51 protein-coding genes, 1 tRNA gene and 1 pseudogene (1 of these 53 running past the window's edge) are annotated in these 57671 nt (G+C 59.4%); 17 read left to right on the top strand and 36 right to left on the bottom strand.

The window, feature by feature from the left end; all coding sequences use genetic code 11:
* From ACPF7Z_RS01600 to ACPF7Z_RS01585, 4 genes are all read right to left on the bottom strand, one after another.
* Positions 1-1579 carry the 5' portion of a protein kinase domain-containing protein gene (locus ACPF7Z_RS01600; protein ID WP_425191406.1) on the bottom strand. Its footprint begins 275 nt before the window's first position, so 1579 of the gene's 1854 nt are visible here — the first part of the coding sequence; the start codon lies at positions 1577-1579; its stop codon lies off the left edge, out of view.
* A gap of 230 nt (positions 1580-1809) precedes the next feature.
* The gene (locus ACPF7Z_RS01595; RefSeq protein ID WP_425191405.1) at positions 1810-3483 is read right to left on the bottom strand and encodes a dihydrolipoyllysine-residue acetyltransferase; all 1674 of its coding nucleotides are present in this window, start codon (positions 3481-3483) and stop codon (positions 1810-1812) included.
* 25 nt (positions 3484-3508) lie between these two features.
* The gene (locus ACPF7Z_RS01590) at positions 3509-4486 is read right to left on the bottom strand and encodes an alpha-ketoacid dehydrogenase subunit beta (RefSeq protein WP_425191404.1); all 978 of its coding nucleotides are present in this window, start codon (positions 4484-4486) and stop codon (positions 3509-3511) included.
* On the bottom strand, positions 4479-5684 hold the full coding sequence (locus tag ACPF7Z_RS01585; RefSeq protein ID WP_425191403.1) for a thiamine pyrophosphate-dependent dehydrogenase E1 component subunit alpha: 1206 nt from the start codon (positions 5682-5684) through the stop codon (positions 4479-4481). Before ACPF7Z_RS01585 ends, ACPF7Z_RS01590 begins: the two co-directional genes overlap by 8 nt.
* Positions 5685-5959: 275 nt before the next feature.
* Here ACPF7Z_RS01585 and ACPF7Z_RS01580 point away from each other — a divergent pair, with 275 nt between their 5' ends.
* The gene (locus tag ACPF7Z_RS01580) at positions 5960-7894 is read left to right on the top strand and encodes an aconitate hydratase (RefSeq protein WP_425191402.1); all 1935 of its coding nucleotides are present in this window, start codon (positions 5960-5962) and stop codon (positions 7892-7894) included.
* On the opposite strand, the gene ACPF7Z_RS01575 is transcribed toward ACPF7Z_RS01580, so the two are convergent.
* Entirely contained in the window at positions 7879-8385 is a 507-nt protein-coding gene (locus tag ACPF7Z_RS01575; RefSeq protein ID WP_425191401.1) for an NYN domain-containing protein, read from the bottom strand. The two genes, ACPF7Z_RS01580 and ACPF7Z_RS01575, sit on opposite strands and share 16 nt — an antisense overlap.
* A 97-nt stretch (positions 8386-8482) precedes the next feature.
* On the opposite strand from ACPF7Z_RS01575, the gene dbpA reads away from it, so the two are divergent.
* Positions 8483-9874, top strand: coding sequence for an ATP-dependent RNA helicase DbpA (gene dbpA, locus ACPF7Z_RS01570; RefSeq protein ID WP_425191400.1), 1392 nt, complete (start codon positions 8483-8485; stop codon positions 9872-9874).
* 15 nt (positions 9875-9889) lie between these two features.
* On the opposite strand, the gene ACPF7Z_RS01565 is transcribed toward dbpA, so the two are convergent.
* The 18 genes from ACPF7Z_RS01565 to ACPF7Z_RS01480 all read right to left on the bottom strand — a co-directional run bounded on the left by ACPF7Z_RS01565 (position 9890) and on the right by ACPF7Z_RS01480 (position 28949).
* The gene (locus ACPF7Z_RS01565) at positions 9890-10126 is read right to left on the bottom strand and encodes a hypothetical protein (protein ID WP_425191399.1); all 237 of its coding nucleotides are present in this window, start codon (positions 10124-10126) and stop codon (positions 9890-9892) included.
* Positions 10127-10253: 127 nt separating this feature from the next.
* The gene (locus tag ACPF7Z_RS01560) at positions 10254-10745 is read right to left on the bottom strand and encodes a DUF6586 family protein (protein WP_425191398.1); all 492 of its coding nucleotides are present in this window, start codon (positions 10743-10745) and stop codon (positions 10254-10256) included.
* Positions 10742-13372 carry a type I DNA topoisomerase gene (topA, locus tag ACPF7Z_RS01555; RefSeq protein WP_425191397.1) on the bottom strand — a complete coding sequence of 877 codons (2631 nt, stop codon included), beginning with the start codon at positions 13370-13372 and terminating at the stop codon, positions 10742-10744. The genes ACPF7Z_RS01560 and topA overlap by 4 nt, the downstream gene beginning before the upstream one ends.
* Before the next feature lie 328 nt (positions 13373-13700).
* Positions 13701-16058 (bottom strand): DUF3141 domain-containing protein, encoded by a 2358-nt coding sequence (locus ACPF7Z_RS01550; RefSeq protein WP_425191396.1) that lies wholly within the window; start codon positions 16056-16058, stop codon positions 13701-13703.
* Between the two features lie 249 nt (positions 16059-16307).
* Complete coding sequence (locus tag ACPF7Z_RS01545; protein ID WP_425191395.1) at positions 16308-16649, bottom strand: DUF533 domain-containing protein; 342 nt, start codon at positions 16647-16649, stop codon at positions 16308-16310.
* A gap of 125 nt (positions 16650-16774) precedes the next feature.
* Positions 16775-17464, bottom strand: coding sequence for a tellurite resistance TerB family protein (locus ACPF7Z_RS01540; RefSeq protein ID WP_425191394.1), 690 nt, complete (start codon positions 17462-17464; stop codon positions 16775-16777).
* 136 nt (positions 17465-17600) lie between these two features.
* Positions 17601-18599 (bottom strand): lipoyl synthase, encoded by a 999-nt coding sequence (lipA, locus tag ACPF7Z_RS01535; RefSeq protein ID WP_425191393.1) that lies wholly within the window; start codon positions 18597-18599, stop codon positions 17601-17603.
* 5 nt (positions 18600-18604) lie between these two features.
* Positions 18605-19297 (bottom strand): lipoyl(octanoyl) transferase LipB, encoded by a 693-nt coding sequence (lipB, locus tag ACPF7Z_RS01530; protein WP_425191392.1) that lies wholly within the window; start codon positions 19295-19297, stop codon positions 18605-18607.
* A complete protein-coding gene (locus ACPF7Z_RS01525) occupies positions 19298-19600 on the bottom strand; it encodes an HP0495 family protein (protein WP_425191391.1) in 303 nt (100 codons plus the stop codon).
* 123 nt (positions 19601-19723) lie between these two features.
* Positions 19724-20917, bottom strand: coding sequence for a D-alanyl-D-alanine carboxypeptidase family protein (locus ACPF7Z_RS01520; protein ID WP_425191390.1), 1194 nt, complete (start codon positions 20915-20917; stop codon positions 19724-19726).
* Positions 20918-20958: 41 nt separating this feature from the next.
* Entirely contained in the window at positions 20959-21981 is a 1023-nt protein-coding gene (locus ACPF7Z_RS01515; RefSeq protein WP_425191389.1) for a septal ring lytic transglycosylase RlpA family protein, read from the bottom strand.
* Complete coding sequence (gene mltB / locus ACPF7Z_RS01510; protein WP_425191388.1) at positions 21978-22997, bottom strand: lytic murein transglycosylase B; 1020 nt, start codon at positions 22995-22997, stop codon at positions 21978-21980. The genes ACPF7Z_RS01515 and mltB overlap by 4 nt, the downstream gene beginning before the upstream one ends.
* A 56-nt stretch (positions 22998-23053) precedes the next feature.
* Entirely contained in the window at positions 23054-24193 is a 1140-nt protein-coding gene (rodA, locus tag ACPF7Z_RS01505; protein ID WP_425191552.1) for a rod shape-determining protein RodA, read from the bottom strand.
* 4 nt (positions 24194-24197) lie between these two features.
* The gene (gene mrdA / locus ACPF7Z_RS01500; protein ID WP_425191387.1) at positions 24198-26081 is read right to left on the bottom strand and encodes a penicillin-binding protein 2; all 1884 of its coding nucleotides are present in this window, start codon (positions 26079-26081) and stop codon (positions 24198-24200) included.
* A gap of 46 nt (positions 26082-26127) precedes the next feature.
* Complete coding sequence (gene rlmH, locus ACPF7Z_RS01495; RefSeq protein WP_425191386.1) at positions 26128-26595, bottom strand: 23S rRNA (pseudouridine(1915)-N(3))-methyltransferase RlmH; 468 nt, start codon at positions 26593-26595, stop codon at positions 26128-26130.
* Positions 26592-26954, bottom strand: a complete 363-nt coding sequence (rsfS, locus tag ACPF7Z_RS01490) for a ribosome silencing factor (protein ID WP_425191385.1) — start codon at positions 26952-26954, stop codon at positions 26592-26594. Before rsfS ends, rlmH begins: the two co-directional genes overlap by 4 nt.
* Before the next feature lie 56 nt (positions 26955-27010).
* Positions 27011-27679, bottom strand: a complete 669-nt coding sequence (gene nadD, locus ACPF7Z_RS01485) for a nicotinate-nucleotide adenylyltransferase (RefSeq protein ID WP_425191384.1) — start codon at positions 27677-27679, stop codon at positions 27011-27013.
* Complete coding sequence (locus ACPF7Z_RS01480; protein ID WP_425191383.1) at positions 27666-28949, bottom strand: glutamate-5-semialdehyde dehydrogenase; 1284 nt, start codon at positions 28947-28949, stop codon at positions 27666-27668. Before ACPF7Z_RS01480 ends, nadD begins: the two co-directional genes overlap by 14 nt.
* A 147-nt stretch (positions 28950-29096) precedes the next feature.
* On the opposite strand from ACPF7Z_RS01480, the gene ACPF7Z_RS01475 reads away from it, so the two are divergent.
* From ACPF7Z_RS01475 to ACPF7Z_RS01465, 3 genes are read left to right on the top strand one after another with little or no spacing between them, the layout of a single operon-like run.
* Positions 29097-29957 (top strand): hypothetical protein, encoded by an 861-nt coding sequence (locus ACPF7Z_RS01475; RefSeq protein WP_425191382.1) that lies wholly within the window; start codon positions 29097-29099, stop codon positions 29955-29957.
* Positions 29957-30907, top strand: coding sequence for a diguanylate cyclase domain-containing protein (locus tag ACPF7Z_RS01470; protein ID WP_425191381.1), 951 nt, complete (start codon positions 29957-29959; stop codon positions 30905-30907). Before ACPF7Z_RS01475 ends, ACPF7Z_RS01470 begins: the two co-directional genes overlap by 1 nt.
* Complete coding sequence (locus ACPF7Z_RS01465; protein WP_425191380.1) at positions 30904-32310, top strand: bifunctional DedA family/phosphatase PAP2 family protein; 1407 nt, start codon at positions 30904-30906, stop codon at positions 32308-32310. The genes ACPF7Z_RS01470 and ACPF7Z_RS01465 overlap by 4 nt, the downstream gene beginning before the upstream one ends.
* A gap of 235 nt (positions 32311-32545) precedes the next feature.
* Here ACPF7Z_RS01465 and ACPF7Z_RS01460 read toward each other — a convergent pair whose 3' ends face one another.
* From ACPF7Z_RS01460 to mpl, 3 genes are read right to left on the bottom strand one after another with little or no spacing between them, the layout of a single operon-like run.
* Positions 32546-33169, bottom strand: coding sequence for a LysE family translocator (locus ACPF7Z_RS01460; RefSeq protein ID WP_425191379.1), 624 nt, complete (start codon positions 33167-33169; stop codon positions 32546-32548).
* Positions 33170-33187: 18 nt separating this feature from the next.
* Positions 33188-33814: a flavin prenyltransferase UbiX gene (locus tag ACPF7Z_RS01455; protein ID WP_425191378.1), complete on the bottom strand. Its 627-nt coding sequence runs from the start codon at positions 33812-33814 to the stop codon at positions 33188-33190.
* Positions 33807-35174 carry a UDP-N-acetylmuramate:L-alanyl-gamma-D-glutamyl-meso-diaminopimelate ligase gene (gene mpl / locus ACPF7Z_RS01450; protein ID WP_425191377.1) on the bottom strand — a complete coding sequence of 456 codons (1368 nt, stop codon included), beginning with the start codon at positions 35172-35174 and terminating at the stop codon, positions 33807-33809. Before mpl ends, ACPF7Z_RS01455 begins: the two co-directional genes overlap by 8 nt.
* A 196-nt stretch (positions 35175-35370) precedes the next feature.
* Between mpl and ACPF7Z_RS01445 the strand changes: the two genes are divergently transcribed.
* A complete protein-coding gene (locus ACPF7Z_RS01445) occupies positions 35371-36627 on the top strand; it encodes a 6-phosphofructokinase (protein ID WP_425191376.1) in 1257 nt (418 codons plus the stop codon).
* 46 nt (positions 36628-36673) lie between these two features.
* On the opposite strand, the gene ACPF7Z_RS01440 is transcribed toward ACPF7Z_RS01445, so the two are convergent.
* A complete protein-coding gene (locus tag ACPF7Z_RS01440; protein WP_425191375.1) occupies positions 36674-38428 on the bottom strand; it encodes a protein kinase domain-containing protein in 1755 nt (584 codons plus the stop codon).
* A gap of 306 nt (positions 38429-38734) precedes the next feature.
* Here ACPF7Z_RS01440 and ppa point away from each other — a divergent pair, with 306 nt between their 5' ends.
* Positions 38735-39265: an inorganic diphosphatase gene (gene ppa, locus ACPF7Z_RS01435; RefSeq protein ID WP_425191374.1), complete on the top strand. Its 531-nt coding sequence runs from the start codon at positions 38735-38737 to the stop codon at positions 39263-39265.
* Positions 39266-39340: 75 nt separating this feature from the next.
* Here the strand turns inward: ppa and ACPF7Z_RS01430 are convergent, their stop codons facing one another.
* The gene (locus ACPF7Z_RS01430; RefSeq protein WP_425191373.1) at positions 39341-40690 is read right to left on the bottom strand and encodes a DUF2333 family protein; all 1350 of its coding nucleotides are present in this window, start codon (positions 40688-40690) and stop codon (positions 39341-39343) included.
* 255 nt (positions 40691-40945) lie between these two features.
* On the opposite strand from ACPF7Z_RS01430, the gene aroQ reads away from it, so the two are divergent.
* The 7 genes from aroQ to purH all read left to right on the top strand — a co-directional run bounded on the left by aroQ (position 40946) and on the right by purH (position 47250).
* Positions 40946-41395, top strand: coding sequence for a type II 3-dehydroquinate dehydratase (gene aroQ / locus ACPF7Z_RS01425; protein ID WP_425191372.1), 450 nt, complete (start codon positions 40946-40948; stop codon positions 41393-41395).
* Between the two features lie 37 nt (positions 41396-41432).
* Positions 41433-41900, top strand: a complete 468-nt coding sequence (accB, locus tag ACPF7Z_RS01420) for an acetyl-CoA carboxylase biotin carboxyl carrier protein (protein WP_425191371.1) — start codon at positions 41433-41435, stop codon at positions 41898-41900.
* A gap of 15 nt (positions 41901-41915) precedes the next feature.
* Positions 41916-43259: an acetyl-CoA carboxylase biotin carboxylase subunit gene (accC, locus tag ACPF7Z_RS01415; RefSeq protein ID WP_425191370.1), complete on the top strand. Its 1344-nt coding sequence runs from the start codon at positions 41916-41918 to the stop codon at positions 43257-43259.
* A gap of 2 nt (positions 43260-43261) precedes the next feature.
* Positions 43262-44173, top strand: coding sequence for a 50S ribosomal protein L11 methyltransferase (gene prmA, locus ACPF7Z_RS01410; RefSeq protein WP_425191369.1), 912 nt, complete (start codon positions 43262-43264; stop codon positions 44171-44173).
* 82 nt (positions 44174-44255) lie between these two features.
* Positions 44256-45278: a tRNA dihydrouridine synthase DusB gene (dusB, locus tag ACPF7Z_RS01405; protein ID WP_425191368.1), complete on the top strand. Its 1023-nt coding sequence runs from the start codon at positions 44256-44258 to the stop codon at positions 45276-45278.
* Positions 45275-45568 carry a DNA-binding transcriptional regulator Fis gene (gene fis, locus ACPF7Z_RS01400; protein ID WP_425191367.1) on the top strand — a complete coding sequence of 98 codons (294 nt, stop codon included), beginning with the start codon at positions 45275-45277 and terminating at the stop codon, positions 45566-45568. The genes dusB and fis overlap by 4 nt, the downstream gene beginning before the upstream one ends.
* A 77-nt stretch (positions 45569-45645) precedes the next feature.
* Positions 45646-47250: a bifunctional phosphoribosylaminoimidazolecarboxamide formyltransferase/IMP cyclohydrolase gene (gene purH, locus ACPF7Z_RS01395; protein WP_425191366.1), complete on the top strand. Its 1605-nt coding sequence runs from the start codon at positions 45646-45648 to the stop codon at positions 47248-47250.
* 88 nt (positions 47251-47338) lie between these two features.
* Here purH and ACPF7Z_RS01390 read toward each other — a convergent pair whose 3' ends face one another.
* The 3 genes from ACPF7Z_RS01390 to folE all read right to left on the bottom strand — a co-directional run bounded on the left by ACPF7Z_RS01390 (position 47339) and on the right by folE (position 49974).
* Positions 47339-48796 (bottom strand): NAD-dependent succinate-semialdehyde dehydrogenase, encoded by a 1458-nt coding sequence (locus ACPF7Z_RS01390; protein ID WP_425191365.1) that lies wholly within the window; start codon positions 48794-48796, stop codon positions 47339-47341.
* Positions 48797-48836: 40 nt separating this feature from the next.
* Positions 48837-49307, bottom strand: a complete 471-nt coding sequence (locus ACPF7Z_RS01385; protein ID WP_425191364.1) for a DUF4190 domain-containing protein — start codon at positions 49305-49307, stop codon at positions 48837-48839.
* A 109-nt stretch (positions 49308-49416) separates the two neighbouring features.
* Positions 49417-49974 (bottom strand): GTP cyclohydrolase I FolE, encoded by a 558-nt coding sequence (gene folE, locus ACPF7Z_RS01380; protein ID WP_425191363.1) that lies wholly within the window; start codon positions 49972-49974, stop codon positions 49417-49419.
* 387 nt (positions 49975-50361) lie between these two features.
* Here folE and ACPF7Z_RS01375 point away from each other — a divergent pair, with 387 nt between their 5' ends.
* The gene (locus tag ACPF7Z_RS01375; RefSeq protein ID WP_425191362.1) at positions 50362-50796 is read left to right on the top strand and encodes a hypothetical protein; all 435 of its coding nucleotides are present in this window, start codon (positions 50362-50364) and stop codon (positions 50794-50796) included.
* A gap of 65 nt (positions 50797-50861) precedes the next feature.
* Here ACPF7Z_RS01375 and ACPF7Z_RS01370 read toward each other — a convergent pair whose 3' ends face one another.
* From ACPF7Z_RS01370 to ACPF7Z_RS01360, 3 genes and pseudogenes are all read right to left on the bottom strand, one after another.
* Entirely contained in the window at positions 50862-51848 is a 987-nt protein-coding gene (locus ACPF7Z_RS01370; protein ID WP_425191361.1) for a serine/threonine protein kinase, read from the bottom strand.
* A gap of 53 nt (positions 51849-51901) precedes the next feature.
* A complete protein-coding gene (locus ACPF7Z_RS01365) occupies positions 51902-52369 on the bottom strand; it encodes a ComF family protein (RefSeq protein WP_425191560.1) in 468 nt (155 codons plus the stop codon).
* Between the two features lie 48 nt (positions 52370-52417).
* Positions 52418-52594: pseudogene (locus ACPF7Z_RS01360) on the bottom strand (double zinc ribbon domain-containing protein); the annotation flags it as partial.
* Positions 52595-52762: 168 nt separating this feature from the next.
* On the opposite strand from ACPF7Z_RS01360, the gene ACPF7Z_RS01355 reads away from it, so the two are divergent.
* Positions 52763-52847 (top strand) — tRNA-Leu (locus ACPF7Z_RS01355).
* An 895-nt stretch (positions 52848-53742) separates the two neighbouring features.
* Positions 53743-54558 carry a DUF1206 domain-containing protein gene (locus ACPF7Z_RS01350; protein WP_425191360.1) on the top strand — a complete coding sequence of 272 codons (816 nt, stop codon included), beginning with the start codon at positions 53743-53745 and terminating at the stop codon, positions 54556-54558.
* A gap of 25 nt (positions 54559-54583) precedes the next feature.
* Here ACPF7Z_RS01350 and cobA read toward each other — a convergent pair whose 3' ends face one another.
* Together cobA and cysN are read right to left on the bottom strand one after the other, a co-directional pair.
* A complete protein-coding gene (cobA, locus tag ACPF7Z_RS01345; protein ID WP_425191359.1) occupies positions 54584-55474 on the bottom strand; it encodes a uroporphyrinogen-III C-methyltransferase in 891 nt (296 codons plus the stop codon).
* A gap of 170 nt (positions 55475-55644) precedes the next feature.
* Complete coding sequence (cysN, locus tag ACPF7Z_RS01340; protein WP_425191358.1) at positions 55645-57576, bottom strand: sulfate adenylyltransferase subunit CysN; 1932 nt, start codon at positions 57574-57576, stop codon at positions 55645-55647.
* Positions 57577-57671 lie beyond the last annotated feature (95 nt).

The raw sequence follows: 57671 nt of genomic DNA, 5'->3' as shown, positions 1-57671 counted from the left end.
GGATAGCATTGAGGTTCTCGAGATGACGGATGATATCGTCGGGTAGTTGCAAGAACTCCTCCGGGTCCGGGCCATCCTCGAAATAGGAATGTACCCGGGTGCGATCCTCTAGATCCGGCGCCGCACTCACCTCATAAGGCAGCGTCATGCCGGGTTCGGGAATGAAGGGCTCATCCGGCCCATCGCGATCGACATGCAGGGTATCCCGGGCATTGAACAGGCAGCTCTTGAATACACCGCGACGATAGATGGCTCGAGCCAGACTGACCATGTTATTGACCGCCGCCACGAAGGCGGCCTTGCGTTCGAGGTCGTGCAGATTGAGCACGCTGTCGATGTAGACCCCATCGGCTTCCCAGCGCACCGCCAGCCCACCCACCACCGGATACTTGCCCAGCCGGCTCACCGCCGCCAAAAAGGCTTTTTCGGTCTCGCCCATGCCTTGCATGAAGTTCTTGTAATAACGATCGAGTTGCACATCGTTGACCGCATTCAATTCATCCCGGCCATCCTCCTCGCGCAGAAACGACTTGCGTGAACTGTACACCACGGTATCGATCTCACGATGGCTGGGTCGCACCCATACCGGCACCACCGCGGTTTCGGGCTTCTCCGGAAGATCGATCATCACCGTGCGCGCCAGACGCGGCATATGCGCGAGGAAATAATCGCCAGCCCGAGCCCGCACTTGCGGGTCAGGATCGAGCATGCCGTCAAGCATGCGGGCGAACTCCATGGGCAACCCGAGAGAGGTGGCGGGTATGGCACGATGCCCAAACCGGCAGGATTGAGCCGAAGCCAGGGCATAGAGCGTAGCGGCAGCGCCCTGTTCGTCGAAGCGTGGAGACGATAGCGCCCCGTTCAGCTGTTCCTCACCAATGAAATAGACATCTCCCAGGCGCGCATTGGTCTGTTGCAGGTTATCGGACATCAACTCCATGACGCTGGTCGAGACGAACTGCTGATCCGCATCGAGCTGAGCGAACACCGATGATCCCCAGTCGATCAATGCCACTCGCTCATGGTCGGGATCGAAGACCAGATTGGAGGGCTTGATGTCGCCATGCACGATGGGCTTGCCGACGGGGCCGGCCTCACGCCGCAGGGCACGCAGCATATCCGCCAGTTGTGCCGCCAACTTGATGACGAGTCGTGGCGCAAGACGCCCATGACGCAGCGAATACTCCTCGAAATTGATTCCCGGGGCACGCTCCATCACCAGAATCGACTGCTTGCGGATGCGCTGAAAGGCAATCAGGCGCGGCACCCGCGGGTGGTCCACTTGATCGAGCATGAACGCCTCTTCCTCGAGGCGATCCTGCAGCGACTCCGGCAGGGTGATCCGAGTGAACTTGAACACATACTCCGCGTCCGGAGCGTTCTCCTGACTGGCCAATCCGGCGAAGACGAAGCCGTAGGCGCCCTTGCCGATCAATTCGATACGCCGATAGCCCAGCTGTTCGAGCTGGGCCTGACACAGCGCCACCCAGTCGCGAAGCTTCTTGGCATCGTCGTGGCTGAGCAGATAGATCGACTGCTCTTCCGGAATATAGAACTGCTGCAGGGCGTCCTGGGTCATGAGGCAAGCCTAAGGGTGCTTTTCAAGACTCGGTAGACAGGATGGACTTTTCCGGCGGCAAGCCACCGCGAGGGCGCTGTGAACCCTTCCCTGGGCGCTACTTTTGCTCTCTGACCGCCATGGATGGCGGAAATGCCGAAATAGCATGGAGCATTTTTCGGCCATGGCAAAAGGCCCTCGCTTTGCCTTACCACCGGCGTCCATCACGGCACGGAATTTGGAAATAGATTCTAAACCATCTTCAACAGCATGCTCTGCGGTGCCTGCAGATACGCCTTCCACAGATTACAGAACCGCGCGATGGTGCCCCCATCGATGATGCGGTGATCCCCGGACCAGGTGATCGTCATGATCGAGCGGGAGACGACATTGCCGTTCTCGTCGAAACGCGGCAGCTGCTGGGTGCGCCCCAGGGCGACGATGGCCACTTCCGGCGCGTTGATGATCGGTGCGGCATAGGTGCCACCGAGCGCGCCGATGTTGGAGATGCTGATGGTGCCCTCCTTGAGATCCGCCTGGCTGACCCGCCCGTCCCGGGCGGCCTGAGTCAGCCGCTCGACCTCCGCAGCGATCTCCAGAATGCTCAACCGCTCCACCTGCTTGATATTGGGTACGATCAACCCCGCCCGGCTGTCCACCGCCATGCCAATATTGCAGTGGGGCTGATAATGAATCTCCGTGCCGTCCTCGCTGATCCGGCTGTTGAGGATGGGATACTCCTGCACCGCCAGCGCCATGGCCTTCATGATCAGCGCCATCAGGGTTAGTCGCGTGCCCTGTTTCTCGGCCTCGACTTTCAATTGCCCGCGCAGTGCCAGCAGCTCCGTGACATCGATCTCGTCGCCGTAGCTGAAATGCGGAATGGTCGTCGCGGACTCGACCATGCGCTTGGCCATCACCGCGCGCATACCCTTGATCGGCTCGACTTCTATCTCGTCCTGCGCATCGCCGGCAGAGGCCTGATGCCGGGGCGTTGTGGCGGTTTTCTCATCCCTGGCGGCTGAGGCTGACTCAGTGGCCTGTGCTTTCTTGCCACGCCCTTTCTCAAAGGCGAGTATGTCCTCCTTGAGCACCCGTCCGTCCTTGCCGGAACCGGACACGTCCTCGAGCCGCACGCCCAGCTCGCGTACCAGCCGGCGCACCGCCGGGCTGGCGGGAATCCGCCCGTAGGCGCCTGAGCCGGAAGCGGCTCTGTCTTTCCTGGTCGCCTGGGCACCAGAGGGCTCGCTGGCTGCGGCTGTGCTAGACGCGGCACTGGAGGGTGTCTGCGGCTTACCGACATCCTCGCGTTCCCGCGGGACAAACGCGAACAGCGGCGAATGCACCCGAGCGTTTTCCTGTTGACGATAATACAGCTGCGTCACGCGACCGGCCTTGGGCGCGGTGATCTCCACCATCGCCTTGTCGGTCATGACGTCCACCACCGGCTGATCTTCCTCGATCTCGTCGCCTTCGGCGATGCGCCAGCTCACTACCTCACACTCGACGATACCCTCGCCAATGTCCGGCAGGATAAAGTCTTCACTCTCATCATCGTCATTGGCCGCGGTATCGGCACTGGCCGAGACCGGCTCAGCCGCGTCGTCACCCTCAGCGCTGGCAGTGCTGGAATCTTGCGTTTTTTCTGCGGTGACACGCGCTTCGGCCCCCGGCGTTTTGGCATCCTCACCGGCTTCTTCGACCGCAAACAGAGGTGAATGCACCTTGGCGGTCTCGCCCTCCTGGTAATAGAGCTTGGTCACCCGGCCCTTGTTGGGCGCGGGTATCTCCACCAGGGCTTTATCGGTCATGACCTCGGCGACGGGCTGATCTTCCTCGATCTCATCGCCCTCACTGATCAACCACTTGACCAGTTCGCATTCGACGATGCCTTCACCGATATCCGGCAGAATAAAATCGCTCATAATGTTCTCCTCAACCTGGAATCGGCTAGTAATCGATGCTCTGCTTGATCGCCTCGAAGATCTTCAGATGATCCGGCATGTACTCCTTCTCCAGGGTCAATGGAAAAGGCGTATCCAGACCGGTCACCCGAGCGATGGGGGATTCCAGATAAAGAAAACAGCGCTGCTGTATGGTGGCGGCGATTTCTCCGGCGAAGCCACCGGTCAAGGGCGCCTCGTGGGTCACCAGCAGGCGCCCGGTCTTGAACACCGATTCGGCAACCGTCTCCACATCCCAGGGCACGATGGTGCGCAGGTCGATGATCTCGCAGGAAATGCCCTCTTTCTCGGCAAGCTCGGCGGCCTTGTCCACCATCTCCATCTGGGCGCCCCAGGCGAGCAGGGTGATATCGTTGCCTTCCTTGATTATTTCCGCCTCGCCCAACGGCAGTTGGTAGTCCTCCTCCGGCACCTCGCCGGTGGAGGCGCGATACAATCGCTTTGGCTCGAAGAATAGCACCGGATCGGGATCGCGGATCGCGGCCAGCAAAAGCCCCTTGGCCTGATGCGGATTGCGCGGCACGACCACCTTCAGGCCAGGGGTATGGGCGAAATAGGCCTCCGGCGACTGCGAATGATAAAGCCCGCCGGAAATGCCGCCGCCATAGGGGGTGCGGATGGTCAGACCGCCGACGTTGAACAGATTGCCCGAGCGATAGCGGAATTTGGCGGTCTCGTTGACGATCTGATCGAACGCCGGAAAGATGTAATCGGCGAACTGAATCTCTGCTACCGGTTTGGACCCTTGAGCTGCCAGACCATTGGCGAAACCGATAATGCCTTGTTCCACCAGCGGGGTATTGAAACAGCGCGCGCGGCCATACTTCTCTTGCAAGTTACTGGTGGCGCGGAAGACCCCACCGAATACCCCCACGTCCTCGCCGAAGCAGATCACCTTGTCGTCCGCGGCCATCGCGATATCCAGCGCATTATTGATGGCCTTGAGCATGTTCATATCAGGCATCTCGGGCACCTCCCTCGGTATCCTCAAGCGACTTGGCACCCTTCGGGTAGGCGTCTGGGTACTTGCGAATGTGCGTCTTGAGCTGCTCAAGCTGCTCGGTGAGTTGTGGCGTGGTGGACTCGAAAACGTCGCTGATCAACGTCTCGAGCGCCGGGGGAGGACGCTTTTCAGCACGCTTCAGAGCGTCCAGCACCTCGCGGCGCCGGGTCTCCTGCTCCTGTTTTTCCTCCTCTTCGCTCCACCAGCCCTTGCTCTCCAGCCACAGCCGCATGCGACGCACCGGATCCTTGTCGCGCCAGGCTTCCTCTTCCTTCTTGCTGCGATAGCCCGAAGGATCATCCGAGGAGGAGTGCGCCGCCAAGCGATAGGTCATGGCCTCGATCAGCACCGGCTTGTTGTTTTCCACCGCCCACTCGCGAGCCTTGGCAGTGGCCTGATAGACCGCCAGGATGTCGTTGCCATCGACTCGGATCACCTTCATGTGATAGCCGAAGGCGCGCGGGGCGATGCCGTCTGCGGAGAACTGCTCGTGGGCCGGAGTAGAGATGGCATAGCCGTTGTTGCGGCACAGGAAGATCACCGGCACCTGATGCACCGAGGCCATGTTCAGAGCGGCGTGGAAGTCGCCTTCCGAAGCGGCCCCTTCACCGAAGATGGTGATCGTGCAGTGCCCCTGCCCCGCCATCTTCTGGCCATAGGCGTAGCCAGTGGCCTGGGGGATCTGGGTCGCCAGCGGCGATGAGATGGTCATGTAGTGCAGCTTTTCGGAGCCGTAATGCACCGGCATCTGACGCCCCTTGCCATAGTCGCGATCGTTGCCGAAAAGCTGGTTCATGAACTCATCGACCTCGAAGCCGCGATAGGCCAGCGCCCCCTGCTCCCGGTACTGGGCCATGATCATGTCTTCGTCTTTTAGAGCCGCCGTGCTGCCGACGATCGAAGCTTCCTCGCCGGTACACTGCATGTAAAAACTCAGCCGACCCTGGCGCTGTGCCGCCAGCATGCGCTCATCGAGCACCCGGGTGAACAGCATGGCACGATAGATACGCAGTGCCTTGTCGCGGTCGAGATCCGGGAGCTTGGCATTCTTGTAGGCAGTGCCGTCCTGCTTGAGCAGTTTGAAGACGGGAACACGAAACTCGTCACCGTCCATGAAGCTTGGCGTGTGAACGATGGTCGCCTTGTTCGTTGTATTCATGATTGCGCTTCCTTGTTCTCTTCCCGGGATGAGGGTCGAGGAAGTACGTGGCCTTGTGGGCATGCGTCTTCATCAACTATCCATACTGTAGTCAGTGTTGCCGCCGGGGGTAATGGCGACATGGCAATATATAGTTGACGTTAACGTAAGATAGAGGAATGAAGACGGGTTTGTCAGCACGTCGTGGTACAACGTTAGTCTAGATCGTCATGTTTTCCATTCCATTGACTACGCTAAGCTTGGATATGAGTCACAACGGAGAAGGAGATTCCACCATGGCCATGAACCTCGCGCAGAAGTTGATCGACGCGCACCTGCAGGATGGGCAAATGTCACCAGGAGAGCAGATTGCCCTACGAATCGACCAGACCCTGACCCAGGATGCCACCGGCACCATGGTCATGCTCGAACTGGAGGCCATGGGGCTCGACCGGGTCAAGACCGAGATCTCGGCACAGTACGTGGATCACAATCTGATCCAGGAAGACAACAAGAATCCCGACGACCATCTGTTTCTGCAGAGTTCGGCGGAACGCCTGGGCGTGTGGTTCTCCCGAGCCGGCAACGGCGTCAGCCATCCGACCCATCAGCAGCGTTTCGGCAAGCCGGGCAAGACACTTCTGGGATCGGATAGCCATACGCCCGCGGCTGGGGCCATCGGTATGCTGGCCATCGGCGCCGGGGGAATCGACGTGGCCATGGCCATGGCCGGCGAGCCCTTCCGGCTCAAGATGCCGAAAATATGGGGCGTGAAGCTGACCGGCGAATTGCCTGACTGGGTCAGCGCAAAGGACGTGATCCTGGAAATGCTGCGCCGTCACGGCGTGGATGGCGGCGTTGGACGCATCATCGAATACTACGGCCCTGGACTCGCCTGCCTGTCGGCCATGGACCGCCATGTAATCGCCAACATGGGTGCCGAGCTGGGGGCCACCAGTAGCGTCTTTCCCTCGGATGATGCGGTCAAGCGCTTTCTCGAGGCCGAGGGACGCGGCGACGACTGGGCGCCCTTCAATGCCGACGAAGGCTGCCATTATGATGTCGAAGACGAAATCGATCTTTCAAGCCTCGAACCGCTGATCGCCAAGCCTTCGAGCCCAGGCAACGTGGTGCCGGTGCGCGAGGTCGCCGGCGAGCCGCTCTCCCAGGCGTACATCGGCTCCTCGGCCAACCCGGGCTATCGCGATTTCGCCATCGCCGCCGAAATGGTCAAGGGGCGCCAGATCGACGACTGGGTTTCCTTCGACATCAATCCTACCTCACGCTCGATCCTCGAGACCCTGGTACGCGATGGCCACGTATCGAGTCTGCTTGCCGCGGGCGCGCGTCTGCATCAGGCCGGTTGCAATGGCTGCATCGGCATGGGCCAGGCGCCGGCCAACGACAGCAACAGTCTGCGTACCACGCCGCGCAATTTCCCGGGGCGCTCCGGCACATCGGAAGACCGGGTGTTCCTGTGCAGTCCCGAGACCGCGACCGCTTCGGCCCTGTGCGGCAAGATCACCGACCCGCGCGATCTCGACTTCGCCTACCCACGCGTCGAAGAGCCCGATGATCCCATCATCAACACCCGCAATCTCGTTGCACCGCTCGAGGTCGCCGAGGCACGCAAGGTCGACTTGATCAAGGGGCCCAACATCGCCTCGCTCCCCGAGTTCGACGCCATCGAGGATGATCTTGAGTTGACCGTCCTGTTGAAGATGGAAGACGACGTCTCCACGGATGAGATCATGCCCGCTGGCAACGAGGTGCTGCCCTATCGCAGCAACATCCCTCGCATCGCGGATTTCTGCTTCCGCGGCATTGATGAAGAATACGCGCAACAGGCCAAGGAGACCGGCGATCATTGCGTGATCGCCGGCAGTAACTACGGTCAAGGGTCGAGTCGGGAGCATGCCGCCATCGCGCCACGTTATCTTGGGCTCCGCGTGGTCTTGGCCAAAAGCTTTGCGCGCATCCATTGGCAAAACCTGGTCAATTTCGGCGTGCTGCCACTGAGATTCAATGACGACAAGGATTACGAGGCCCTTGACACGCAACAGACCCTATCCTTCGAGGGACTTCACGAGGCGCTGCAGAACGGAAATGAGATCACCGCCCAGGCTGACGGAAAAGAGATCACGCTTTGCCATGATCTGACATCGCATCAAGTCGAGGTGCTGCTCGAAGGCGGTTTGATCAACTGGATGAAACGTCAGCGCGAGGGTTGAGACGAAGGGCGCGGCAACAACAAGGCCTCGTCGATGGCGATAAAGCGGGACGCCGAGCGCACCAGAGATTCGGCGGTCAGCCGCGAAACGCCATACACATCGGAGGCAGTGTCGAAGCGCTGTCGAACTCGCTGCAGCAGCAGATCGAAATCACCATCGCCGGAGACAAGGATGATTCTATCGACCTGCTCGGCGAGTTCGATGGCGTCAAGGGTGATACCGACGTCCCAATCGCCCTTGGCGGAGCCGTCGCGGCGCTGAATAAAAGGCTTCAACTTCACCTCGAAGCCGATACCCCGCAGAATATTCTGGAACTGACGCTGCTTTTCGTCGCCGCGATCCACTGCATAGGCGATGGCCGCAACCACTTCTCGACCCGCGGCGGCCCGGGCCCAGAAAGCGTTGTAGTCGAAGTGCCGACCAAAGGCCTGTTTGGTCGTGTAGTAGACGTTTTGCACATCGACCAGAATCACAACACGTTCCCCGCTCATAACGCCGCCCTTCGTCAGTCTCACACCGGTACTCGGTCATTGCTGATATCATGCCGTTTTGTTGTGCACCTGCCTCGATGGCCTCCGAGTATACCCGATGACCGATCAGCCCTTCTCCCAACTTGCTCTGCGCTTTGAGCTTCTCGACGCGCTGGACGTGCTTGGCTACACCCATATGACACCCATTCAAGCGGCCAGCCTACCGCCGCTACTGTCGGGGGATGACCTGATTGCCCAGGCACGCACCGGCAGTGGCAAGACCGCCGCCTTCGGCCTGGGACTGCTACAGGCCCTTGAGGTGGAGCGCAGCGATGCGCAGGCACTCGTGCTGTGCCCGACCAGGGAACTCGCCGTTCAGGTCACCAAGGCCTTGCGTGCTCTCGCCCGGCCATTGCCTAACGTCAAGATTCTCACTCTCTGCGGCGGCGTTCCCATCGGCCCCCAGCTTGCCTCTCTGGCCCATGGCGCCCATATCCTGGTGGGAACGCCGGGGCGAATTGACGATCATCTGCGCAAGGGCTCGCTGACTCTCGACAGCGTCGGCCAACTGGTGCTGGATGAAGCCGATCGCATGCTCGACATGGGCTTTCGCGACACTCTGGAACGCATCGTGGCCCAGCTGCCCAAGCGCCGCCAAACCCTGCTGTTCTCGGCGACCTTCCCCGAGGATATCGAAACACTGAGTGCGGCGATTCAGCGCCAACCTGAGCGTATCACCGTCGATGCGCCTGCCGCGCACGAAGCGATTCAGCAGCGAGCGTTTACAGTTGAAAAGAGAACCAAGTTCGACGCCATCATCGCACTGCTGCTGCACTATAGGCCTGAATCCGCACTGTTGTTCTGCAACACCAAGCGCGACTGCGATGCGCTGGCATCGCATCTGAATGCAGAAGGGTTCAGCGCCTTGGCGCTGCATGGCGACCTGGAGCAGCGCCAGCGGGACCAGGTGCTGGTGCGCTTTGCCAACCGCAGCGTCAATCTGCTCGTGGCGACCGATGTCGCCTCACGAGGCCTGGATATCAGCGGACTGGATGCGGTCATCAGCGTCGACCCGACCCCGGATGCGGAGATTCATCTGCATCGCATCGGCCGTACCGGGCGTGCCGGGGAAAGGGGTTTGGCACTGGCGCTTTTCACGCCCCAAGAGACCCATCGGCGCGAGCGCATCGAAGCGTATCAGGGCAGTGCTATCGCTGACGGCCCCTCCGCGGTCCTCGAGAACACACCTGACACGGGTGACATCAAGCAATACGCGCCAATGATCACTCTGGATATCGATGGCGGACGCAAGCATAAGCTACGCGCCGGTGACGTGGTCGGCGCATTGACCCGCGAGGGCGCATTGACTCAGGAGCAGATCGGCAAGATCGATGTATTCGACACCGCCACCTATGTAGCGGTCCACAACAACGTCGCCAAACAGGCACTCAGACAGATTCAGGAAGGTCGTATCAAGGGCAAGCGCTTTCGCGCGCGATTGCTGCGTTGAATCACCAGGACAAGCTCAATGCACCGTCCCGATCGCGGCCGTTTCGTCCTCTTCTCCTTCCCACAACTGCGTGCGCGTAATAGCGCGATCGATCATTTCCTGGGCGACTTCGAAGCGGCTCCGGCGTAATAGATCGGCCGCCTCTTCGGAGAAGCGAATTCGCACCAAGGGCTCACCCTCATGTTCTGCACTGCGCAGCACGATTTCGCCATCGGCGAGTTCGACGATTTCCAACACGGCTGTCTCGGACACGCTTACCTCCGTTTGAGAGAGCGTCTGCAAACGACCTCTGAGGAATAAGGCAACAAAAAACGACCAAGGCAGATTGCCATGGTCGTTTTCAAACTATCGATAGAGTATCACCTGAAATGCCGGTGAGTCACCATTCGATACTGGTTTCGCGTAGTTCCAGAAGCAATGCCTTGAACTTCTTGAGGCACCAACGCAGCTCATCGCCAAGCGCTATACGGTCGGCGGCCACGATCAGTGACGAACCGGCTTCCCGCCGTGCGACGCCCTCGACGCTCTGCAAGGCCTCCAGGCGCACAATCAGCACATTCAGCCAAGTGCCGGGCTCTGCGGCAAGTTCACGCAACCGCTCGAGTTCGGCGATACCATCATTGCTATCGCCCTTGGCTTTGCCATTGTCCTCATCTTTCTCGATAAGCAGTTCGCGCCAGTCATGCCGGGTCAGGCGGGCATGCTCGGTAATCTCCCGCAAGGCAGCATCGAGCGCCAGCTCGAGCAGCGCCAGCGCTCCCTCTTCACAGGCCATGCGCCGAGCGACGGCATGCTCGTCGTCGCCCGCCGGTACCTCGAGCAGCAGCTCGGCCTGATAGATCAGCTGGTTGGTGCGCCCCCGCGGAGTCACTTGCGCTTGTCCTCGATCTGCCACTTGCCGTTGTCGAAGAGCGCCTTCCAGCCCGTGGCCTTACCCTCCTGGTCAGTCATCACGTACTGACTCTTGGTCTTGCGCGAAAAGCGAATCTGTGCCGGACGGCCATCCGGATCCTTGCTCGGTGCCTTGAGCAGGAAATGATATTTATCCGGCAACTCCTCGGCATGGGCTTTCAGCTCTTCAACCAAGGGCGGTCGGGTCTCGCGATTCTTGGGAAACTGGCTGGCCGCCAGGAACAGACCGCTGGCGCCGTCACGCAGGACGTAGTGATCGTCGACCTTCTGACAGGCAAGCTCCGGCATCGGAATCGGGTCCATCTTGGGCGGTGCCACTTCACCACTCCTGAGCAGCTTGCGAGTGTTCTTGCAGTTCTCGTTGGTACAGCCGAAGTACTTGCCGAATCGCCCCGTCTTCAACTGCATTTCGCTGCCGCACTTATCGCATTCGATGGTCGGGCCTTCATAGCCCTTGATACGAAAGCGCCCTTGCTCTATCTCATACCCCTCGCAGTCCGGACTGTTACCGCAGATGTGCAGCTTGCGAGTCTCGTCGATCAGGTAGCTGTCCATGGCGGTGCCACATTCGGGACAACGCCGCTTGGCGCGCAGCGCCTGGGTTTCGGCATCGTCGTCCGCGTCCGCGGCGACGGCCTCATCCCCGGGAATCAGATCGATGGTGGTCTTGCAGCGTTCCTTGGGCGGCAGATTGTAACCGGAGCAGCCCAGGAACACGCCGGTGGAGGCGGTACGAATCTGCATCTTGCGCCCGCAGGTCGGGCAATCGATGTCCGTGGGTACCGGCTGGTTGGGCCGCATGCCCTCATCACCCTCGGCCCGCTCGAGCTTGGCGCGGAACCCGGCATAGAAGTCATCGAGTAGCGCCCGCCAGTTGCGCTCGCCCTCGGCCACCTCGTCGAGGCTATCCTCCATGCGTGCGGTGAAGCCGTAATCCATCAGATCGTTGAAGGATTCAGTGAGCCGGTCGGTGACAATATCGCCGAGCTTTTCGGCATAAAAGCGCCGACTGTCGAGCCGGACGTAACCACGATCCTGAATGGTCGAGATGATCGACGCATAGGTCGAAGGACGACCGATGCCGCGTTTTTCCAGCTCCTTGACCAGACTGGCCTCGGTATAACGGGCCTGGGGCTTGGTGAAGTGCTGCTGGGGGTCGAGCCGTTCCAGGGTCAGCGGCGTGCCCTCGACAATATCCGGTAGCGTCTGATCCTCGTCCTTCTTGCCGGCAGGCTTCATCACTCGAGTATAGCCATCGAACTTGAGCACCCGTCCCTTGGCGCGCAGCTCATATCCTTCGGTCTCGACGGTCAGGGTGGTGGAGAGGTACTCCGCCGGGGGCATCTGACAGGCCACGAACTGGCGCCAGATCAGGTCATAAAGACGCTCCGCGTCGCGCTCCATGCTGGCTAGATCGCTCGCCGTGCGGGTCACCTCGGAGGGGCGAATCGCCTCGTGAGCCTCCTGGGCGCCCTCCTTACTGGAGTAACGGTTAGGAGAATCCGGCAGGTAGCGTTTACCGAATTCGTCTCGAATATAATCACGGACACCGCTCACCGCGTCCTGGGACAGGTTGGTGGAATCGGTACGCATGTAGGTGATGTAGCCGGCTTCATAGAGGCGTTGGGCCAAGGTCATGGTCTTCTTGACCGAGAAACCCAGACGACCGCTGGCGGCCTGCTGCAGCGTCGAAGTGATGAACGGCGCGTTGGGTCTGGAACTGGTCGGCTTCTCTTCCCGCGAGGTGATCTCGAGATTGGCTTCTTTGAGTGCGGCAATGCGCTGCTGCGTCTCTTTTTCAGACGTTGGCCGAAACGGCTTGCCGTCCTGACGCACCAGCTCGAAGCGAATCGATCTGTTGTCGGGACTCAGCAGGTCCGCATGAACGTCCCAGAATTCTTCCGGCACGAAGGCACGAATCTCGCGTTCGCGCTCGACGATCAAGCGCACCGCCACGGATTGCACACGACCGGCGGACAAGCCGCGCGCGACCTTGCTCCACAGCAGCGGCGAAAGCATGAAACCCACCACCCGATCGAGAAAACGTCGCGTCTGTTGCGCCTCGACTCGGGGCACGTTGAGGCTGCCCGGGGCCTTGAAAGCCTCCTGAATGGCATTCTTGGTGATCTCGTTGAACACCACGCGCTTGTAACGCTCGTCGTCGCCCCCGATGGTTTCCTTGAGGTGCCAGGCAATGGCCTCCCCTTCGCGATCCAGGTCGGTAGCGAGATAGATGGCATCGGCCTTTTCCGCGAGCTTGGCAAGCTCCGCGACCACCTTCTCCTTGCCGGGCAGGATCTCGTAATGCGCCTCCCAGCCGTGTTCCGGGTCGATGCCCATGCGCCGCACCAACTGAGTCCAGGCCTTCTTCTTCTGATAAGCGGCCTTCTCATCCGGAGACATTTTGCGGGTAGCCGCTGCCTGACGGGCACGCTCCTTGGGATCGCTGGCATTCTTGCCCGATCCGCTGGTAGGCAAATCCCGGATATGACCAACACTCGACTTTACGATGAAGTCGTTGCCTAAGTATTTGTTGATCGTCTTGGCCTTGGCCGGCGACTCGACGATGACCAGTGATTTGCCCATAGTGCGTTAATTCCTCGAGCCCAGGCCCACGAAACTGCCGCGGTGGCCTTGATAGCTTGTACGTCGTACCGGCTTGCGTTTCCGGTGGAAAATGCGCCTACCCTACCCCAGCACCGGGCATCGCGCCAGTGACATGGACGCGCTCCGCACGGCCACCGAGGGGGATGATGGCCTAACGAGGCTAGCCGCCACACAGGACTTCATGCAACCCGCCCTTTGAGTAGAGTGGGGTAGCAGACAGGTTGAATCTGGTCGAATAGATGGCGAGTCGTCGCTGGTACACCCCAACCGCCAGGCGGTCAGGGTGTCGTGTCGAACGTCGACGTGATCAGCGCGACTGGGGATCGTCGGAAGAAGTCGATGGTTTGGTCTTGCGGGGTGTTTTCTTGCGCGTCGCTTTGCCAGAGGCATTGCTCTTGCGCGATGATGATCCTTCTGGCTTGGCAGCAGCGGTTACCTTGCCCGATTCCGTCCCCTTGCTAGACGTCGGCTGAGGAGTTGGTTTGGCTCGCGCAAAGAGCTGCTTGACGAGCGCCAGGCGTGCCCGCGTCTTGTCGTCCAGGGGTTCGCTGGCCTTCACTACCTGCTCGATATGTTGCTCGTAGGTATCGATAGTGCCGGCATCTTCGCCCTTGAGCATGGTTGGCAAGGCCTCCATGGCCGCATGACCATCAAGATTGAGGATCTCGAACTCATTACGTACCAACGTCTTGAAGGTATTCAGGTCGATATCGGTTCCCATTTCGTCACGCGTCGCTTTTAGGCGCTGGAAGTTGCGCTCATCCGTGGTGGCCGATCCCCCCAGGATGAAGATAAGCGCCCGCACCGACGCCTGGGTAATATCGCCCTGGTCGATGGACGCCCGCAGCTCCTGCCTGCGCTGGGCAACAAAGCGATGATGTTCCGGAGAAGCACCAGGCAGTGGCAATGGGCGCTGATCGTCGGCCCTGAGTCCCATCAACGTCTGCAGCACGGGATGACCATACACCTGCATGAACAACTGCTCTGTTGCCTGATCGCGTAGATCGCGAAAGGCATTCAGGCTGTGCACGATCTGATCCGACACCATGCGCTCGACCATCTTGAATGGATTGCTCGCGCCGACCTCGTGCCGGTCCGCCTTGATCGCATCGGCCATGACCGGCAATGGCACAGTAGCGGGATTGCGGTCGGAAAGCAGCCGGTATCCTACTTTCAACGGATGGGAGCGGCGCAGCAGCCGTGCCGCCTGAGGTGTCATCACCGCCTGTATCCAGGGCTGCCAATAACGCCGATAGAGACCGAGATTGATATTCGAGACCCGGGAGACGGTAGCGAAACGACGCTCATCCTCGAGGTTGGTCTTGACGATGGCATCGACATCATCGAAATCTCGCGGCGCGAATTCAAGCAGGTAATCACCGTCGATCAGATCCGGATTGGCCTGGGTGACATCCCGCTCGTTGACCTTGGCCTCATACAACCCCGGCGGCAGGATATCGATATAATCAATGTTCGCCGTGAATTCCGCGTGCTCCTTGCGTGAGACGCTACCGGATACAAAGATGCCCAGGTGACCGGTCGTATCGTGAACACAGTAGACGATGGTCTGGTCGTGAGCCTGGATATCTTCCACGCTGTCGTACAGATCATCGATCCAGCCAATCGCCTGAGGCGGCGGTGTAATATCGTCTCCTTGAGAGCAGAACACCACGATGGGCGAGCGAATGTTGCGCAGATCGATACGGCGTCCATCTCGAGTGAGCAGCTGCGCTGTACTCAGACGATTACCGATGAACAGGTTATCGACGATATACTGGATCTCTTCGCTGTTGAGCACCACGTGCCCGCCCCACCAGCGCTCGAACTCCAGATAGCGCTGCGCCTCGGTGTCGACCCTGGCGTAAAGATTGTACTGCTTGCTCCAGAACGTATTGGCCGGATTGAGCTTCTCGAAGTTCTGAACCAGCCAGGCACCGTCGAAATGACCATGACCAAGATCGCTCACCAGAGCAGTCAGCCAGCTTCCTCCCAGCATCCCGGCGGAGTAGCGCATGGGGTTCTTGCCCCGCTCCCCCGCCCAATAGGAAAGAGGCGCACCGGCGATGAGGATGGGACCGAAACACTCAGGTTCCAAGGCCGCGGCCATCATGATCTGCCAGCCGGCCTGGCAATTACCGACTACCATGGGTTTCTCGGCCACATCGGGATGGCGCTCGATGATATGGCGCAAGAATGCCACCTCTGCTTCAGCGACATCTTCGACGGTCTGGCCTGGCTCGGGAAAGGGCAAGAAGCTGATGAAATAGCAGGGATGCCCTGCTCGCAGTGCCACACCCAGCTCGCTATCCGGCTTGAACCCACCGATACCCGGGCCGTGGCCGGCGCGTGGGTCGACGACCACGAACGGACGCATACTCTCGTCGGTCTCGACACCCTTCGGGGGCAGGATGCGCATCAGCTCATAGTTGACTGGATGAGGAAGATCGTGCCCGTCCATCAGCATTTCGGAATCAAACCCCAGCACATTGGGCTTGGTCTCTCCCATATGAGCAAGATACTGATTACCGCGCTGACGCATGACATCGAGATAGAGCACGCTACGCTCACCCGCATCACGCCAGTAGTCGATGGCGGCGCGACCTAGCCCCAACGGGTCCCAGAAAGGACGCGCTATTTCTGCGATAGAAGCAGTGAGAAGGAACATGCCTTGACTCCATACATGGGAATTGCTGCGCTGCAGAATAACATTGACACCCCGCTGGATGCATTAAAATGCTACGTCGGTTACGACGAATGACGGCATGCTCCACGGAGCAGCACTTAAACATTTTGAGGCGTTAAAAAGATTACCATTTCATATTACTTGAATGAGAAGAGTAAGAAGCGACGGATACAGAAGCGCCCGGTTTTCCGGGCGCATGAAAAAAGCAGCGGGATCACGACCAAGTTCGGTTTAAAGCGACGGAAAATCTCGGCCGCCGGGGTCAGAGGTCCCTTTAACGGCATCTTCCGAAGTGCCCTTGACGCCGTCGGTGGTCGAGAAAGAATCCCTAGCAATCCGGCCAGTTCCTGCCTGGTCGCGTTGACGTGACTGCCAGGCCAACGCGCCAAGCCCGGCAACGATGCCATATTTGAGGGTCTTGCCCAAGAGAGTGCGTCCTCCCCGGGTACTGACCAACAAGCCCAATAAGCCGCCAGCCAGAGCACTGCGCGTATCGACGCCACGACCCTGTGAAGAATCGCACAATTCTTCCGCCGCCTTCCTCAGATGATCCCAAGCCCCTTTATCTTCCATAATGTCATCTCCTCACGCATGAAACACCACTAGTGATATACCCTATTGGCTATTAGGTTCCAGAATAGCCTGTCACGCAAGCCCTCGGGCAAGCGTTGGCCTGTGTGCTCTTGTGTCATTGATCATCAGGTATCAGAGGCGGCTTGAGCTTCAAGCTCCCTGACAATGCCGGGCTCCAGCTCGAGAGCGCCGGCCAGTTGATCCAGCCAGGCACGCTCCATTGGATTCTGCTCATCGACGATGGCCACGCTGGCCAGATACATTTCTCGGGCCGCCTGGGGTGAATCCGCCTGGGCAGCGATATCCTGGGCATCGAGCGGTTCGCGCATCTGCCGCTCCATCCAGGCATGCAGCTCATCATCAGCGCCCATTGCATCCATCTGCTCCACCAACTGAGCGCGCTCCTCGGCATCGATATGACCATCCGCCCGGGCGGCGGCGATCATAGCCTGAAGAATCGCCAGGCTGCGCTGCTCCTGCTGCTGCCCCTCGAGCTGCTCCAAAGGCCCGGCTTTGCCGGCTGGAGCCGAGTTCGGCTGGCCCACGCCAGCGTCTGAACCACTCGCCGCGGAGGATTGCTGGTGATGCTGCCAAGCCTTCCAGGCCAGCATGCCCAGCCCCGCCAAGGCGCCGTATTTAAGCCCTTGCCCGCCTAGCTTGCGGCCTCGTTTGGTGCCAAGCAGCATTCCGAGGGCGCCACTGCCGGCCAGCTTGCCGATATCGAACCCACCCTTTGAGGTACCGCTGCCACCTGAAGCACCACTTACGCTACTGGCCTGCTTCATCAACTGATCGAGAATTCCTTTGGCATTCACTCTACTTCTCCCCGTCTGGTTTCGAGAAGCTGTCGGCATAAGCGCAGCCCTCACTTACAAGAAGCGTAGCTTGCACTCATGAAAAAACCCCATGGCTTGCGCTCATGGGGTCTGCTTGCATTATATTCCGAGAGGTCTACTTGACTTCGATACCGTGGGCCTGCTGGTCGGCATGATAGGACGAGCGCACCAATGGCCCGGAAGCGACGTGGGTGAAGCCCATCGCCTTGCCCTGCTCGGCAAACCAGGCAAAGGTGTCCGGGTGTACCCAGCGATCCACCGGCAGATGATTACGGGACGGCTGCATGTACTGTCCCAGGGTCAGCATGTCGACATCATGAGCCCGCAGATCGCGCATTACCTCGATGACCTGCTCATCCGTCTCGCCTACCCCCAGCATCAGCCCTGATTTGGTCAGCACGTCGGGGCGCCGTGCCTTGTAACCCTTGAGCAGATCCAGCGACCATTGATAGTCGGCTCCGGGGCGCACGCGGCGATAGATCGACGGCACGGTTTCCAGATTGTGATTGAAGACGTCCGGCGGCGTCTGCTCGAGAATGTCCAGTGCCTTCTGCATGCGCCCACGGAAGTCTGGCACCAACACCTCGATCTCGATCGACGGACTGTCATTACGGATCTCACGAATACAATCGACGAAATGCTGTGCCCCGCCATCACGCAGATCGTCACGATCCACCGAGGTGACCACCACGTACTTCAGCCGCATTTCGGCAATGGCTTCGGCCAATTCCCGGGGCTCGTTCTCATTGAGCGCGTTGGGACGGCCGTGGGCCACGTCACAAAACGGACAGCGTCGGGTGCAGATATCGCCCATGATCATGAAGGTGGCGGTACCACCATTGAAGCACTCGCCGATATTGGGACAAGTGGCCTCCTCGCACACCGTGTGCAGCCCGTGCTTGCGCAGCGTCTGCTTGATCCGTGTCACTTCCTGGGATACCGGCATGCGCACCCGAAGCCAGTCGGGTTTCTTGGGTAGTGTCTCGGTGGGAATCACCTTGACCGGAATACGCGCCACCTTGTCGGCACCACGCAACTTGACGCCTCGTTCGGCACGGGGCTTCTTGGGGGCCGGAGCGGCCCGTTCTTGACTAGCGACAGTGGTCTCGGTCATCGGTCCTATCCTGCGGTTTGAGAAGAGTCGGCGGTTAACTCGGACATGACCCCCTCGGGTATGCCACGACACTCGTTGATACTGTCCTCACCCAGCCGCGCGGCGAAACAACGCACCAGGCGAGTGGCTTCCTCGTCGAGGGGCGGGCGCCGCTCGACCAGATCGTTCATCTGAGTCATGTTCAAGCCAGCGTAGCCGCACGGATTGATACGCGCGAACGGTGCAAGATCCATATCGATATTGAAGGCGACACCATGGAAGCTGCAACCGCGACGAATACGTAGCCCTAATGACGCAATCTTGTCATCCCTGACATAGACCCCTGGTGCATCGGCTCTGGGATGGGCTTCGACACCCTGCTCGGCGAGTGCGTCGATTACGCTGTTTTCCAGCGCCGTGACGAGTTCTCGCACCCCTAGCTTGCGCCGACGCACGTCCAGCAGCGGATACATGACCAGTTGGCCCGGGCCATGATAGGTGACCTGGCCGCCTCGATCGGTATGCACCACGGGAATGTCGCCCGGCATGAGCACGTGTTCGGCACGTCCTGCCTGGCCCTGGGTAAACACCGGCTCATGCTCGACAAGCCAGATTTCGTCCCGAGACGTCGAATCCCGGCGATCGGTGAACGCACGCATGGCACGCCACACCGGCGCGTAGGGTTGGCGCCCCAGACGATAAACGTCTAACGCAGCCATTCATAGCACCATATGAACACGACCGGTGGCCTTGAGCGAGGCAAACAGTGCCTGCAATTGATCGTTACCGGTAGCAGTAATTGTCACTCGTAACGACTGAAAGCGCCCATTGCGGCTATCTACCGCACTCATGGCATTCTCATCGAAGGCCGGTGCATGCACCTTGATGGTCTCGACGACAACCGCCTGAAAATCTGGCGAAGCGTCACCCACGATCTTGAGTGAATAATCGCAGGGAAACACTATCTTGGGTGGAGACTGGGGTGTCTCGGTGCGTAAATCTCGCAAGGACTTGTCATTCATGACGATTACTCGGCACAACCTATTTCCGAGTATTCTACTCAACCTTTGCGTTGCGACCAAGGGGGATGGTTAAGGGGCTCAGGGAAAGGCCGACCATGAGCCAAGGTCATGGTCGGCGCGAGATCAGTTAAAAAGACCGGTAACAAACAGCACGATATTATCCCAGATCCTTTTGAAAAACCCGCCTTCCGGGATGCTTTCCAAGGCAATGAGCGGCTGCTCCTTGACCACCTCATCTCCCAGCTGCACCTTGAGCGTGCCGAGGCGCTGCCCGGCCTCGATGGGTGCCTTGATGGTGTCTTGAATATCGAGTCTTGCGGTCATGCTGTCACGCTTGCCCTGAGGCGCGGTCAGATAGACGTCCTCGCTTACCCCCAGGCGCAGAGTATCTTTTTCACCCCCCCAGACGCGGGGCTTGTCGAGTACTGCGCCGCCATCGTAAAGCTTGAAGGTTTCGAAGAAGCGAAAACCGTAGCTCAAGAGCTTCTGTGCTTCCTGGGCTCGGGCCTCATCCGATTTGGTGCCCATCACCACGGCAATTAGACGAGTCTCGTCCTTCTTGGCCGAGGCCACCAGGCAATAACCGGCGGCTTCGGTGTGGCCGGTCTTGAGACCATCGACGGAAGGATCGCGCCACAGTAAGCGATTGCGATTGGGCTGACGAATGCCATTGTAGGTGAAGTACTTCTCGGAGTAGGTGTCGTAGTGATCCGGATAATCCTTGATGATGTGCTTGGCCAGTATGGCCAGATCCTTGGCGGAAGCGTAATGATTTTCGTGGGGAAGCCCAGTGGCGTTGACGAAATGGGAGTTGCTCATCCCCAGGCGCTGGGCCTGCTGATTCATCAAGTCGGCAAAGGCGGACTCGGAGCCGGCAATATGCTCGGCCAGGGCGACGCTGGCATCATTACCCGACTGGATAACCACGCCCTTGAGCAATTCCTCGACCCCGACCTGAGTGCCTTCTTTGATGAACATGCGTGAGCCGCCGGTGCGCCAGGCATTCTCGCTGATATTGACCTGATCCTCGGGCGAGATACGATTATCATCTATTTCCCGCTCGACGATATAGGCCGTCATCATCTTGGTCAGGCTCGCCGGAGGCAGGGGCTGATCCGCCTCGTGCTCGACCAGCACTTCACCACTATTGGCATCCATCAATAGCCAGGAACTCGCCGCCAGGCCAGGCGGGGAAGGCACCATCGATTCCGGCAGCGCTTGTTGCTGGGCCTGAACCGGCGATATCAGCAGCGCGCAAGCGGTCAGGGTGGCGGGTAACAGGCGCCCTAGCGTAACGGGTAAAGCGGACAGTCTCATATCGTTGTATCTCGTGATTCTTGCTGAAGAAAAAATGAGGCTCACTCTTGAGCTCTTATGGTAAAGGCTTGCGCGAAGCCTGCCTGCTCGAGTTCTTTGCGCAGGGCTTCCAATGCAGGTTGATCTTTCACCGGCCCGACCTGGACACGGTGTACACGGCTGTCGCTATCGACCCTCACCGGGCGATCAAGTGTGCTTTGCAATCGCGTACGAAGCGCCTGGGCGCTGGTCGCGGAGCCGAGCGCCGCAACCTGCAGGAAGAGACGTGAGCCACCAATTCCCCTCGTGGCCTGCGTCTCGTTGGAGGACGCGATGCTGGACGCCTTCGGCGCGCCTTGCTTTTGAAGGGCTGGCCCTGGAGAGGCTTGTCCTTGAGAGGAAGGTGATGAGGTTGATGCGGCAACCGTTGGCGCCGGGGACGACCGAGTGACCTGGCGTCGTTCGCCGGGCGGGGCCGTGTTCTGCTGTCGCGCTTGCCAGGCCACCGGATCGATGGCTTCGACGTCCACTCGTCCCGTACCATTACCCAGGATATCCAGACGCGCCGCCGCCGCATAGGAAAGATCGATCAGACGATCGCCATGAAAAGGCCCCCGATCGTTGACCTTGACGATGACCGAGCGTCCGTTGTCGATATTGGTGACTCGCGCATAGGTCGGCAGCGGTAATGAACGATGCGCCGCGGACATCTTGTACATATCGTAGATTTCACCGCTGGCCGTGGCGTAGCCGTGAAACTTCTGGCCATACCAGGAGGCGGTGCCTTGTTTCTCGTAGCCGGTAGAATCCGACAATACATGATAGGTCTTGCCCCATACCTGATAGGTGGGGCGGTTGCCGCTGGCGGATCGGGGCTCGACCCGAGGCACGGCATCGGGCACATCGGAAACGTCTGGAGGCAACTCCGGGTAGGCATCACTGTTCATGGCATAACGCCCACCGCCGCTCTTCGCTGCGGAACTTTTCGTTGCAGAACCTGGGGCACCATCGCCTCTATGACCGCCGCCGGCACACCCTGCCAGGAGCGCAAAGGCCAACCCGGCACACAGCAAACGTCGTATCATACCTCACTCTCCAGGACGTCACGGATGCGCTGAGCCAGGGTGGTCACGGCCATGGCATAAAGATGGCTGTGATTGTAACGCGTGATGACATAGAAATTGTCGTGGCCCAGCAGGTAGCGCATCGAACCATCACGGGTCTCCAGCGATAACGGAATCACCTGGTCCGAATCCTCGAGGACTGCGCCAGCGGTTGGTTCGACACCTTCGCCACGCAAATCACCGACACTCACATAAGGCTTCTGGGTACGGTTGAAATTCACCGCCTTGGGGGGTGTCTTGGGGCCCTTGGCCTCGGTGACGATGGCGCCATCCGTCTTCCAGCCATGCCGGGCGAAGTAATTGCCGACGCTGCCGATTGCATCGACCGGGTTATGCCAAAGATCACGCTTGCCATCGCCGTCGAAGTCCACGGCATAGGCCTGATAACTGGTCGGAATGAATTGTGGAAAACCCATGGCACCGGCGTAGGAGCCCTCCAGGGTCAGTGGATCGACATTCTGCTCACTGGTGATTTCGAGAAATGCCGCCAGCTCACCGCGAAAGAAATCGCCCCGCTTGGGATGATGAAATGCCAGGGTCGCCAGGGAGTCGATGACCCGATGTGTGCCGGTATGACGCCCGTAAAAGGTTTCGACGCCAATGATGGCGGCGATCACTTCCGGCGCGACGCCATACTCGGCCTGAGCCTTGTCGAAGGCTTCCTGGTGTGCCTGGATGAACGCCGCCCCCTCTTCGATGCGTTGCGGCTTGATGAAGATATCCCGATACTCGTGCCATACCAGACGGCGCTCGGCGGCACCGGTCATGGCCTCCAGTACGGCAGGGCGAAACTCGGCCTGGCGCAATGCCAGCTCCAGCCAATCCCGATCGCCCCCACGCGATACCAGTTCGTCGACCAGGGCCTGAGTCTTGGGATTGTGGGCAGGATCGAAGTCTTCTGCAGCCTGAGCGGCTGGGCTGGCGAACATTGCCGTGGCAAGTAACGCGCCCAGTGTCTGGCGAAGGACGGCCTTCATTGTCTAACGACTCCCTATTGCCACTTGCCCGCTCCGCGAGCACGTTGCAGCGCTTGCTAGCGCACCAGCAAGCGACGGTGGCTTTGAATGGACATGAGAATACCGAAACCCGCCAGCAAGGTCACGCTGGAGGTCCCGCCAAAACTGACCAGCGGCAGCGGCACCCCGACTACAGGCAAGATACCACTGACCATACCGATATTGACGAACACGTAAATAAAAAAGGTGAGCGTTATACTACCCGCCACCAGACGCCCGTAAGTATCCTGGGCACTATTGGCGATCACCAGACCGCGGGTCACGATCAACAAGTACAGCGTGAGAATGAGCAGCATGCCGACCAGACCGAACTCCTCTCCCAGCACGGCGATGATGAAATCGGTATGGCGCTCCGGCAAGAATTCCAGTTGCGATTGAGTTCCCTGGGTCCAGCCCTTGCCTTGCACTCCGCCGCTGCCAATGGCGGTGGTGGACTGAATGATGTTCCAGCCGGCGCCCAGCGGGTCACTTTCCGGGTTGAGGAAGGTCAGCACGCGCTGACGCTGATAGGCGTGCATGTTTAGCCATAACAGAGGCAATGCCGCCGCGGCCGCCGCCCCTAGGAAGGCGATGAGACGCCAGGACAGCCCCGCCAGCAACAAGACGAAGATCGCGGCACAGGCGACCAGCAGGGATGTCCCCAGATCCGGCTGCTTGGCGATCAACACCACCGGAGCCCCGATGATCGCGGCACAGATCAGAATATCCTTGATGCGCGGGGGCAAGGGTCGACGATGCAGGTAAGCCGCCACCATCATGGGCATGGCGAGCTTCATCAGCTCCGAAGGCTGGAAGCGGACGACGCCAGGAATGACCAACCAGCGCTGAGCCCCCATGCCGACGTCGCCCATCACTTCAACGGCCACCAGCATCAGAAATCCTGCTGCGTACAGAGGTAGCGACCAGCGATAGAGCGTCCCCGGAGTGAATTGGGCCAGGACCAGCATGGTGACCACCGCAACCCCTAGCCGGGTAGCCTGAGCCATAACCACCGGCAGTCGCTGACCGCTGGCGCTGTAGAGCACTACCAGGCCTGCCAGCATCAGCACGAGCAGCAGCCCCAGTAACCACGGGTCGACATGGATGCGCAGCCACAGACTGCGCCGTCGTCTGATGGTGCTGCCTCGGTTGGGTAATAAAGACTCCTGCAGGGCCATGGTGTCAGGCTTCCTCGCCGGCGACAGAGGACTCATCGGAATCCTCATCCTGTTTCTTGTCCACCAGCCACGCATCCAGCATCTCGCGAGCTAGCGGACCGGCATGACTACTCCCACCGCCGGCGTTTTCGATGATCACGGCGATGGCGATCTCAGGCTTCTCGATCGGGGCAAAGGCAATGAACAGCGCATGATCATGCAACCGCTCCTCGAGCTCAGCGGCGTTGTAGCGTTCATCGTTGGCCAGGGTGAACACCTGAGCCGTGCCCGACTTGCCGGCCATGCGATAGGCCAGATCCTGGCCGGAACGGCGACCGGTGCCCTCGCTACCGGTCATCACATCCTCCATGGCCGTATTGATCAAGTCCCACCACTCTTCCTTCGCCAGTTCGATATCCTGCTTCAGCTTGGGCGGGGTGACCGGTTCACCATCGATGCGTTTGGCTAGATGAGGGGCCACCCAATCACCGCGATTGGCGAGTACCGCCGTGGCGGTCGCCAATTGCAGCGGCGTGGATAGCCAATAGCCCTGGCCGATACCCACGGACAGCGTCTCCCCGGGAAACCAGACCTGACCATAGCGCGAGCGCTTCCACTCATCGGAGGGCATGACACCGCTGGCGGCACCGTAGACATCGTGACTCGTGTCCTCACCGAAACCAAAGCGATGCATGAACTCCGACAACCGCTTGATGCCCAGATCATGAGCCAGGTTATAGAAGTAGGTATCGTTGGAGACCACGATGGCGCGACGCATATCGACGCGACCATGCCCCCACCGCAGCCAGTTATGGTAACGCCGCTCGTGTTCCGGCAATTTGTAGAAACCGGGGTCGTAAACCTTCGTGTTCGGCGTAATGACGCCATTTTCGAGCCCTGCCAGGGCCTCGAAGGGCTTGATCGTCGAGGCCGGTGGGTACTGACCTCGAATTGCACGGTTGTAGAGTGGCAGATCGGGATCGCTGCGCAATGCCTGATAATCACCATGGCTGATGCCGGTGACGAACAGATTGGCGTTGAACCCCGGCGACGAGACCATGGCCAATATCTCGCCGCTGGACGGCTCGATGGCGACGATGGAGCCACGCCGACCGTCGAGCAACTCATACCCCAGTTGCTGCAACTTTTTATCGATGGTCAAGGTAATGTTCTGGCCCGGCACCGGGTCGGTACGTCCCAACTCTCGCAAGACGCGTCCCCGAGCGTTGGTCTCGACCTTGCGCAGCCCCGCCTGGCCATGCAGGACCGCCTCATACTCGCGCTCGACGCCAGTCTTGCCGATGAAGTGCGTACCTGCGTAGTTGCCTTTATCGAGCGTCTTGACCTCTTCCGCGTTGATCCGCCCGACATAACCCAGCACGTGGGACATGATGTCGGTATCGGGATAATAGCGCAGCAACTGCGCCTCGACCTCGATACCCGGCAGGCGATAACGATTGACCGCCAGTTGCGCGATCTGCTCTTCATCTAGATCGCTGAGCAATAGTGCCGATTGGTAGGGTCGCTGACGTTGGCGTGAGCGCGTCTTGAGTGCCGCAACATCCGTATCGGGCAACTCAAGGATATCCACCAGCAGGCCCAGGGTGGCGTCCAGATCGTCTACCCGCTCCGGCACGATGGTCAGGTTGTAGGTGGGGCGATTTTCCGCCAGCAGCTGGCCATTGCGATCCAGCAGCAGTCCGCGCGTGGGTGGCAGGGGTTCGACCCGCACACGGTTCTTGTCGGAACGTGTGATGAAGACCTCGTGCTGAACGATCTGCAGATAGGCCAGGCGCGCCACCAGACCCGCGGACATCAGCACGACCAGTACGATGGCCAACAAGGAACGATTGCGAAAGACGCGAACTTCCTGCTCGGAATCCTTCAGGGTTTCGCGGCGTTTAGGCATGCAAAGGTTTCGTCTCGAAGTAGCAAAGGACAATCATTATTTCGAATTAGCGATGATAAGGGTGACCGACCAGTAGCGTCCAGGCACGATAGAGTTGTTCGCACAGCAACAGACGTACCAGTGGATGTGGAAGCGTCAGGGACGATAGGGACCAGTGCTGTTCGGCCTGGCTGGATAATTGCGGCTCCAGTCCATCCGGCCCGCCCACCAGCAAGGCGACGTCATTACCGCGATGACGCCAGCTATCCGCCTGCTGCGCCAGTTGCTCGGTGGACCAGGGCTGGCCAGTCACTTCCAAAGCGATCCGATGATCGCCCTCACGCAGGCGCTCCCGCATGCGCTGTCCTTCCTGCGCTACGGCGCGTGCCACATCCGCGTTCTTGCCCCGCGTGCCCGGCGCTATCTCGACCACTTCCAGGGAAAAATCCCGCGGTAGGCGCTTGCGGTACTCACTCACCCCCTGCTCTACCCAACTCGGCATGCGCTGACCCACGGCAAGCAGGCGGATCTTCATGCCTGACCCCCACGCACCTCCTCCTCACCGTTGCTGGGTAAATCGGACCATAGTCGTTCGAGATCGTACAGGCGCCGAGCGTCGGGCAGCATGACATGCACGACGACATCCCCCATGTCCACCAACACCCAGTCGGCACCGGCACCGCCCTCGACCCCCAGAGGCCTGATACCGGCCTCCTTGGCTTTTTCGACGACGTTATCGGCCAAGGCGCCCACATGACGAGTCGATGTACCGTTGGCGATCACCATGACGTCGGTCACACTGGTCAATGCGGCTACGTCGAGCTCAGTGATATCCTGGCCCTTGAGCTCTTCCAGGGCCTCTACCGCCAATGTCTTCAATGCTTCGTTTTGCATAGCTCCTCGAGTGTAAGACCACCGTACAAGATCACATTCTACCTTCATGACACCGCTTAACGGTAAAGACTGTGCGATTGAATATAGGTTTCCACAGCGCTTGGCAATAGATAGCGCACGCTAAGGCCCGTCTGTAGACGCCTGCGCAAATCGGTGGCGGAAATATCCATTCGACTGGGTAAACGCAGATGCAGGAGTCGCCCGGCAGAGGTGGCGAACAGACTCGCAATATCCGCCGCTTCGCGCCCCTGGGTCAATGCCTGCAATGCCCGATCCGGCGACGTCGAATGTCCCGGGCGCGCGATCACGACCACATGGGCCAGCTCGAAGAGCCGTTCGGGTTCATGCCACTCGGCGAGCTTGAGAAAGGCATCGACGCCGAGCGCCATCACCAGCCGTGCCTGCTCGCCGAACTCATCGCGCAACGACGCCAGCGTATCGACAGAGTAGGACGCACCCGGGCGACGCTGCTCGCGATCGTCGGCGACCAGCCCCGGGGTCTCACCTATTCCCGCCTTGAGCATCTCGAGGCGCGCCATGCCGGTCACGCCCGGTGCCGCACGATGAGGGGGCACCTGGGCCGGAATCATGTGCACCCGGTCGAGAGCCAGCATTTCGCGCAGTTCGACGGCGCTGCGCAGATGACCGTGATGCACGGGATCGAAGGTCCCCCCCAGCATCGCTATCCGTATGGGGCAAGCCGGGTCAGCCTCAACCGCGTACATGACCATCACCGAGCACGACGTACTTGCGTGTCGTGAGGCCTTCCAGTCCCACGGGACCTCGCGCATGCAGCTTGTTGGTGGAGATACCGATTTCGGCGCCCAAGCCATACTCGAAACCATCGGCGAAACGCGTCGAGGCGTTGACCATCACCGAGCTGGAATCCACCTCCGCCAGGAAACGCCGCGCCAGAGCGAAGGATTCCGTGACGATGGCATCGGTGTGCTGCGAGCCATAGCGCTCGATATGCGCCATGGCGGCGTCGATCCCGTCCACCACACGAATCGCCAGGATCGGCGCCAGATATTCCTCATGCCAGTCATCCTCGCTGGCCGGAGCGATGTTCGGCAGTATCTCGCGGGTACGCTCGCAGCCGCGCAGCTCGACCTGATGGGAAGCATAGGCGTCGGCCAGGCGCGGCAGCAATTGGGCGGCGATCGGGGCATCCAACAATAGCGTCTCGAGCGTATTGCAGGTGCCGTAGCGCTGAGTCTTGGCATTGAGCGCAATGGCCAGGGCCTTGTCGAGATCGGCACTGGCATCGACATACACATGACACACGCCGTCCAGATGCTTGATCACCGGTACTCGCGCTTCCCGAGACACTCGCTCGATTAACGACTTGCCACCTCGAGGTATGATGACGTCGACGTACTCGGGCATCGCGATAAGACGCCCAACCGCCGCTCGCTCCGTCGTCGCCACCACCTGCACCGCGGCCTCGGGGATTCCGGCTTGCGCCAGCCCCTTCGCGATACAGGCGGCAATGGCCGCGTTGCTGCTTTTGGCCTCGGAACCACCGCGCAAGATGCAGGCATTACCCGCTTTGAGGCACAGACTCGCCGCCTCGACCGTCACATTGGGGCGTGATTCGTAGATGATACCGATCACCCCGATAGGAACACGCATCTGACCGACCTGAATACCGCTGGGCCGGGTACGCAAGCCATCGATTTCGCCCACGGGATCGGGCAAGGCAGCAACCTGGGTCACGCCCTCGATCATGGCCTCGATGCGCGCCTCGTTTAACGCAAGTCGATCGAGCATGGCGTCATCGAGACCCTCGGCACGAGCGCGCTCGAGATCCTTGGCATTGGCGTCGAGCAACGCTGGGCGTGATGCCTCGAGCTGGGCAGCGACGGCCATCAGGGCGGCATTCTTGGCCCCCGACTCCAAGCGACGCAACTGAGCACTGGCCTCACGCGCCTGGATACCCAGTGTTTGCATATAGGCTTCGATATCGGCGCTGCCAGACACCTTGTAGTGTGACATGCTGGCAAGGTTCTCCAGGTTGTTTGGCGTGGTCAGGAAGCCACGATGGCGTCATGACCCGAATGAAAAGAAAGAGACATATCGTCGTGACGAGGCAGTTATCGTACAGTATCCCCCATCACGAAATGGAATGCATGATAAGGCACCATGGAGAGCAAGTTCAAAGAAGGGCTTTATCGCCTTACCCTGCTGTTTGCCGCAGCGACGCTGATGTTATTGGCGACCACGTCTCAAGGCGCTGTATCCCGGGCAATATTGAGTGTCGTCGGCCTCGGACTAGGCATCGCCGCACTGGAACGCAAACGCTCGTTCGTGCTCCCGGGCGCCTTGGTGCCACTACTGCTTGGCGTGACCTTGACACTACTTCTATGGCTGGCGCCGGAGCGCCATATGCCGTGGCTGTGGGCCTGGGCAGTCGTATTGATTCTGCCCCAGCCTCCGTGGATGTGGTTACTCCAAGGTGTCCTGGCCCTCTCCTGCTGGTGGCAGGTAGCAGCGTTGATCAATATCGAGCAGACGCTGTTGGCAGGCATCCTGTTGATGACGCTGATGGCCATGGGGCTTGCTCGCAGCCTGAGCGAACCGCCGCTTCAGCCTGGGTTGCCACGTCGGGCGCGACTATTGTCCAGCCGTCCATTGCACTCGGGGCGTCAACTGGCTCTGGAACTACCATTTGAAACGACCCGCTGCGGCCGTGAGAACAGCTATGGCGAATTACTTCTGCTGCGCTGCTCATGGCGCGATCAACAGGCCACGCTGAATGCGCTCATCGCTGCTACCCGAAATTATGAAACCTGTTTTCAACTCGACAACCGCACCCTGGCAGCCTTGATGATCAGTCGTGACATCGAGACCGCGCGCAGGCGGCGTAGTACGCTACTCGAGACACTACCGGCCTCTTGCAGGACTCGCTGCGCCAGTCTGGTGCCATCGCTATTGCTCGAGCCTCAACTCAAGGCACTCGATCAGCAGCAGCGCCCGGTAGTGATACTGGAAGAGAGTGCCTGATGCCTGCTCGACCCGATATGAATTCCTGGCCGTTGCGCCTTGCCCTGTTGGCCTACACCAGCGGTGCACTGCTGCTTTCGGGCTATGCCCTGTGGAATTACCTGATGGGGGCTTATGGCCGCATACTGCTGCCAGCCCTGCTTGCCCTGCTGTTGAGTAGTGCGCTCTTTCTGCGTTCGATCAACCGGGACTACCATCAACTCTGCGCTTATCTGACCCTGATCAGCTGCTATCTATTGATCGCCCTCGAACTGCCAACCCTGGGTGAGTCATCACGACTCTGGCTTGGACTACCACCGATACTGACGCTGTTGCTACTGCCCTTGGGATCGGCGCTATTGCTCAACCTGCTGATGGCGCCGGTTTGGCTGACATTGATCGAACACGAATCACCTCTTCTTGATAACACGCTGTATTACCTGGCACTGATCAGTGTGGCGGCATTGCCTTACTGGCTCAGACGTCAGCGTGAGGTGCTCTTGAGCGCCGCGGACCCCCGAGATGGGCAGTGTGATGCACTGTCGCAAACCGCCTTGCTGGAGCGACTTCATGCCGAGGTCGAGCGCGCTAGAACGATGCAGCGCCCTTTGGCGACTCTGATCATCCACCTGCCGCAATTGGAAATGGCCGACGAGCAGTTCGGCAGTACGCTACTGCACAGCCTGCTGGAACGAATATGCCATACGGTACGCGGCTGCAGCCGTTATCACGATCAGCTAGGGCGTCATCAGACCCAGCTATTCTGGCTGCTGCTTCCCGACACGGGGGAAGCCGGCGCCTTGATCGTCCGTGAACGTCTTCTGCGGGCTCTGGGTCGAGAAGTGTTCGCCGAAACCGGCGCCATCCAGTCGCGCATTCGGGCTTGTCATCTGCAGCCCGGTGAGGATGCCACGCATTTTGAGCAGCGCCTGCTTGCAGAAGGCCTCAAGTTAATGGAGCCGACGCCTTGAGCACGACCGAGTGGCTTCAGAATCTGGCACCATCACCCCAGTGGCTATTATTGTTCATCGCCCTTATTTCGCTGATCGAATCCCTGGCGTTGATCGGTCTGGTGGTCCCCGGCGTGGTACTGATCACCGCCGCTGCCTCGCTGGCCGGGCATTACGACCTGCCGATCGCCCTGGTTCTGCTGTGTGCTTTCCTGGGTGCCGTGATCGGCGACGGTCTGAGCTTTTGGCTCGGCCAGACCCAGCGTCAGCGCATACCCTCGCTATGGCCCTTTCATCAACACCCGGAATGGCTGGAGCGAGGAACGCTGTTCTTTCAGCGCTATGGCGTGCTGTCGGTGCTGATCGGACGTTTTGTCGGCCCGGTACGCCCTCTCGTCCCGATGATCGCCGGCATGATGCACATGCGGACAAGCCTCTTCTTATGGTCCAATCTGGGCTCGGCGCTGCTCTGGGCGCCCGCCTATCTGCTCCCCGGCTATCTGCTCGGTAAAACCTGGCAACAGCTGCTGGACATGCCACCGGGCGGCAAAGGCTGGCTGATCCTGCTGGCCTCTACGGTGCTTGCTCTAGCGCTGATGTTCTCGCTGTTGCGTCATCAATTGGCGCGCGAGGGCTGGATCTATCGTCAACTGGCCTACTCCGCTCGCCGCAGCCGCTGGCAACGTGGGCTGTGGAATGCCCTGCGCTCGTCTCGCCCCAGCGGCGAATTTCCCCTGGCATCGCTGGTTCTGCTATTCATCAGCCTACCGGTCTTGAGTGGCTGGACTCTCTGGGTACTCGAGCAGCAAGGCCCCTTGCCCATGGATCGGAGCCTGCAAGCTCTCATCGATGGCATAGCCTCTCCGGCAATGATTCAGATCGCCGACTGGATGGCCGAAGCCGGCGACACCCTGGGCGTCATCATCCTGATCCTGCCTTGGACGCTATGGCTCCTGTACCGCCGTCACTATGCCGCTCTACTGCATCTATCGGGCGGGCTTGGCGGCATCGCGCTGGCCAACACGCTATTCAAGCACCTGGCAGAACGCGTGCGCCCGGACACCCCGGACTATCTTTCTGGCTCCTTTTCCTATCCCAGTGCGCATACCTCGACCGCGGTGGTGCTTTATGGGTTGGCAGCGGCCTTCGTCGCAGAAACACTCCCTTCCCGGCACCGCGCATTGGCTTATTGGGCCGCCATCATCATCTGCGTCCCCATGGCGTTGTCACGCCTGATCATCGGTGTGCATTGGTTCAGCGACTTGGTAGGCGGGGCCCTGCTCGGGTTGGTGGCCTGCGCCCTGGTGCGCATCAGCTATCATGGCTTCGCCACCCGCCCCCTGGACAAACCACCCTGGAAAGTGCTCAGCTTGATCACAGCAGCCCTGCTGGTGGCCCGTATTTTCTGGCTGCCCCCGGTTTAGCGATGACCTGCTCAACCATGTCCCACTTAGGCTTCGTCTGAAAAGTCAGCGAGCGACGTCTAGCGCTAAGCCCGCTCCTGCGGGCTAATGCATTTCCCACATCCATGTGGGTCACAAAGCAAAAATTGGCGAAAGAGCGGAGTTTACGTGGTGTAAATGAGCATTTTGACCGGGCTGGCGCACCCGACTGATTTCAACACAGCATGGTCGAGCGCAGTAATTTGTAAACACCCTCTCAGCCAAAGGCGAGCCAGACCCCTACGCCAATCATCAAGGTGCCGGCAATACGATTGAGCAGACGCACGTTGCCACCCTTGGCCAGCAGGCGACTCGCGCTACGCCCACCGCCGGCGTAAAGCAGCAAACAGAGCAGCTCGATCGATAGAATCATCGCAACCAGCGCGGCCAATTGCGGCGCCAACGGCATGGAGGGATCAAGAAAAGGGGGCAATAGCGCGATGAAGAATGCCCACCCCTTGGGATTGGCAATGGCGGTAACGAAGCCTTGCGTCAGCAAATGCAGGCGCGACACATCGGCTCGTTCACCGGGCTCCAGAGGTATCGCCATACGACCGCGAGAACGCCACATCATGACACCGAGATAGGCCAGATAAGCACCGCCAAGCCCCTTGAAGAGCGCAAACAGGGCCGGCTGACGAAGCATCAGCGTGGCCACACCGGCACCGGCGGCAAGCGCTACCAATCCCACCCCGGTCAGCTCGCCGAGCATCATCCAGAGTGCGCGCTTCACGCCCACCGTCATGCCCAGCACCATGGACAGCGTCATGCACATGCCCGGAGTCAGCGACACCATGAAGAAGGTAGGAATGAAGACCGACAGCAACGATAGATTGATCACCCGAGCACTCTCATCCCGCTATTCCCCCCAGCGTGGCATCAGATGGTGCTCGACTCCCAACTGATTGAGAATGCGGGCAACGATGAAATCGATCAGATCGTCGATACTGTTCGGCTGATGGTAGAAGCCGGGCGCTGCGGGCAGAATGGTGACGCCCAGACGCGCCAGTGTCAGCATGTGTTCGAGATGAATCGCGGAGAACGGGGCTTCCCGGAGGACCAGAACCAACCGTCGACGCTCCTTCAAGGCCACATCCGCGGCCCGCTCGATCAGGTTGTTGCTGGCCCCGGTCGCCACCGCCGAGAGCGTGCCGGTGGAGCATGGGCAAACGACCATGGCAGCGCCGGCGCCAGAGCCTGAGGCCACCGGCGCCATCCAATCTTCCCGGGCGAAACATCGAATCTGGCGCGGGGCCGCCCCACTGCGCCGACTCAAGGCCTCGGCAAGTTTGTCCGGCTGCGCCGGCAGTTTTTCCGTGGTCTCGGTGGCGATGACCATATGCGCCGCCTTGGAGACCATCACCCAGACCTCATGCCCCGACGCGACCAGGCAATCGATCAGGCGCAGACCGTACTGCGCTCCCGAAGCACCGGTCAGCGCGACCGTGATCGGTGTGTTGAAGGCTGGGGGGGCCGTCTCACCCATGGACGGCCTCGAGGGCGGTCAGCAGTTTCTCGTGAATCCCCCCAAAACCGCCGTTGGACATGATGACGATACGGTCATTACGTCGCGCCTGCTCGACGAGCGTCGCGACGAGAGTATCGATATCGTCCACCCGAGCGGCGGGCACCGGACTAGCCGCCAGCACCTCGCCCAGCGACCAATCGAGCCCCGGCGGCTGATACCACCAGACCCCATCCGCTGCGGCAACGCTCTCCGCCAGGCGACCCTTCAAGGTGCCCAGACGCATGGTATTGGAACGCGGCTCGATCACCGCTAACAAACGTCCCGAGGTCGTGGCAGCCCGCAACCCCTCGAGGGTTCCGGCAATCGCGGTCGGATGATGGGCAAAGTCGTCGATGACCTGAATACCACCGATCTCACCGCGCACTTCCTGGCGACGGCGCGGCGTCTCGAAACGCGCCAGCGCCGCACAACCTCGAGCCAGATCGACACCGCAGGCTGCTGCTGCCGCCAATGCACCCAGAGCATTGCGCGCATTGTGCTCGCCGGTCATCGACCAATCGACGACGGCATCCTCGCCGGCATGAATGACTCGAAACCGGCTGGCATCATCCCGCTCCAGCACTAGACGCCAGGCGCTTTCATTCTGCCGACCAAAATACTCGACCGGGCTCCAGCAGCCCATCTCGAGCACCCGGATCAGCGCCGGCTCTCCATCCGCCACCAGCAGCCGTCCGGTCGAGGGCACCGTGCGCACCAGATGATGGAACTGGCGTTCAATTGCCGCCAGATCGGGAAAGATATCCGCGTGATCGAATTCGAGATTATTGAGCACCGCCACATCCGGACGGTAGTGAACGAACTTCGAACGCTTATCGAAGAAGGCGGTATCGTATTCATCCGCCTCCACCACGAAAGGCCCCTCGATGTCTCCCAGACGGGCCGAAACACCAAAATTACGCGGCACACCGCCGATCAGAAAACCGGGGCTCTGGCCGGCGCTTTCGAGTAGCCAGGCCAGCAGACTGGCGGTGGTGGTCTTGCCATGGGTACCCGCCACGGCGATGACATGACGTCCCGGCAACACGTGCTCCGCCAGCCATTGCGGCCCGGAGGTATAAGGCAGCTTGGCATCGAGCACCGCCTCGACTTCGGCATTGCCCCGCGACATTGCATTACCCACCACGACCAGATCAGGACTCGGGATGAGATTCTCGGAGCGGTAGCCGTCGCAAAGTCGAATGCCCGCCTCTTCGAGCTGTGTACTCATGGGCGGATAGACATTGGCATCCGAGCCGCTGACATGATGCCCGAGCTCTCGCGCCAGCAGCGCCAGACTCCCCATGAAGGTGCCGCAGATACCCAGAATGTGGATGTGCATCTTATCCCCAGGCGTTCAGATGACTCGATAAAGGGGTCGAGTCAGTAAAACAGACGAAAGTTGTATCAGCGCGTGAGCCTAGCATGGCCCCCTGTCACTCGCCAGACACCAACAGGATCATTCCATCAGCACCGTGCAGCCAGAAGCGCTTTCGACTATGATGGCCGTCGATTTCTCAGGAGCAAAGGAAGCCCCAATGGCTCAGCAAAATGCTTTCTACGCCCAGTCTGGCGGTGTCACCGCAGTGATCAATGCCAGTGCCTGTGGTGTCGCCGAGGCGTGTCGCAACTCGGATCAAATCGGCAAACTCTATGCCGGACGCAATGGCATCATCGGCGCCCTCACCGAAGATCTGATCGATGTTTCCCAGGAGTCCGATGAGGCCATCACCGCTCTGCGTCACACCCCGGGCGGGGCTTTCGGCTCCTGTCGCTACAAGCTCAAGGACATCGAAAGTCATCGTGCCCAGTACGAACGGCTGATCGAGGTCTTCAAGGCCCACGATATCGGTTACTTCTTTTACAACGGCGGTGGCGACAGTGCGGATACCTGCCTCAAGGTTTCCCAGCTTTCAGAGAAACTCGGCTACCCGTTGACTGCCATTCACGTGCCCAAGACCGTGGACAACGATCTACCCATCACGGACAACTCCCCGGGCTTTGGCAGCGTGGCCAAGTATATCGCCACTTCGACTCTCGAAGCGTCGCTGGACATCGCCTCGATGTGTGCCACTTCCACCAAGGTGTTCGTGCTGGAGGTGATGGGCCGTCACGCGGGCTGGATCGCCGCAGCCGGGGCACTGGCCGGTAGCGGGGAAGGCGAGCCGCCCCATCTGGTGATTTTCCCGGAAATCGCCTTCGATCGCCAAGCGGTCATGGCCCGGGTCGAGGAATCGGTCAAGCGCTATGGCTATTGCGTCATCGTGGTATCCGAAGGCGCGCGTTACGAGGATGGCACCTTCCTGGCGGATGCCGGCAATACGGATGCCTTCGGTCATCGCCAGCTGGGCGGCGTGGCACCGACTCTGGCGGGCATGGTCAAGCAGGATCTGGGTTACAAGTATCATTGGGCGGTGGCCGACTATCTGCAACGCGCCGCGCGTCACCTGGCCTCCAAGACCGATGTGGAGCAGGCCTATGCAGTAGGCCAGAAGGCGGTCGAACTGGCGCTTGCGGGACAAAACGCCATGATGCCCGCGATCAAGCGCGTCAGTGAAGATCCCTATGAATGGAAAATCGAGCCGGCACCGCTGGCCGAGGTGGCCAATCAGGAAAAATTCATGCCCCGGGACTTCATCCGTGAGGACGGCTTCGGCATCACCGACACCTGCCGACGCTATCTGTTACCGCTGATACAGGGTGAGGATTTCCCCCCCTTCGACGATGGCCTGCCTCGAGTGGCCAAGCTGAAGCTGGCGAGAGTGGAACGCAAGTTGCCCGAGTTCAAACTTTAAACGACGCTTTCGACGCCCCTCTATCGGGGCGTCGATGTTTTCCGCCCTACTTCCATAACCAGGACAGCACCACCAACAACAGCAACCCTCCCGCGATCCATTGCCAGCGCTTGGCAGGTGAGCGCAGTGCGTGTATATGCGCCGGTAAGTCGGTCGTCAGCTTGCGCGGATCGCGCAGCGAGTAGACGAATTCGGAAAGGCGCCGAAAGCGCAGCGCGCGCTGAGGGTCGAGTGCACGTTGCAGTGCGCCATCGAGCTCCAGCGACACCTCGGGATTGTACATCCGCACACTACGATAAACCATCTGATCCAATTCGGTATGACTGCGCAATTGGCGAGGTTCAAGCGTATAAGGCAGCTCCCCGGTCAGTAGCCAATAGATCGTCGACGCCAGCGCATACTGATCGCTGCGGCGGCCAACATCGATATCCAACGCATACTCCGGCGCGCTATGCTCGTTGAGCCCGACTTGACGTGCCAGTTCTTGCGCACCGCGATGACCATCCCCTTCGCGCCGATGACAGGCACTGAAATCCGCCAGAACCACCTGCCCGTGAGTATCAATGAGAATATTGTCGGGGTGAATTCGCTGATGCAGTACCTCACGCCGATGTAGCGCCTGCACCCCTTTGACGAGTTGCCTGGCGATATCCAGCCGTTGCCCAAGACTGGCCCGGGGATGGTGTTGCACCCAGTAGGTCAGCGTATTGCCCTTCACGAAAGCCATCAGATAATAAAGGTAACGACGAGGACGTGAGCGTTCCACTGTCTTGACCACGAAAGGCGAATGGATCCGCTCGACCACCCATTGCTGCAACAGGAAGTGTTCAAGATAGGCGTTGCGACTGGAGAGCTCCGGGCTCGGTGCCTTGAGCACCATCTCACGTTGATTGCGAGCATCGCGTACGCGATAGACCCGGCTCTGGGCCGTGCGGGCCAGTACCGCCTCCACCACAAGACCATCGAGACGATCGCCTATGGCGCACTCTGGAGGCACCGGCAGCGCCCCAAAGCGCTGCAACGGATCGGGACTCTCCTCCGGCAGACGATCGATGCGTACCAGTTGAAAGCAGAACTGATCCGCCCCGTAGCCCCGCTCGGCAGCACGGGCCTGAGCCGCCGCGGCAAGCCGCTCACAGGCGGCATCGAGGTTGCTGACATCGGTGCGGATTAATTGCATGTAATCCGAAGGCATCAAGGTGCCGCTCACCGCTTGGGTGGTAAATAGAAAAAGATCGCCTTGCTTGAGCGACGTATGCCGGTAGTCGATATCCAGTTTGCCATCCAGCCCCAGGGCACGAGTCGGATAGCGATAGCCGCCAAGCTCGGTGACATGATCGCGACTAAGTTGCTCGAATTCGGCGCCCCGCAGACGAAACACCAGGGTATCGCCCATGTGAAACAGATGGCCTTCGCTGCCATGCAATACTAGGATCGATAAAGAACTGACGTAGCTGCCCTCTGCGAGATGGCGGCTCTGGCTATGGCTCCAACTGTTCAAGGCGTGTAGCACGCGAGTGACCGAGGTCTTGATGTCCCAGTGCGCCGGCGTCGAATAGTAATCCGCCAGAAAGCCGCGCACACTGAGATCGTCGGCCTGCTCGGCGATCACATTGTGCCGGGTGGAGTCACTGATCACCGCACAGGCGCCCTTGCTGTCCAAGGCGTCATTTTCGGGCAGATTCACGGACATCGAACTGCGATGATGGCGGTGCTCCGGCGCGACAAAGGCCCGGCCGTAGCTCAGGGACAAGGCATGCTTGGCCAAGGTACGTCTCCTCGAATGGCGTTGCGGCGCCATGATACATGCTCGCACCGCTTCAGGATGGGTAGACCAATGGCGGATAAGACCGGATGCTCCGCGAACCGTTCGGATTGGTAATCCCTCCGGTCTGTTCGTATAATTCAGCGAATTTTGCTTGGGAAGCACTGAATAAATCGACGAGCAGCTTCAAGCACAAGGCGCACGGAGCGCAGGAACCAGAGCATATGGGTATATGTGAGGATTCCGACCGGGCTGGCGTACCAGCACCGCGCAACATAGTGATTGAGGTGCGCAGGCATTGATTCAGTGTTTCCCCCACACAGCCAACCGCAAGGACTCGACATGAGCTATAGCAAGATTCCCGCAGGCAAGGAGCTCCCGCATGACATCTATGTCGTGATCGAAATCCCGGCCAATCATGCGCCTATCAAGTACGAGATCGACAAGGACATGGACGCTCTGCTGGTCGATCGCTTCATGACCACGCCCATGTTCTACCCAGCCAACTATGGCTTCATCACCAATACGCTGGCCGATGACGGTGACCCCCTCGATGCCCTCGTGGTCACGCCGTATCCGATCCAGGCGGGCAGCGTGATCCGCGCTCGTCCGGTGGGCATTCTCAATATGACCGACGAAGCCGGTGAAGACGCCAAATTGATCTGCGTTCCCCATAGCAAGCTGGCGCCAGTCTATGACGATGTGCAAGAAGTCACCGATCTGCCCGAACTGCTGCGCCAGCAGATTGCTCACTTTTTCGAGAACTACAAGGATCTCGACAAAGGCAAGTGGGTCAAGGTGGAATCCTGGGATGGGGTTGCCGCCGCTCATGCTGCGATCGAGAAGTCCGTTGCCGCCTACGGCAAACAGTGAACGTCGCACTTCTTTTCGACTGACACCTAAAGGGCCGCTATTCAGCGGCCCTTCATGATTGCTTGGAGATTGGTCTTACTGCGGTTCTTCTTCCGACATCGGCGGTGCGACTGGAGATTCGGGCGCCGCTTCAGCAGGCTCAGAAGGTGTTATATCCTCGTCGTCGCCTGGCCCAGGTGCCGCTATATCCTCAGTGCTTGGCACATCCGCCGACGGGCTTCTTGATACGGGGTCCTTGGCTGTCTCTTGCGGTATTTTATCGCTCTGCGTGTCTCCGGATACCGTCTCATCGGCCTTGTCACCGTCGCCGGCGCCCTTATCCGAGGGAGCGCTCTTCTCTTCAGAGCTTGCCGGCGATGACGCGGTGTTCGCCGGTGACTGATCAACTGGCTGAGTATCCGCGGATGGTTCATCCTGCCCCTTGGCCGGCTTGACCTCTACATTTTCGACGCTCTGCGCTAGCGCGTCGGTGAGCCGCGCGGCAGTCTGGGTATAATTCGCCAGTAACAAGGAGTGGTTGGCAAACATGCCGAAACCTTTCCCGTTAAGTACCATGGGGCTCCACAGACGACGCTGAGCCAGCTTGAGCTCGGCGATCACGCGGTCGAGTGTTTCGTTACCGTCGGCCTTGGCAACGATGTCAGCGTAATCGTGCTTCACCGCCTGCAGGTAGTGCAGCAACGCCCAGGTTTCACCTCGCGCGGTAAAGAAGGTGTCATCGATGCGAAGCCATGGAGTGTCCTCAGGCAATGCGCTTTCGTTGACGCCTAACTTACGTAGCGCCTCGGGATCGTCAATACTGGCTGACAGGCGCTCGGTAATCCCATCGAGACGCTGCCCGGTCTTGCGTAGCCACTGCGCCAAGGGGCCGCCGTTGTCGGCAAAACCGGTCATCCCCTGGTTGGTGAAGCTCGATAGGTAGCCATGTAGCGTGGTGAGCGCACGCCTGTAATGCTTCTCCGCCCCCGGATAGAGCCAGTCGCGACTGTCGCTATCCAAGGCGTCTGAGGCGTCGCTCAACAAGGACGTGTCACCCGCCCCGAAGGCGGGTAGCGTTTGGGTCAGCAAACGCGCTTGAGTGAGCACGCCATATTCCCAGCTCGGCATGTTGTCCAGCCATACCCCCGGCAGCAGCTTATCGTTGCGCAGGTACCCCCCGGGCTTGTCGAGCAATGTCTCGATCGTCGTGGCCAGTGTCGCCGTCATGACTGTTCCGCGCGGCGCTGGAGCCGTCGGATGCTGACGCTGTTCGAGCACTGCATGAGTGACATCGAAATTGTCCGGGCGTTGGCTCCACCAGATACCAAGCCCTAGGCAGACCACTAGATAGAGCACCAGGAGCGTCAGCAAAGGTTTCCATATCCAGCCATACTCCGGGCGTTCGAGCACATCAGTGCGATGCTTGCGCTTGCGAAAGATTGCCATATTCGCGACGTCCTCTGCGTAACGATTGATGAGTAGTTCTCTTCGAAGAGTATCCTATCATGGTGCTTTAAGCGCTTTTCCTAACACTATTCGACGGTACTCAAGTTGGAAATTCGAGTGGCTAGACAAGCGCATGCTTTTTCGTCACACTCCGCCAACGTTGGCTTATTTGGCGCCCCGGGGCGCCAACTTGCAGAATCCTGCCGCCATCTCAACAGATATAGAACAGGTTGACAGCGTCACTCAAGGACTCTCATGGCCCGAATTCTGGTACTCAACGGCCCTAACCTGAACCTGCTGGGCACTCGCGAGCCCCACGTATATGGCAGCGTCACCCTGGACGATATTCGTTTGCGCCTGACCACTCGCGCCCAGGAACGAGGCCATCAGCTCGATTGGCTGCAGTCCAACGCCGAACATGAGTTGATCGAGCGGATTCATGCCGCGCGTCACGACGCCACCGACATCATTCTGATCAACCCGGCCGCATTCACACATTCCAGCGTGGCATTACGCGATGCCCTGACCGCCGTGGCACTGCCCTTTATCGAACTGCATCTATCCAATGTGCACGCCCGGGAGCCGTTTCGTACCCACTCCTATTTTTCCGATGTGGCCGAGGGGGTCATTTGCGGTTTTGGCGCCGACAGCTATGAGCTGGCGTTGAATGCCGCTCTTCTGCGCCTAGCCCCGGCTACATCCTGATCCAATACACTCCTTTTCATTCTCAAGAGACATCACGATGGATATACGTAAGGTCAAGAGACTGATCGAACTGCTCGAAGAATCCGATATCAGCGAAATCGAGATACAGGAAGGCGAAGAATCGGTGCGCATCAGCCGTCACGGCCATGCTCAAAGCCATCCTGCGCCCATGCCTGCCTGGGCCCCTCCCGCTCATGCATCTCAGCCAGCTCCCGCCGCACCCTCGACCCCTGCCGAGTCCGATGACTCCCAAGCGCCGTCGCACCCGGCGGGTCATGCGGTGACTTCACCGATGGTCGGCACCTTTTACCGTGCCCCGGCGCCGGGCGCCAAGCCTTATGCCGAGGTGGGCCAGCGGGTCAAGAAGGGGGATCCCATCTGCATCGTCGAAGCGATGAAGATGATGAATCAGATCGATGCCGACCAGGAAGGCGTCATCGAAGCCATCCTGGTCGAGGACGGTGAACCGGTGGAATTCGACCAACCCATGCTGATCATTTCCTGACCAATGGACACCCCCATGCTGGACAAGGTACTCATCGCCAACCGTGGCGAGATCGCCCTGCGTATCCTGCGCGCATGCAAGGAACTGGGTATTCGCACCGTTGCCGTACACTCCAAGGCCGACCGTGAACTGATGCACGTGCGACTGGCCGATGAAGCGGTATGCATCGGCCCCGCTCCTTCGGCCCAATCCTATCTCAACATTCCGGCACTGATCAGCGCCGCCGAGGTGACCGATACCAGTGCCATTCATCCCGGCTACGGTTTTCTTTCCGAGAATGCCAATTTCGCCGAGCAGGTCGAACGCTCGGGATTCGTGTTCATCGGCCCGCGGGCCGACACCATTCGCCTGATGGGCGATAAGGTCAGTGCCATCGCCGCCATGAAGGCCGCCGGCGTACCGACGGTACCAGGCTCGGACGGCCCACTGCCCGACGATGACGACGACGCAATACTCACCACTGCCGAGCGCATCGGCTATCCGGTCATCATCAAGGCCGCGGCGGGAGGGGGTGGACGCGGGATGCGCGTCGTGCATAGCAAAGCGAATCTGCTCTCCTCGGTCAGTGTGACCCGCAACGAAGCCAACTCGGCCTTCGGTGACGGCACGCTGTACATGGAGAAGTTTCTCGAACATCCCCGCCATGTCGAGATCCAGGTACTCGCCGATGGCCAGGGCAACGCCATCCATCTTTATGATCGCGACTGCTCCTTGCAGCGCCGGCACCAGAAGGTGCTCGAGGAGGCACCGGCCCCCCATATCGATCCGGATGCTCGGGCCAAGGTGCTCAAATCCTGTACCGATGCCTGTATCGAGATCGGTTATCGCGGCGCCGGCACTTTCGAGTTTCTGTATGAGGATGGTGAATACTTCTTCATCGAGATGAATACCCGGGTGCAGGTCGAGCATCCCGTCACCGAGATGGTCACCGGGGTCGATATCGTCAAGGAACAGCTACGCATTGCCTCCGGTCTGCCGCTCTCGATCAAGCAGGACGACGTCATACTCCATGGCCATGCCTTCGAGTGCCGTATCAATGCCGAAGACTCGCGTACCTTCATGCCCTCGCCGGGCAAGGTGACGCTCTATCACGCCCCGGGCGGTCTTGGTGTGCGCATGGATTCGCACCTGTATACCGGTTATACGGTGCCACCCCACTACGACTCCTTGATCGGCAAGCTGATCACCTGGGGGGAGGACCGCAGTATCGCGCTGACCCGTATGCGCAACGCACTGGATGAGCTGCTGGTTGAAGGCATTCGCTCCAACATCGATCTGCAGAAGGACCTGGTGCGCGATACCCATTTTCAGCAAGGCGGTGTGAATATCCACTATCTTGAGAAGAAACTCGGTAGCTGATCATGCCTTGGCTACAGCTCAAGGCGCGCGTCGCCCCGGAACAGGCCGAGACCCTGGAGGAACTGTTGATCGCCGAGGGAGCCTCGGCGATCACCCTACAGGACGCTCAGGACGACCCGGTGTTCGAGCCCGATCTGGGCACCACGCCGTTGTGGCAGGAAACGATACTAACCGGCCTGTACGACGATCTCGATAATATCGACGCCATGCTGGAGCGGGTACACCAGGCCTGGACCTTGGCCATCGACGATGATCCTTGCCCCACGATCGAGTACGAGCTGCTCGATGATCGTGACTGGCAGCGCGAATGGATGGATGGCTTCACACCCTTGCAGATGGGCAAACGGCTGTGGATCGTGCCCAGCTGGCATGAGGCACCGGACCCGCTGGCGGTGAATCTGCTACTCGATCCCGGTCTGGCTTTCGGTACCGGCACTCATCCGACCACGGCGCTGTGCCTGGAATGGCTCGATGAACTTGCGACAAGAACACCTCTTGAAGGCAAAAGCGTGCTCGACTTTGGCTGCGGTTCCGGCATTCTGGCCATCGCCGCACTCAAGCTGGGTGCCGCTGATGCCTTTGGCACCGATATCGACCCCCAGGCGCTCATCGCCAGTCGCGACAACGCCCAGCGCAACGGCATTGCCGAGCCACGGCTCAGGCTGTACTTGCCGGATCAACTGCCTGCCGGGGTGGAGGACATCGTCGTGGCCAACATCCTCGCCGCCCCCTTGATCGAGCTTGCGCCGATCATTGCCGCCAGGGTAGCAACGGGCGGCCATCTGGCACTATCAGGCATTCTGGCCAAGCAGGCCGATGAGGTACTCGAGGCCTATCGCAACCAGGGCCTGCAGATGGATGTGCCCGTGGAGCGTGAGGGCTGGGTTCGTTTGAACGGTTATCGTCGCGTCTGATGGTCTAATTAAAATGGCCTTCAATCTTGGCCTGACGGTGGGTATCATAGCTCCCCCTTCAAGTCCGAGATTCTGAATCACGATGCCCGCTACTGCCCGCGTCGAGCCGCTTGCCATTGGCCCCTATCGCTTGCCCAACCGGGTAGTGCTGGCGCCCATGGCCGGGGTCACCGATCGTCCTTTCCGTCAACTGTGTCGTGCCTTGGGTGCCGGCCTGGTGGTGTCGGAGATGGTTACCGCCGATGCGACACTGTGGCATACCCGCAAGTCGCGTTCGCGCCTCGACCATACTGGAGAGCCTACTCCGCGGGCCGTTCAGATCGCGGGCGGCGAGCCTCGCATGCTGGCCGATGCCGCACGGCTCAATGCCTCACGCGGTGCTCAAATCATCGATATCAATATGGGTTGTCCAGCCAAGAAGGTATGCAACAAGGCGGCGGGCTCTGCGCTTCTAAGGGATGAGCGCCTGGTTGCCGAGATTCTTCAGGCGGTAGTGAGTGCCGTTGATATCCCGGTAACGTTGAAAATACGCACCGGTTGGTGCAGTGAAAGCATCAACGCTCGGCGTGTGGCTCGGCTCGCCGAGGAGAGCGGCATTCAGGCCCTTGCGGTACATGGCCGCACCCGAGCACAACGCTATTCGGGTGAGGCAGAATACGAGACCATCGCTGCCATCAAAGCAGCGATCAATATTCCCGTATTCGCCAATGGCGATATCGCATCACCGGAGAAAGCCGCCCAAGTCCTGGACTATACTGGTGCGGATGCGGTGATGATCGGCCGCGGCGCTCAGGGTAATCCATGGATATTTCGTCAGGTCGATCATTATTTGCGCACCGGCAAACATCTCCCCGCGCCTAGTTGGGCAGAGCGAGTACGTGTAATGAGTCAACATCTCGACAACCTCTATGCGTTCTATGGTGATTACATGGGTGTGCGTATCGCACGCAAGCACATCGGCTGGTATTTGAGCGCTTGTGAAAACGCCAAGCCGCTCAGAGCACACTTCAATACCTTGGAAACTCAGGACGATCAGCATCGTTTCGTCGAATCGCTGTGTCGACAAATGTATTCAACGTCCACGGAGGGGATCAGTGCCGCATGACTAGCTCAGCTTTCTCAACCACTCACGTGATCGATGAATACACCAGCGCCTCACCCTGTCGCAAGCAAACCCTGCGCGAGGCAGTGGATGACGCCATGCAGTCCTATTTTGGCCATCTCGATGGCGGTTCGGTCAGCGATCTCTACGCCATGGTCATGACCGAAGTCGAAGTGCCATTACTCAGTGCCGTCATGGCATATGCCGACGGCAATCAGACCCGTGCTGCCGACATGCTAGGGATGAATCGAGGCACGCTGCGGAAGAAGCTCAAGCAGTACGATCTGATCTGATCAACCATTTCCAATATGCCTTTTCGGGGAGCCGGCAATAGGCTCCTTATCCTCTCACTCCGTCATAGTGGACTCTCATGGCCGCCCCCTCTCACTCCCCCTCTTCCGAGCCTTCTCGACTGCCGGTGCAACGAGCATTGATCAGCGTCTCCGACAAGACAGGCGTCGTCGACTTCGCCCGTGGCCTGGCAAGCCGCGGCGTTGAGCTGCTGTCCACGGGGGGCACCTATCGACTGCTCAGAGAGCATGCCATCAACGTTATCGAGGTATCCGAGCACACCGGTTTCCCGGAAATCATGGGAGGACGGGTCAAGACGCTCCACCCCACCATTCATGGCGGTATTCTTGGGCGCCGGGGCCAGGACGATGACGTGATGGCGGAACACGGCATTGCACCTATCGATCTGGTGGCGGTGAACCTCTATCCCTTTGCCGCCACCGTCGCCCAACCCGACTGCACCTTGATCGATGCCATCGAAAACATCGATATCGGCGGCCCAGCCATGCTGCGCGCCTGCGCCAAGAATCATGCCTACACGACAGTGGTGGTCGATAGCCAGGATTATGCCCGAGTGCTGGATGAGTTGGACGCACACGACGGAACGGTCAGCGATGCCACGCGCTTCGACCTGGCGGTCAAGGCCTTCGAGCATACCGCCGGCTACGATGGCGCCATCGCCAACTATCTCGGCGGCATCGGCCAGGACGGCGACATCCTCTTCCCGCGTACCTACAACCTGCAATTTCACCGCAAGCAGTCGATGCGTTACGGCGAGAATCCGCATCAACAAGCAGCGTTCTATGTCGAGGCGGATGCCCGCGAAGCGAGTGTCGCCACCGCTCGGCAACGTCAGGGCAAAGCCTTGTCCTTCAACAATGTCGCCGACACCGATGCCGCCTTCGAATGCGTCAAGGCCTTCGCCGATACCGCCTGCGTGATCGTCAAACACGCCAATCCCTGCGGCGTGGCGCTTGGCGAAACCCCACTGGCCGCCTACGAGAAGGCCTTTGCCACCGACCCGACCAGTGCCTTCGGCGGTATCATCGCCTTCAACGTACCTCTTGATGCCGCCACGGCCCGAGCTATCATCGACCGTCAGTTCGTCGAGGTGATCATCGCCCCGGGCGTCAGCAAGGAAGCGGCTGCCATCGTCGCCGAAAAGGCCAATGTACGCCTACTCGATGCCGGCGACCACTGGCCCGGCGAACGTGAGCATGCCCATGACTTCAAGCGTGTCACGGGTGGGCTACTGGTCCAGGATCGCGACCTGGGCATGGTCGGGCGCGACGAACTCGAGGTGGTCAGCGAACGCGTGCCTTCCGAACAGGAACTCCTCGACCTGGCCTTCGCCTGGAAGGTTGCCAAGTACGTCAAGTCCAACGCCATCGTCTACGCCAAGCAGGGCCAAACCATCGGCGTCGGCGCGGGTCAGATGAGTCGCGTCTACTCGGCGCGCATCGCCGGCATCAAGGCCGCGGATGAGGGGCTCGAAGTACCCGGCTCGGTCATGGCATCCGATGCCTTCTTTCCCTTCCGTGACGGCATCGATGCGGCGGCCGACGCCGGTATCACAGCGGTAATTCAGCCCGGCGGCTCGATGCGTGATCAGGAAGTGATCGATGCCGCCAACGAAGCGGGGATTGCGATGGTGTTTACCGGGATGCGTCATTTCAAGCATTGAGATTGGCTCAAAAAACGGAGCGGCTAAAGACCGCTCCGTTGATTATTGCCAATCGTTAACACAGCATGATCGAGCGCAGCGCGCTCCCTCACCCCAGATCGATGCACAGATACTTCGTTTCCAGGAACTCCTCCAACCCTTGATGACCGCCTTCGCGGCCCAGGCCGGATTCCTTGACACCGCCGAAGGGTGCCGCCGCATTTGAAATCAGGCCGGTGTTGATGCCGATGATGCCGTATTCCAGCGCATCCGACACATGCCAGACACGACTCAAGTCTTTCGAGTAGAAATAGGCGGCGAGCCCGAAGGGGGTGTCGTTGGCCATGGCCACCGCGTCCTCTTCATCATCAAAGGGAAATACCGCCGAGAGCGGGCCGAAGGTCTCTTCCTTGGCGACCAGCATGTCCTGGCTTGCGTTGCTCACCAGGGTGGGGGTGAAGAAGTTACCTCCCAGCGGGTGCTGATGCCCCCCCAGCAATAGTTCGGCGCCCTTCTCCACGGCATCATCGATATGCCGACCGACTTTCTCGACGCCATGGCTGTCGATCAGCGGGCCGATATTGACGCCCTTCTGGGTACCATCACCGACTTTCAATTCACTGTTCATCGCAGCCGCCAGTTTCTCGCAGAAGGCGTTCACGACGCTCGACTGGACAAGGAAACGATTGACGCACACGCAGGTCTGGCCGGCGTTGCGGAACTTGGACGCCATGGCACCGTCCACCGCCGCGTCCAGGTCTGCATCCTCGAACACGATGAAGGGGGCATTCCCGCCCAATTCCAGGGAAATCTTCTGAATATGCTGTGATGCCTGAGCCATCAACGAACGCCCGACTTCGGTGGAGCCGGTGAAGGTGATCTTGCGCACCACCGGCGACTCGGTGAGTGCAGCGGCGATTTCGCTCGCGGTTCCCGGTACCACATTGAACACCCCGCGTGGCACTCCGGCACGCTCGGCCAGAAGGGCCATGGCGGTGGCCGAAAACGGTGTCTGGCTCGCCGGTTTGACGACGATCGGACAGCCGGCAGCGAGTGCCGCTCCCACCTTGCGGGTGATCATTGCCGCCGGGAAGTTCCAGGGTGTGATGGCCCCCACTACACCCACCGGCTGCTTGGTCACCACAATGCGCTGATTCCCCTTTGCCGCCGGCACGGTCTCACCATAGACGCGGCGCGCCTCCTCGGCGAACCAACGCAGGAAACTTGCCGCATAGACGATTTCACCGGCGGCTTCCTTGAGCGGCTTACCCTGTTCCAGCGTCATGATCAAAGCCAGTTCGTCCTGATGTTCGAGCATCAGGTCGTACCACTTCATCAGGATATCGGCACGCTCCTGTGCGGTCAGTGCGCGCCAACTTGGAAAAGCAGCCTCGGCAGCATTGATGGCGCGTTCGGTTTCAGCACGACCCAGGCGTGGTATCGTGCCGATGGTCTCGCCGGTGGCTGGATTGTCGACCTCGATCTGTTCGCCACTATCCGCTGCAACCCAGGTGCCGTCGATGTAGGCAAACGGACGAAATAGTTGGCAATTCTGCAAGGATTCCATGGCATCCTCCTTCCGTGATAATGATCGCGAAAGCAATCATTCAAGAGTGTGACTCTGTGTGGCCATCGCTTGGACGGTCATGTCCTGTGCTTGGCCCGCGCGACTCGGTGGCTGGCTCTACCAACAAGGATAGCGTAACCACGCTCAAAGCCAGGGCAATCGCCGCCCAACAGAAACCTCGACCCTTATAGTGTTGCGGCGACCGGCGTATCTGACGCAGCCCTAACAGAGCGAACAGGATGGCGAACGCGCCCATCAGCGGCGCCAGGGTATCGAAGAACAATCCAAGCATGGCGGTGACGATAGCCGTGATGGCCCAACTGGCATGACGCTGCTCACCGTTGGTCGTCACCTTGTACAGGGCGCGTCGCTGCTTTTCGGGCCGGTTGAATACCTGAATCGCCCGACCTTCTCGTACGTCGAAGCGCACCTCGATGTCGGGCCTGGGCAATCCGCGTCCTCGCCACTCGATCAAGGAAAAAAGATAGCGCTGACCGTCCGAGGCCCTCACGGCGCCCTCCTGCGTGTCGTCATCGAATGAGACGATGGTGCCCTCCAAAAGCAGCACTCCTTACGCTAAATGGGCCTTCATGCTACGGGGTTTGTCCATGGGGTGAAACTCAGCGGCCGTTGACCAGCATCAAGAATTCCTGGCGCGTGGCCTGATTCCCGCGGAAACTGCCCAGCATCACCGAGCTGGTCATACTGGAATTCTGTTTCTCGACACCGCGCATCATCATGCACATATGACGCGCCTCGATGACCACGGCCACACCTCGAGCATTCGTGACTTCCTGCACCGCATCGGCGATTTGCCGAGTGAGATCTTCCTGAATTTGCAGGCGGCGAGCGTACATATCGACGATGCGCGCAAATTTCGACAACCCCAGCACCTTGCCACCCGGCATATAGGCGATATGGCATTTGCCGATAAACGGCAACATATGGTGCTCACACAGTGAGTAGAGCTCGATGTCCTTGACTAGCACCATCTCGTCGGTATTGGAAGCAAAGACCGCACCATTGACCAGCTCTTCGAGCGTCTGGGTATAACCATGGGTGAGGAATTGCATTGCCTTGGCGGCACGCATTGGCGTATCGCGCAGGCCTTCCCGCTCCGGGTCTTCACCGAGACCGGCTATGATTTTGCGAAAATGGTTGGCGAGTTCTTCAGTCATCGATTCGGCCTGCTGCGTTGTCGCCCTGGGGCTTTAGCGGTATACATTGGATATCGGTTCAGCGATGGATTCTAGCGCAGTCGGATTGCTTGTGCAGCGTCGATGCAGTGGCCTGCCTGCTCACCGCAAGCGACAACCTGTCACAGCCGGCGTGTACCAGCCCCACAGCGCCTATGCTAAAGTGCCCATCACTCATTTACCGTCCTGGACGGGATCTCAACCCCCTCGACGAGAACGATCGACATGTTGAAAAAAATCGTCTGTTTTTGCCTGACTGGAATAGCGTTGCCCGTCTTGGCCGCGCAAGCGACCCTCGACCTACCCGCTGATATGCGCATCGATGTTCAGGTGATAGACCAAGTCACTTTGAGCGATAATGAAAAAGCCATGACGGATGTCCTGCTGCGGCCGGTGACCAGAGATGAGGCCGATTCCACACAGCCTCTCCCCCATTACTGTTTGATTACCGCCAATGCACGTCTGAACGATCGGCGCGTCCGACTCACCACCGAATCGGTCACCTGCATCGATGCCGAGGATGATTCCCCGGCCATTTATAGTGGCGAACTCTCCGCTGCAGCCTTCGAACGCGACGGTGATTTCGGCCTTGATGTCTGCACGAACGAGCAGGATGGCCAGTGTCGCAAGGCCGTCATCGATCCCGATCATCATTTCCAATTGAATGTTAGTGAGGCCACTAGCATCAGCGCTCAGGATAATCCCTCGGAAGAACTCAACCGTCAGCGTCGCCAGGTAGACGGTGAAGGTATCGCCAACCCAGTGCCCGCTGATCGCCCCAATCCAGATATGAATTCCCAGTAACCCCTCTGCAGCCTCCTCGCAACGGTGATGCCACCGTTGCGAGGTTACCTGTCAAAATACGCCACTCAGGCTAGCCATTGGGGGTTATCCAGCGCCAAACGCTGTTGTTCCAGTATGCGGATATGCTGGTCCCAGTAATCTTCACTGGCGACCCAGGGAAAAGCACGCGGGAATGCAGGGTCCTGCCATCGTGCTACCAACCAGGCACTGTAGCGCATCAGGCGTAGCGTACGCAGCGGCTCGATCCACTCCAGCTGACATCGGTCAAAAGGCATATGCTCCTCGTAACCCTCGAGTAGTTCGCTGAGTTGCAGACGCAGTTCCGAGTCATTCTGCGCAGTCAGCATCATCCATAGATCCTGAACCGCGGGGGCCATCATACAATCATCGAAGTCGACCAGCGTGAAGTCGTCGTCGCGGCCCAGAATATTGCCCAAATGGCAATCACCGTGCACACGAATGGCCGCTTGGTCAGGCCATACCTGGTGTGACAGCGACTGCTGCAGCGACTCGCTTACCCGAGCGTAGGCCCGTCGCTGGCGGCGGTTGAGCCAGTTGCCTGCCAGCACGTCCTCACGGCTGCTTGCCGCGAGGGCAAGCGGTTCCATTACCGGGCGGGCGGCAAACGCATGACGACTCGACACCGCATGTAGACGACCAATCAACTCGCCCAGGGCAAACAGATGGCCAGGATTGTCCAGCTCCGGAGCCTGCCCCGGGACATGAGGGAAAAGTGCAAAATAAAAGCCGTTGGCCCGATGCAGGCTGTCACCTCGGCTGTCCCGCCAAGGTGCCGCGACAGCGACTCCCGCCGTTTTCAGCTCATCCAGAAAGACGTGCTCTTCACGCAATTGCGCCTCGCTCCAGCGATCGGGACGATAGAACTTCGCAATCCAACGTTGCCGTTCATCGTCACTGAGCATGAAGACGCGGTTTTCATAACTGTTCAGCGCAAAGGGTTCACCGGACACCCAAATACCGAGGCTCTCGATCGCATCGACGATGCGCGCAGGCATTAGACTATTAAATGGATGCTGGTTGGCAACGACCATGATCGTTCCGTTCCTCAGATTGAAATGGCCCTCATGCTAACAGATCAAGGGGTTCATAGCGGCGTACGTGCTGCCGCCCAGGCCTCGACATGAATGGCACCGGCCTTGCGACAGGTCTCGGCCAAGGCATCCAGTGAAGCGCCCGTGGTCATGATGTCATCAACAACAGCGACATGCGCCGGCAAAGCAGCCTCAAGGCCGAACGCATCCTGCACATTGCGCAAACGTGCGCGACGATCAAGCCCTCGCTGAGTCGGGGTACATCGAATACGTCTTGCCATCAGACAAGGTATTTCCAATCGTCTCGCCAATTGCTGCGCCAGCCACACCGCCTGATCGAAGCCGAACTCCTTGGCCCGTACAGGATGGCGCGGCACTGCGATTAACATCTCGGGACATTCTTCACGGGGTAGTCGACTCAGGGAGGCGAGCATCAAGTCGACAAGTAACGCTCCAGCGCGGGGCTCCCCGGCAAACTTGAAGCGTTGTACCAATGCCGCCACTGCCCCTTCGTAGCGCAATCCCACTCGTGCAACATCATAAGACGGCGGGGTTTTCAGGCAGCGACCACACAAGGGCAGAGCAACATCGGCCAGAGGCTCCGCGCACTGACGGCAAGAATGTTGGTTCCATGGGAGTGTCGTGAAGCAGTCATCGCACCAGGGTTGGTGGAGAGCCGCTTGCGCCAAGCAAAAAGCACAATGTCCTGACAACAAGTGTCGCAGCGCGAGATCCGCGCGCAGCATCGATCTAATGGTGAGGTTTTTACCTTTGCAGAATAGCGTGGCAGCGCCTTTCATTTTTATGCAGTCATTTATATGCCGTCATCGATATACTGTCGTTGCCGTAGAAATTCAGATACCGGATTGACTTGGCACTAGGCGTCCGTACAATACTCACGGTTCTTGCCCGCAGCGGATGTGGTGGAATTGGTAGACACGCTAGATTTAGGTTCTAGTGCCGCAAGGCGTGGGAGTTCGAGTCTCCCCATCCGCACCAGTACGGTTTCTTTGTCTCTTCAGAACTGCCTATCATAATGACTTGGCCGCCCTGAGCCTCCCACACCGTTTATTGACACCACTTATCGTAAAGGTTTTGGCGATCGGGATGACCGGTACGCGACCACTCGGGTGCATCGAACATATCCTGCATTCGCCATTCGTTTACCGCCTGGCAATATCTTTCTTGTTGCGGGGTCAATGGTATGGTGGCTTCAGCGCCGGAATTGACAAATGCCAATACGAGACCGAGGAAGATGACTACCCCTCCCAAGCACATGACAATTTTCATCTTATTTAACCCTATTTATCCCAAATCCCCGAATTCAGAACCTAAACCCACTTCTTGCAAGGTTACCCAAGCGAACGCGCTGGAAAAATAGGGTAACGAGGCATTTCATACGCCAATTACACTTATTGACTAATGACGTAAATTTATTGTTTCGGCTACCTAATACCTTCTTCCCTACCTGTCGGGTCCCGCGTGATTAATCACGCGGGACCCGACTATTAGAAGACCACATTGACTCTGCTGTTTGTCTCGTCATTGCATACATTTATTCTCTTCAATCGCCAAAAGTTATTACTCATTTTTTACCTGTACATAATCCATGGCATCAAAGCATGATTCGTTGCTTCCCATGGAGCGCTCGACCTCATCGGGCGGCAATCAAAGCAGGCCAATATCGTAATGCTATAAGATTTAAGCAGTTGTTCACGCAGCATTGACTTCCTCCAGATTGGATCATCCTGCTGGAATCGCTGGCATCAAGTAGTCTCTCAGCTATCCTTTGCTGTAGGCTTTATCATAGAGAACAGGAAAATGGACGTTGCTATTTAGCCTGCACAGGCTTTATTAGCCTTTCTATAAATGACTCATATAAAATGGAGTTCTTGTGAAATCGGCCGCTTCCACTAATGAAAATGCGATTGCCCTCCTGGCTCGGTGCGGTTATGCCGCCAAGGGAGTCGTTTATCTGATCGTTGGCGTGCTTGCTTCCATGGCCGCTTTTGGGCTGGGGGGCAAGAATATCGGCACCAAGGAAGCAATCACCCAGATTGCTGGTCAACCCTTTGGTAGTATCTTGCTCGGGCTGATGGCGTTTGGGCTGTTCGCCTATACCCTATGGCGAATCGTGCAGGCCTTTTACGATACCGAGGATGCGGGCAGCGGATTCAAGGGTATCGCGGTACGGCTCGGTTTCGTCATTAGTGGCCTGGTCTACGCGAGCTTGGGGATCTATTGCATCGATCTACTGCTCAACGCTTTCGCGTCATCGGGGGACGGCAGCTCGACCCAGGATCGCACCGCCAAGATGATGAGCAACCCGGGCGGCATCTATCTGATATTCGCCGTGGGCATCGTCTTCATGGGTGTTGGCATTCGTCAGATCGTGCGTGCCGTGAAGCGCTCCTACCTCAAGAATTGGCACATGATCGAGATGAACGAGACTCAGCGTAAACTGGCCGAAGGCGCCACTCGCTGGGGTCTGTCGGCGCGTGGCGTGGTCTTCATCATCATCGGTGGCTTCTTGTGTGTCGCTGCCTGGCAAACAGACCCAAGCGAGGCGCAGGGTCTGGGCGGGGCGCTCAACACTTTGGCTGGCCAACCTTTCGGTCCTTGGTTGCTGGGCATCGTCGCCCTGGGATTGGTCGGCTATGGCATCTATTGCTTCGTCAATGCGCGCTTTCGTGACGTAAGCACCAATTGATCACAATATGACCAATAGCACGTCATCAGGCGCTGTGGGCGTTATCCATTGGAGTAGGATGTTTGCCATGCTGCCAGCCTTGGCTGGCAGCGCTATCGCCGGTGAACCAGGCAAGCCGCGCCTGCAGCGACACTACGCTACCCACGATGATCAGTGTCGGTGGGCGTACCTGGTCACGTTCCAGGCTGGAAGGCAAGGTGGCGAGCGTGCCGACATGGACCTTTTGGCGAGCCGTGGTGCCTTGCTCGATCAGCGCCAGTGGCGTATCGCCGAATAAACCATGTGCCTGGAGCCCGCGACGAATCTCGTCGAGGCTGCCCAAGCCCATGTAGAACACCAGCGTCTGGCCAGGTCGCGCCAGAGTCTCCCAATCGAGATTGCAGCTACCGTTGCTGAGATGCCCGGTGACGAAACGCACCGACTGGGCATGGTCGCGATGGGTCAGGGGAATACCCGCGTAGGCGGCGCAGCCCGAGGCAGCCGTCACTCCAGGCACGACCTCGAAAGCGACCTGGGCGTGTGCCAACGTCTCGAGTTCTTCACCGCCACGACCAAAGATGAAGGGATCGCCGCCTTTCAAGCGCACCACCCGCTTGCCCTGACGCGCCCAATCGACCAGTGCTTGATTGATGCTTTCCTGGGGCAAGCTATGCTGGGAGCGTGCCTTGCCGACATACAGGCGCTGCGCCCTAGGGTTGGCCAGTGCCAGTATTTCCTCGCTGACCAGCCGGTCGTGCAGGATGGTGTCAGCGACCTGCAGGCGCTTGAGCGCCTTGAGGGTCAGCAGGTCAGGATCCCCTGGTCCGGCACCCACCAGACACACCTGTCCCCGCGGAAAATCCCGCAGCAACTGCAATTTGGCACTACTCCTGGCGGATGAGATGGCAACATTCGGCATAGCGATATCAGAGGTCATGGTAATGGGTTCCGGAACAACGAAGACATATTCTATTTTGGAAATAAAAAACGCTTCTTTATAGCTTAAAGTAAATATTTTTTAGCTGCCTGACCAGTAACCTCTGATTTGATGCTTATAACGCTTCACCACGAACCGCCTGCCTACAGGATCAAGGCCAGAGACCGCGCCTAGAAAAACTGCCTGACGAGCTGGCTGATGATGTCGTTGGGATTCTGGGTCGCGGTGTTCACTGTCGCCTCTGCGGCCTTGGGCACCTCATAAGGGCTATTGATCCCCGTAAAATCCTTGATCTTCCCCTGGCGGGCCTTTTGATAAAGGCCTTTGGGATCGCGCTGTTCGCAGATGTCCAGTGGCGTATCGACGTGTATCTCGATGAAGCCATTGTCATCAAACAGCCGCCGGGCGTTGTCCCGGTCACTGCGAAACGGCGAGATGAAGGCGGTGATCACGATGATGCTGGCATCACAGAACAGCTTGGCAAGCTCGCCGACACGGCGGATATTCTCGGCACGATCCGCCTCACTCATGCCCAGATCCCGGCACAAGCCATGACGGATGTTGTCCCCATCCAGCAGCATGGTGTGATAGCCGCGACGATTGAGCTCCACTTCCAGGGCATTGGCCAGGGTCGACTTGCCGGAACCTGAAAGCCCGGTAAACCAGATGCACTTGCCACTATGACCCGAGACTCGCGCCCGCATGCTTGGGGTGATGCTCGTTCGATTCCATACCACATCGGCCTTGCTGTCGTGGTTGCGATATTCGTAAGGCAGTTCGGTATCCGGCGTCCGATGAATCATTCCGGCACCCACGGTCACGTTGCTTAGCCGGTCGATGACGATGAAGCTGCCGGTGCCCGGGCTCCGGCGGTAGTCGTCCAGCGGCAGCGGCGCGGTGAATTCCACCCGGCAACGACCGATGGCGTTCAGGTCCAGATGATCGGCGTTCCTATGCGCCAGCGTATTGACATCGATCTGGTAGTCGATGGCACTCACCTGCCCCGCCAGCTCCCGAGTGGCCAGCTTGAAATCAAAGCGCTTGCCGAGCTCCAGCGGTGTCTCGTGCATCCAGACGATATCCGCCTCGATGGTATCGCACAGCGTCACCTGCGCCTCTGCATCCACCAGCCAATCGCCTCGGGAAACATCGATCTCGTCGTTCAAGGTGACGGTGATCGCCTGGCCCGGAGTGGCCAGTTCCAGATCGCCATCGAAGGTGACGATGCGCTCCAGGGTGGTGGCCTGCCCCGAGGTCAGCGCCTTGACCGCCTGCCCTGGACGCAGCGTGCCGGCGGCCAGGGTGCCGCAGTAGCCACGAAAATCGAGGTGCGGGCGGTTGACGTACTGCACCGGCAAGCGCAGATCGCTGAGGTTCTGATCGCGGGCGATCTCGACGGTTTCGAGTAGCGTGAGAAGTGGTTCTTTCTGATAGTCGCCGACGAAATACCAAGGGGTATGCTCGCTCTTGTTGACGACGTTGTCGCCGGTCAGGGCCGACAGCGGAATGAAGCGGATGTCCCGGGCGCTGAGGTTGTCGGCAAAGTCACGGTAATCGGCGACGATCTCGTCGAAGCGCGCCTGGGAGAAATCGACCAGATCCATCTTGTTGACCGCGATCACCAGGTGCTGGATGCCCAGCAGATCACAAATGAAGCTGTGCCGGCGGGTCTGAGTCTGGACGCCGTAGCGCGCGTCGATCAGGATCACCGCGAGGCTCGCGGTGGAGGCGCCGGTGGCCATGTTGCGGGTGTACTGCTCGTGGCCCGGGGTGTCGGCGATGATGAACTTGCGCTTGTCCGTGGAGAAATAGCGGTAGGCCACGTCGATGGTGATGCCCTGCTCGCGTTCGGACTGCAGGCCGTCCACCAGCAGCGCCAGATCGACATTGTCGCCGGTGGTGCCGCTCTTCTTCGAGTCTCGGGCAATCGCGGCGAGCTGGTCCTCGTAGATCATCTTGGAGTCGTGCAGCAGCCGGCCGATCAGGGTCGACTTGCCGTCGTCCACGCTGCCGCAGGTGATGAAGCGCAACAGGTCCTTGTTCTCCTGCATCGTGAGATAGGCGTCGATATCCTCGGCGATCAGGCTGGATTGGTGAGCCATTGGCGTTTTCCTTTAATCTGTCGCGTAGACGGCTAGAAATAGCCTTCTCTTTTCTTGCGTTCCATGCTGCCGGACTGGTCATGATCGATGGCCCG

The organism is Halomonas sp. GXIMD04776, assembly GCF_049808615.1.
Classification (GTDB): Bacteria; Pseudomonadota; Gammaproteobacteria; order Pseudomonadales; family Halomonadaceae; genus Modicisalibacter.
The sequence above is the reverse complement of the archived record's forward strand: the minus strand, read 5'-3'. Positions and strand labels throughout refer to the sequence as shown.

What these genes read in the sequence shown, in the direction of transcription:
- ACPF7Z_RS01595 (WP_425191405.1), bottom strand. Translation starts at nt 3,483, where the DNA reads ATGAGCGATTTTATTCTGCCGGATATCGGTGAAGGCATCGTCGAATGC.
- ACPF7Z_RS01590 (WP_425191404.1), bottom strand. Translation starts at nt 4,486, where the DNA reads ATGCCTGATATGAACATGCTCAAGGCCATCAATAATGCGCTGGATATC.
- ACPF7Z_RS01585 (WP_425191403.1), bottom strand. Translation starts at nt 5,684, where the DNA reads ATGAATACAACGAACAAGGCGACCATCGTTCACACGCCAAGCTTCATG.
- ACPF7Z_RS01580 (WP_425191402.1), top strand. Translation starts at nt 5,960, where the DNA reads ATGGCCATGAACCTCGCGCAGAAGTTGATCGACGCGCACCTGCAGGAT.
- ACPF7Z_RS01575 (WP_425191401.1), bottom strand. Translation starts at nt 8,385, where the DNA reads ATGAGCGGGGAACGTGTTGTGATTCTGGTCGATGTGCAAAACGTCTAC.
- dbpA (WP_425191400.1), top strand. Translation starts at nt 8,483, where the DNA reads ATGACCGATCAGCCCTTCTCCCAACTTGCTCTGCGCTTTGAGCTTCTC.
- topA (WP_425191397.1), bottom strand. Translation starts at nt 13,372, where the DNA reads ATGGGCAAATCACTGGTCATCGTCGAGTCGCCGGCCAAGGCCAAGACG.
- ACPF7Z_RS01550 (WP_425191396.1), bottom strand. Translation starts at nt 16,058, where the DNA reads ATGTTCCTTCTCACTGCTTCTATCGCAGAAATAGCGCGTCCTTTCTGG.
- ACPF7Z_RS01545 (WP_425191395.1), bottom strand. Translation starts at nt 16,649, where the DNA reads ATGGAAGATAAAGGGGCTTGGGATCATCTGAGGAAGGCGGCGGAAGAA.
- lipA (WP_425191393.1), bottom strand. Translation starts at nt 18,599, where the DNA reads ATGACCGAGACCACTGTCGCTAGTCAAGAACGGGCCGCTCCGGCCCCC.
- lipB (WP_425191392.1), bottom strand. Translation starts at nt 19,297, where the DNA reads ATGGCTGCGTTAGACGTTTATCGTCTGGGGCGCCAACCCTACGCGCCG.
- ACPF7Z_RS01525 (WP_425191391.1), bottom strand. Translation starts at nt 19,600, where the DNA reads ATGAATGACAAGTCCTTGCGAGATTTACGCACCGAGACACCCCAGTCT.
- ACPF7Z_RS01520 (WP_425191390.1), bottom strand. Translation starts at nt 20,917, where the DNA reads ATGAGACTGTCCGCTTTACCCGTTACGCTAGGGCGCCTGTTACCCGCC.
- ACPF7Z_RS01515 (WP_425191389.1), bottom strand. Translation starts at nt 21,981, where the DNA reads ATGATACGACGTTTGCTGTGTGCCGGGTTGGCCTTTGCGCTCCTGGCA.
- mltB (WP_425191388.1), bottom strand. Translation starts at nt 22,997, where the DNA reads ATGAAGGCCGTCCTTCGCCAGACACTGGGCGCGTTACTTGCCACGGCA.
- rodA (WP_425191552.1), bottom strand. Translation starts at nt 24,193, where the DNA reads ATGGCCCTGCAGGAGTCTTTATTACCCAACCGAGGCAGCACCATCAGA.
- mrdA (WP_425191387.1), bottom strand. Translation starts at nt 26,081, where the DNA reads ATGCCTAAACGCCGCGAAACCCTGAAGGATTCCGAGCAGGAAGTTCGC.
- rlmH (WP_425191386.1), bottom strand. Translation starts at nt 26,595, where the DNA reads ATGAAGATCCGCCTGCTTGCCGTGGGTCAGCGCATGCCGAGTTGGGTA.
- rsfS (WP_425191385.1), bottom strand. Translation starts at nt 26,954, where the DNA reads ATGCAAAACGAAGCATTGAAGACATTGGCGGTAGAGGCCCTGGAAGAG.
- nadD (WP_425191384.1), bottom strand. Translation starts at nt 27,679, where the DNA reads ATGTACGCGGTTGAGGCTGACCCGGCTTGCCCCATACGGATAGCGATG.
- ACPF7Z_RS01480 (WP_425191383.1), bottom strand. Translation starts at nt 28,949, where the DNA reads ATGTCACACTACAAGGTGTCTGGCAGCGCCGATATCGAAGCCTATATG.
- ACPF7Z_RS01475 (WP_425191382.1), top strand. Translation starts at nt 29,097, where the DNA reads ATGGAGAGCAAGTTCAAAGAAGGGCTTTATCGCCTTACCCTGCTGTTT.
- ACPF7Z_RS01470 (WP_425191381.1), top strand. Translation starts at nt 29,957, where the DNA reads ATGCCTGCTCGACCCGATATGAATTCCTGGCCGTTGCGCCTTGCCCTG.
- ACPF7Z_RS01455 (WP_425191378.1), bottom strand. Translation starts at nt 33,814, where the DNA reads ATGGGTGAGACGGCCCCCCCAGCCTTCAACACACCGATCACGGTCGCG.
- mpl (WP_425191377.1), bottom strand. Translation starts at nt 35,174, where the DNA reads ATGCACATCCACATTCTGGGTATCTGCGGCACCTTCATGGGGAGTCTG.
- ACPF7Z_RS01445 (WP_425191376.1), top strand. Translation starts at nt 35,371, where the DNA reads ATGGCTCAGCAAAATGCTTTCTACGCCCAGTCTGGCGGTGTCACCGCA.
- ACPF7Z_RS01440 (WP_425191375.1), bottom strand. Translation starts at nt 38,428, where the DNA reads ATGGCGCCGCAACGCCATTCGAGGAGACGTACCTTGGCCAAGCATGCC.
- ppa (WP_425191374.1), top strand. Translation starts at nt 38,735, where the DNA reads ATGAGCTATAGCAAGATTCCCGCAGGCAAGGAGCTCCCGCATGACATC.
- ACPF7Z_RS01430 (WP_425191373.1), bottom strand. Translation starts at nt 40,690, where the DNA reads ATGGCAATCTTTCGCAAGCGCAAGCATCGCACTGATGTGCTCGAACGC.
- aroQ (WP_425191372.1), top strand. Translation starts at nt 40,946, where the DNA reads ATGGCCCGAATTCTGGTACTCAACGGCCCTAACCTGAACCTGCTGGGC.
- accB (WP_425191371.1), top strand. Translation starts at nt 41,433, where the DNA reads ATGGATATACGTAAGGTCAAGAGACTGATCGAACTGCTCGAAGAATCC.
- accC (WP_425191370.1), top strand. Translation starts at nt 41,916, where the DNA reads ATGCTGGACAAGGTACTCATCGCCAACCGTGGCGAGATCGCCCTGCGT.
- prmA (WP_425191369.1), top strand. Translation starts at nt 43,262, where the DNA reads ATGCCTTGGCTACAGCTCAAGGCGCGCGTCGCCCCGGAACAGGCCGAG.
- dusB (WP_425191368.1), top strand. Translation starts at nt 44,256, where the DNA reads ATGCCCGCTACTGCCCGCGTCGAGCCGCTTGCCATTGGCCCCTATCGC.
- fis (WP_425191367.1), top strand. Translation starts at nt 45,275, where the DNA reads ATGACTAGCTCAGCTTTCTCAACCACTCACGTGATCGATGAATACACC.
- purH (WP_425191366.1), top strand. Translation starts at nt 45,646, where the DNA reads ATGGCCGCCCCCTCTCACTCCCCCTCTTCCGAGCCTTCTCGACTGCCG.
- ACPF7Z_RS01390 (WP_425191365.1), bottom strand. Translation starts at nt 48,796, where the DNA reads ATGGAATCCTTGCAGAATTGCCAACTATTTCGTCCGTTTGCCTACATC.
- folE (WP_425191363.1), bottom strand. Translation starts at nt 49,974, where the DNA reads ATGACTGAAGAACTCGCCAACCATTTTCGCAAAATCATAGCCGGTCTC.
- ACPF7Z_RS01375 (WP_425191362.1), top strand. Translation starts at nt 50,362, where the DNA reads ATGACGGATGTCCTGCTGCGGCCGGTGACCAGAGATGAGGCCGATTCC.
- ACPF7Z_RS01370 (WP_425191361.1), bottom strand. Translation starts at nt 51,848, where the DNA reads ATGGTCGTTGCCAACCAGCATCCATTTAATAGTCTAATGCCTGCGCGC.
- cobA (WP_425191359.1), bottom strand. Translation starts at nt 55,474, where the DNA reads ATGACCTCTGATATCGCTATGCCGAATGTTGCCATCTCATCCGCCAGG.
- cysN (WP_425191358.1), bottom strand. Translation starts at nt 57,576, where the DNA reads ATGGCTCACCAATCCAGCCTGATCGCCGAGGATATCGACGCCTATCTC.